This window comes from Mesorhizobium sp. Ca11, from assembly GCF_020165275.1.
Taxonomy (GTDB): Bacteria; Pseudomonadota; Alphaproteobacteria; order Rhizobiales; family Rhizobiaceae; genus Mesorhizobium.
Genome location: NZ_JAIUHU010000001.1, coordinates 53957 through 110105, shown reverse-complemented (window position 1 = coordinate 110105; position 56149 = coordinate 53957). Strand labels below are relative to the sequence as shown.

Here is a 56149-nt window from a genome sequence, read left to right as displayed (position 1 = left end):
CACCGGCTTGCCGAGCGCCTTGATCACCAGGATATCGGCTCTGATCTCATCCGCCAGACCTTCAAAGCCATGCTGGACGACGATCCTGACTGGAGCACGACGGTGCGCGTCGACATCCAGGCCTATTACGATCGCGACCCGGCCTGCGACCGTTTCATCATGCCGGTGCTCTATTTCAAAGGTTTTCACGCCATCCAGACGCATCGTCTGGCGCACTGGCTGTGGAACCATGGCCGCCGGGACTTCGCGCTCTACCTGCAGAGCAGGTCGTCGTCGGTGTTCCAGACCGATATCAACCCGGCCGCTCGCATCGGCAAGGGTATCTTTATCGATCACGCCACCGGGCTGGTCGTCGGCGAGACGGCGGTCATCGAGGATGACGTGTCGATCCTGCACGGCGTGACGCTGGGCGGCACCGGCAAGGCCAATGGCGACCGTCATCCGAAGATCCGCCGCGGCGTGCTGATCGGCGCCGGCGCCAAGATTCTCGGCAATATCGAGGTCGGTCATTGCTCGAAGATTGCCGCCGGTTCGGTGGTGCTGTCGCCCGTGCCGCACAACAAGACGGTCGCCGGCGTGCCGGCGCGGGTCGTGGGGGAAACCGGCTGCGACCAGCCCTCGCGACAGATGGACCAGCTCCTGCCGTCGCAGAGCATGGACCACGTGGTCAGCTTCGACATCTGAGACTGTCAGCCCGCCTGGTGACCGGAATCCGGCCACGGTTTTCAAGTGCCGGTTGTCACGTGTTATCCTGTCGGCTTGCCTTTACATCGCCATCGTCGGCGTGTCAGAAGCGCGTTCCCATGAATTAAGCCGACATTTCGGAGAAGTCTTTTGAAGCCTGACGAAATCAGAAAGCTGGACGCCTATTTCAAGCGCGTCTTCCAGAATCCCAAGCTGCAGGTGAAGGCGCGTCCGCGCAAGGAAGACTCGGCCGAAGTCTATGTCGGCGACGAATTCCTCGGCATCGTCTTCAAGGACGAGGACGACGGCGACTACAATTTCTCAATGGCGATCCTCGACATCGACCTCGCCTGACCCGGGGACAGCTCCGGCCGGCGCGCGACACCACCGCCCGGCCGGCTGCAACCCGTAGGCGAAGTACCGGCTAATCCTGGCAATGCCGCGGAATGTGCACGCGCCGCCAGCTGGTCGAACCTTCCCGCACCACCACCCTACGCGCTACCGTCCCGTAAGACGGCGGGATTTCCCGGATGCGGACTTGTTGCGGCCGCACCAGCACTTCGTGGGCAACCGCTTCATATTCCGCCGGCTGAACGACGCGCCGGACGCGCTCCGGCTGGACCACGACCGTCTCGGCGACGCGCGCATAGCGGGCCTTTCGCCATACCTTGCACAGCACCTTGCGGCCATGGATGACGCGCCATTCCCAGGCATAGCCGCCATCGTCGACCTTGACAGTGTGGTAGACCGTGCGTGTGACCGCCGGCGCGGTCTCGTAGGTGACGCGCGGCGGCGCGATCTGCTCCACGCCTTGATAGGTGCCGTAAATCGGCGCGTCGTAGTCGACCACCTGTCCGCCAGGGTTCAGCATCACGTCCTCGTAGAGGGTATCGTAAAGTGCCGGCCTGTGGATCGGCTCGTAGCATTCGAGCGCGCGGCCGCCTGCGGCGGTTTTACAGACGCTGGCAAGCATCGCGACTGCCGCCAGCGATGCGGAGCTTTTGCGGATCATGACATTCCCCCGTTGAAAAAGGATGTCTTCACAATGCAGGACTGTAACGGAAGCTCCGCGGGCGGACAGCGATTTCAAGGCTTTTCGTTAGCGTCGTGGTTAAGGAATTGCTACCTTGCGAGCGCCTTACGAGGCCGGCCGGGACTGGGCCCGTCTCATTAGGCCAGAGCGCGCCGTGCTCCGCGGGCCTACCGCGCTTGATTCGGCTTAACCAGATGGCTAGGAGAGGCGGCCTTGCGCTAGGGTGAGCCGGCATCCTATTTAGGTCGTAACCAATCCAGAACGATTCCGCGCGATTGCTGATATATCAAGGTGCCGGAATCCATCTCCTACAAGGGTAGTCCATGAAGAACCCCGTTGAAACCTACATGAACCTCGTTCCGATGGTGGTCGAGCAGACCAACCGCGGCGAGCGTGCCTATGACATTTTCTCGCGCCTCTTGAAGGAACGCATCATCTTCATCACCGGTCCGGTCGAGGACGGGATGGCGACGCTGGTTTGTGCACAGCTTTTGTTTCTCGAGGCGGAGAACCCCAAGAAGGAAATCAACCTCTATATCAATTCGCCGGGCGGCGTCGTCACCTCGGGCATGGCGATCTACGACACGATGCAGTTCATCAAGCCGGCGGTGTCGACGCTCTGCATCGGCCAGGCTGCTTCGATGGGTTCGCTGCTTCTGACCGCCGGCCACAAGGACATGCGTTTTGCCACGCCGAACGCCCGCATCATGGTCCATCAGCCGTCCGGCGGCTTCCAGGGCCAAGCTTCGGACATCGAACGTCATGCGCAGGACATCATCAAGCTGAAGCGCCGCTTGAACGAGGTCTATGTCAAGCATACCGGCAAGAGCTATGACGAGATCGAGAAGACGCTCGACCGCGACCATTTCATGACCGCGGACGAGGCCAGGGACTTCGGCCTGATCGACAAGGTCATTTCCAGCCGCGAGGCGGTCGAGACAGCCACCGCTTCAGCCTGACCTCGACGGCAAATGGCAGCATAACGCGGTTTTGGCGCGTCTTGCGGCATTTCGGCCACATTTGGCTGTTCCCTCAGGCGTTGGGATTGCCTACGTTAAGGCTATGTTGATTTTCGACGGCTTAGCTTTGCGTGGGGTTGCTGCGAATCATTGCCGCGTTTTCTGATTTGTGTTTCGTACGGAATGCGCTGTGTGAGCCGGGACACTGGCGGTGGCGGATTCCCGCGATAGATTGGTGAAGACGTCACTCAAAGCCAGACGGTCGGCGGGCGTCGGTGAAAGGACAGAAAAATGAGCAAGGTCAGCAACGGCGGCGGTGATTCAAAGAACACCCTCTACTGCTCGTTTTGCGGCAAGAGCCAGCACGAGGTCCGCAAGCTGATCGCCGGGCCGACGGTTTTCATCTGCGACGAATGCGTCGAGCTGTGCATGGACATCATCCGCGAGGAGAACAAGACCTCGATGGTGAAGTCGCGCGAAGGTGTGCCGACACCGCAGGAAATCCTCAAGGTCCTCGACGACTACGTCATCGGCCAACCCTACGCCAAGCGCGTGCTGTCGGTGGCGGTTCACAACCACTACAAGCGCCTGGCGCATGCCGGCAAGAACAACGACGTCGAGCTGGCCAAGTCCAATATCCTTCTGATCGGCCCGACCGGCTGCGGCAAGACGCTTCTCGCGCAGACGCTCGCTCGCATCATCGACGTGCCGTTCACCATGGCCGACGCCACGACGCTGACCGAGGCCGGCTATGTCGGCGAGGACGTCGAGAACATCATCCTGAAGCTGTTGCAGTCGGCCGACTACAATGTCGAGCGGGCGCAGCGCGGCATCGTCTATATCGACGAAATCGACAAGATCTCGCGCAAGTCGGATAATCCCTCGATCACCCGCGACGTGTCGGGCGAGGGCGTGCAGCAGGCGCTCCTGAAGATCATGGAGGGCACGGTCGCCTCCGTGCCGCCGCAGGGCGGCCGCAAGCATCCGCAGCAGGAATTCCTGCAGGTCGACACCGCCAACATCCTGTTCATCTGCGGCGGCGCCTTCGCGGGGCTGGACAAGATCATCTCGGATCGCGGCCGCAAGACCTCGATCGGCTTCGGCGCCACCGTGGCTTCGCCCGAGGATCGGCGCACCGGCGACCTGTTCCGCCAGGTCGAGCCGGAGGATCTCCTGAAATTCGGCCTGATCCCGGAATTCGTGGGCCGTCTGCCGGTCCTGGCGACGCTGGAAGACCTCGACGAGCCGGCGCTGATCCAAATCCTGACCGAACCGAAGAACGCGCTGGTCAAGCAATATCAGCGGCTGTTCGAGATGGAGAATGTCGACCTGACGTTCCACGAGAACGCGCTGTCGGCGATCGCCAAGCGCGCGATCGAGCGCAAGACAGGCGCGCGCGGCCTGCGCTCCATCATGGAAGCGATCCTGCTCGACACCATGTTCGAGCTGCCGGCGCTGGAAGGCGTGCGCGAGGTGGTGATTTCGGAAGAGGTGGTGTCCGGCAACGCCCGGCCGCTCTACATCTACTCCGAGCAGAAGGAAAAGAAGGGCAATGTCAGCGCCTGAAATGGCACTGCGCCCGACAATTTTCATGGAACGGCGCCCGCGTGGCGCCGTTTTGCTGTCAAGGGCGGGGAGGCGAGCAGTGGAAGGGCTCGAACGACCGTGTTAACCCTTGATCTTTGCCTCGGTTACATCCACCTAACAGCAGAAGGCCGAGGCGCCGAATTCTGTGCTGTAAAATTCCCGTCACAAACGGTGGTAGGCGGAACGACGCTCGGTCGTTAATATGAGATTCGCGGTTGGCTAGAATAAGCGGCCGCGACATGAAAGGTTGGACAATGGCCAAGATATCCAAGGCTTCCGGCGACGGCGTTTTCGCAGTCCTCCCACTGCGCGATATCGTCGTGTTCCCGCATATGATCGTTCCGCTCTTCGTGGGTCGTGAAAAGTCGATCAAGGCGCTGGAAGAGGTGATGGGTCAGGAAAAACAGATCCTGCTTGCCACCCAGATGAATGCAGCCGACGACGATCCTGATCCCGGTGCGATTTTCGACATCGGCACGCTCGCCAATGTGCTGCAGCTTTTGAAGCTTCCCGACGGCACCGTGAAGGTGCTGGTCGAGGGCGCCTCGCGCGCCAAGATCGTCTCGTTCACCGACCGTGCCGATTTCCATGAGGCCCGCGCCACGGCGCTCGCCGAGCCGGAAGAGGAAGAGGTCGAAATCGAGGCGCTTGCCCGCTCGGTCGTCACCGACTTCGAGAATTACGTCAAGCTGAACAAGAAGATCTCGCCCGAAGTGGTAGGTGCCGCCAGCCAGATCGACGACTATTCCAAGCTCGCCGATACGGTTGCATCGCATCTCGCCATCAAGATCCCCGAGAAGCAGGAGATGCTTGCAACGCTTTCCGTCAAGGAGCGTCTGGAGAAGGCGATGGGCTTCATGGAAGCCGAAATCTCCGTGCTCCAGGTGGAAAAGCGCATCCGTTCGCGCGTCAAGCGCCAGATGGAAAAGACGCAGCGCGAGTACTACCTCAACGAGCAGATGAAGGCGATCCAGAAGGAGCTCGGCGAGGGCGAGGATGGCCGCGACGAGGCCGCCGAGATCGAGGCGCGCATCAAGAAGACCAAGCTCTCCAAGGAAGCCCGCGAAAAGGCGGAGGCCGAGTTGAAGAAGCTGCGCTCGATGTCGCCGATGTCGGCTGAATCGACGGTCGTGCGCAACTATCTCGATTGGCTCTTGTCGATCCCGTGGGGCAAGAACTCCAAGGTCAAGCAGGACCTCGGCTTTGCGCAGGACGTGCTCGATGCCGATCACTTCGGCCTCGACAAGGTCAAGGAACGCATCGTCGAGTATCTCGCCGTGCAGAGCCGCCAGAAGAAGCTGAAGGGGCCGATCCTGTGCCTCGTCGGCCCGCCCGGCGTCGGCAAGACCTCGCTCGGCAAGTCGATCGCCAAGGCCACCGGCCGCGAGTTCATCCGAATGGCGCTCGGCGGCGTGCGCGACGAGGCCGAGATCCGTGGTCACAGGCGGACCTATATCGGCTCCATGCCCGGCAAGGTCATCCAGTCGATGAAGAAGGCCAAGAAGTCCAACCCGCTCTTCCTGCTCGACGAGATCGACAAGATGGGCCAGGACTTCCGCGGCGATCCGTCGTCGGCCCTGTTGGAAGTGCTCGATCCGGAGCAGAACTCGACGTTCATGGATCATTACCTCGAGGTCGAATACGACCTGTCGAGCGTGATGTTCGTGACGACCGCGAACACGCTGAACATCCCTGCGCCTCTGATGGACCGCATGGAGATCATCCGTATCGCCGGTTACACCGAGGACGAGAAGATCGAGATCGCCAAGCGTCACCTGATGCCCAAGGTGATCCGCGACCATGCCCTGCAGCCGAACGAATTCTCGGTCGGCGAGGACGCGATCCGCGGCATCATCCAGACCTACACGCGGGAAGCCGGCGTGCGCAGCCTGGAGCGCGAGCTGATGAAGCTCGGCCGTAAGGCGGTGACCGAGATCCTGCGGACCAAGAAGAAGACGGTGAAGATCACGGCGGACAACCTCGCCGATTATCTCGGCGTGCCGCGCTTCCGCTTCGGCCAGATCGAGGCCGACGATCAGGTCGGCGTGGTCACGGGTCTTGCCTGGACGGAAGTCGGCGGCGAGCTGCTGACGGTCGAAGGCGTCATGATGCCCGGCAAGGGCCGCATGACGGTGACCGGCAATCTGCGCGACGTGATGAAGGAATCGATCTCGGCGGCGGCGTCCTACGTCCGCTCGCGCGCCATTGATTTCGGCATCGAGCCGCCGCTGTTCGACAAGCGCGACATCCACGTGCATTTGCCGGAGGGTGCCACGCCGAAGGACGGCCCGTCTGCCGGTGCGGCCATGGCCACGGCCATCGTGTCGGTGCTGACGGGTATTCCGGTCCGCGCCGATGTGGCGATGACCGGCGAAATCACGCTGCGCGGCCGTATTCTGCCGATTGGCGGCCTGAAGGAGAAGCTGCTCGCGGCGCTGCGCGGCGGCATCAAGAAGGTGCTGATCCCGGAAGAGAACGTCAAGGATTTGGCGGAGATTCCGGACAATGTGAAGAACGGCATGGAGATCGTCCCGGTCTCGCGGGTCGGCGAGGTGCTCGCGCACGCGCTGACCAGGATGCCGGAGCCGATCGAGTGGGTCGAACCGGTCAATGCGCCGGCTCCGGTCGACAGCGGCGACGATGCTGGAAAGTCGCTTGCTCATTAGCATTTGCTAATATTGCAGCGCACAAAGAGAGAGCCGGGCTTTCAAGCCCGGCTTTTTTCGTGTGAAAAGCCACGAAAAAGTGGAAAAAAGCCCGGAATTCCGCGGTTTTCGGCTTGGGTTCCGGAGCGCTTCTTTCTAAAGTCCGTCTCCTGCCGGATGAGTCGTAGTTCCGGTTTTCTCATGGAAGGGAATTTTTATGAACAAGAACGAACTGGTGTCCGCCGTCGCCGACTCCGCAAGCATTTCGAAGGCTGATGCGCAGTCCGCTGTCGATGCGGTGTTCTCCGTGATCACTGGCGAACTGAAGAAGGGCGGCGATGTCCGGCTTGTCGGCTTCGGAAATTTCACCGTGTCAAAACGCGCTGCTTCGACCGGCCGCAACCCGCAGACCGGCGCGGAAGTGAAGATTCCGGCGCGCACCGTGCCGAAGTTCTCGGCCGGCAAGGGCCTCAAGGACGCGGTCAACTAAGACCTTTTTCTTTTAAGAACAGAAAAGCCGGGCAAGCCCGGCTTTTCTTTTTTATGGCTGTTCGCAGGCCGTTTCAGGCCGTTGGCGCGTCGGCGCGCATCAGGCCTTCCTGTTTCAAATCCGCCCACAGCGCCGCAGGTATTTTGGTGTCGAGCAGGGCGCGGTTGCTTTCAACTTCGGCCGGCCGCTGGCCGCCAGGGATCACCGACACTACCGAAGGATGCTGCAGCGGGAACTGCAGCGCCGCCTCGATCAGGCGCACGTTGTGGCGCTTGCAGACGGCTTCGATGCGCGCCACGCGATCCAGGATCTCCTTCGGCGCCTCGCTGTAATTGTAGAAGGCTCCGGGCTTCGGGCCGGTCGCCAGCACGCCGGAATTGTAGGGGCCGCCCAGCACGATGCCGATGCCGCGCTTTTGGCAAAGCGGCAGGAAGGTGGCAAGCGCCTCCTGCTCGAGCAGCGTGTAGCGGCCGGCGAGCAGAAACAGGTCGAAATCGCCGCGTTCGGCGAGGGTCTGTGCCACCTGCCACTCGTTGATGCCGCCGCCAAAGGCCTTGATGACGCCCTGGTCGCGCAGCGAAAGCAGCCCGTAATAGCCGGACGACATGAACTCCTCGATGCGGGCATCGGAGGCTTCCTTGCTGCCGTGGGTAAAGATGTCGACGTCGTGGACGAAGAGGATGTCGACACGGTCGACCCCGAGGCGTTCCAGCGAGGCCTCGAAGGAGCGCATGACGCCATCATAGGAGTAGTCGTAGACTTCCCGGCGCGACGGCGTCTCGAAGAACTTGCCGATGCCGGTGCGCTGGTCCGGTGCAGAGACCCGCATGATGCGCCCGACCTTGCTCGACAGCACATAGTCGTCGCGCTTCCTGCCGCGCAGAAACGGGTTGAGGCGGGTTTCCGACAGGCCGAGGCCGTAAAGAGGTGCCGTATCAAAGTAGCGGCAGCCGGTCGCCCATGCCGCCTCTAACGTGGCATTGGCGTCCTCGTCGGAGATGGCGCGATAGAGATTGCCGAGCGGCGCGGTGCCGAAGCCGAGCTCGGTGAAGGTGATGCCGCCATTGCCGATGCGGTCGAAGTGCCGTGTCTTCATGTCTGACGATGTCCCGGAGTGATTTGTCTGACATGACACTATCACGCTCGTGGCCCAGCAAAAGTGCCGAGGCTCGTTGGACAGCGATTTTCGCAATGGTAGCATGAACAAAAACAAGCCTTTCGTGGTCGCGAGCCGCAATTCCGTAGAGGCAAGCGACGCCCCGGCAGGCAAGGTGAGCCGTCATGACCAAAGCCGCATCAGGGATGTTCGCGACCGCGCTGGACGAGCTTGGCGCGGTGCTGGCGCGCACGGACGAAGCTCGCATCGACGCCGCCTGCGAAATGCTTGCCGGCGCCGGCAGGATCGCTGTCTATGGCTGCGGCCGCGAGGCGCTGCAGGTCAAGGGCTTCGCCATGCGGCTCTACCATCTCGGCCTGCCGGTCTCGGTCGTCGGCGACATGACCACGCCGCCGCTCGGGCAGGGCGACGTCTTCCTGGCGAGCTCAGGTCCCGGCGAGACCGCCACGGTGCTGAGCTTGATGCGGGTTGCCCGCGAGGCCGGCGCGAAGGTGCTGCTCTTGACGGCAGAACCGGCAAGCAGCGCCGCCAAGCTCGCCGACTTCACGCTCGTCATCCCGGCGCAGACGATGGCCAGCGACCAGGGCGCGGCGAGAAGCTCGGTGCTGCCGATGGGCTCGCTGTTCGAAGGCGCGCTGTTCCTTCTGTTCGAAATCATGGTGCTGAAGCTCCAGGCGCTGACCAATGCGACGCCGGAAGCGATGCGCGCCAGGCACACCAACATGGAGTAAGGAGATGCGCTACGAACTTATGCTGCCGTACCAGATCCGCAAGGCGATCGAGGAGAACTGGCCGATGGTGCTGCCGCTCGGCGTGCTCGAATATCACGGCGAGCACATGGCGGTCGGCATGGACACGCTGGCGGTGATCAAGACGGTCGAACTGATCGAGAAGGAAAGGGACATCGTCATCCTGCCGCCCTTCTATTACGGCGCCGCAAGCTATGCAGTGGCGGCGCCGGAAGGCAGCGGCTCGGTGCAGGTCGGCGGCCCGGCGCTTTCGCCCTTCGCGGAGGAATTGTTCTACGGGCTGCTGCGCATCGGCTTCCGCAACATCCACGCCATCATCCACCACCAGACCGAGAATTTCGCGGCCGGCATGCCGACCGATCTCGCCTTCAAGACCGCCGGCCGGCAGGCAATCTTCCGCTTCCTGGAGAAGGAACGCGGCGAAGGCTGGTGGGGTTCGAACGCCATGGCCGATTACTATGCCGGCCATGCGCAGGGCGAGAATGTCTTCAACTGGGTCCAGGTGCACCCGCTGATGCCGGCCGCGATGAACGGCAAATATCCGTTCGACCATGCCGGCATCGGCGAGACGTCGCTGATGCTGGCGCTATGCCCGGAAGCGGTGGACGAGAAGCATTTGGCCGACAACACCGGCTGGTACACGAAAAGTGCGGCGGAAGCCTCGGCGGGTCTCGGCAAGATCGGGGTCGCGATGATCCTCGACCATTTGCGGTCGATTCTGGTGCGATAGGCGCGGTTCTTCCTTTTCTCCTTGTGGGAGAAGCTGGATCGGCGCGCAGCGCCGAGACGGATGAGGGGTGTTCCAGCGGAGTGAGAGGTCGGCTTTCCCTGGAACACCCCTCATCCGGCCGCTTCGCGGCCACCTTCCCCCACAAGGGGGGAAGGGGAAGTAATCCTACTTCACTGAGCCGGCCGTCATGCCCATGATCAGATAGCGCTCGAGCGCGATGCCGATGATGGCCAGCGGCGCGATCGCGGCGGTGGCCAAGGCCGCCATCGACCACCAGTTGATGCCTTGCGAGCCGGTCTGGCTCGCCACCATGACGGGGATGGTCTTGGCATCGGTCGATGTCAAAAGCGCGGCGAAGAAATACTCGTTCCAGCACAGCACCATCGCCAGGATGAAGGCGGCGACCATGCCGGGCAACGCGATCGGCATGACGATGCGGAAAAAGGCGCCCCAGATCGACAGCCCGTCGACAAGGGCTGCCTCCTCCAATTCAACGGGTATCGAGTTGAACTGGTCGCGCATGATCCAGATGACGATCGGCAGCACCATTAGCGTGTAGAGGAGCACGAGCCCGATGCGCGTATCAAGGAGGGCCACTTCGCGGTAGAGCACCAGGAAGGGGAGCGCCAGAACGACCGGCGGCAGGATCAACTGCGACAGGAAGAAGAAGGAGATGTCCTCGTTCTTGAACCAGGCGAACTTGTAGCGGTAGCGGACAAGGCCATAGGCGGCGAGGCTGCCGATGATGATGGCGAGGCTCGATGCGCCGACCGAGGTGATGACCGAGTTCATGAAGCGTTTGAGGAATTCGTCGCGCACGGTCGAGGTCTGGGAGATCGAGTCCGGCGACAGGCCGAGCGAGCGCCAGCCCTTCCAGTCAGGCGTGAAGTCGACGAAGGGAATGAGATGGCCTTGGGTGACGTCGACCGCCGATTTGAACGAGGTGGTGATCGTCCAATAGATCGGGAACAGGCAGACGAAAGCCCAGAAGATAAGCGCGCCATAGATGAAGACGCGGCTGGCGATGAAGGCCGCCGGCGAGCGGATCTCGGAAACGGTGTAGTCGGTGGTCTGGACGCTCATGATGCCGCTCAGTTGACGTTGCGCACGAAGCGACTGGCAAATTTCAGCAGCCAGGTCACGAACACGACGATGATGACCAGATAGGCCATGGCCAGCATGGTGCCGTAGCCGACATTTGAGCGGTCGCGGTATTCGCGATAGATAAAGCTCGACACGGAATCGGTGGCGCCGCCAGGGCCGCCGGAGGTCAGGGTGATGATGATGTCGGCAAGCTTCAGCTTGAAGATGATGCGCAGGATCACGGCTGTCACCGATACCGGCAGCATCAGCGGAAAGGTCACCTGCCAGAATGTCTGCCATGCGGTCGCGCCATCGACGCGGGCGGCTTCCAGCACCTCGCGCGACATCGCCTGCAGGCCGGCCAGCAGCATGATCATCATGAACGGGATGAAGGTCCAGGCGTCGAGCATCATGATCGAGATGCGGGCAGTGATCGGATCGGAGAAGAAGGCGGGATTGTCCCAGCCAAGATGACGCGCCAGCGTCGCCGCAGGGCCGAACCGGTACTCCATCAGCGACTTGCCGACCATCCAGGATACCGCGACCGGCGACAGCATCAGCGGCAGCAGGAAGACGACGCGGAAGAATTTGCGGGCCCGAATCTGCGCATTGAGCAGCAGCGCCAGGCCGAAGGCGATGATATATTCGACCAGCACCGCAAGCACATAGAGCACCATGTTCAACAGCGCGTTGCGGTAATAGGGGTCGGCCAGCATCTGCCAGAAATTGTCGAGGCCGTTAAACCTGCGTCCGCTGAAGGAGCTGAGATTCCAGTCGGTCAGCGCGATGTAGAAGCCGAACAGCGTCGGGAAGATCACCATGGCGATGGTGAAGAGCAGGGCCGGCAAAAGGAACAGCGCGCGCTGCCCGTCCTCGCCGCGCGTCAGCACCTGCCAGGCGCCAAGCGCTGCGCCCCACAAGATGTAGGCGTAGACCACAGGGCGCCATGTGTCGAAACCGACCGTGGACATCTCGGTCTTGTAGAGGATCTGCACGACGATGATCGCCAGCAGGCCAAGGGTTGCAATGGCCAGCAGGCCCCAGCCGAGGCGCTTGCGGCCTGCCGGGATCAGGTCGGCCGGATGTGCCGGCCACGCATTCACGGTCGAAGTCTGCTCAGCCACGCCTCTCGCCTTCTAGAGCGGTCACCGTTTCACGGAAATGGCGAACCGCTCCATCTCTTTGTTTTTACGCAATTCCGGACGGAAAACCGCTCACACTTTTCCAGGAATTGTAAACGTATCAAACCGGCCGAGCCGGTAAAAATGCGGCCCGGTGACGATGTGCCACCGGGCCGCGACGTCTCATAAGCCAGCCTACATGCCGAGCGAGGCTTTGTAGAGCTTGATCTGGTTCTCGCGGCCGATCTGGTCGGTCAGCTTTTCCCAGGCCGCGGCGATGGCGTCGGCGCCTTCCTGCGCCTTCATCTTGCCGGCAAAGGTGTTGGCCAGGATGTCCTCGGCGGCGGAGTAGTACTGGAAGATGCCGGGGATGCGCGGCTCGATCGCAGCGTTCGGATGGTTGTAGGAATCGCCTTCCGATTTCAGGTAGGAGGTGATGAAGGCCTCGTCATAGCCGGCGGCCACCCATTCGGGAACGTTGAAATGGGAGTTGCGGTAGGGCTGGAAGCCCGACGGATACATCGCCGTCCAGATCGACAGGTCCTTGCCGCCGAGATGGGCGGCGGCCGACCACGCGGCCTTCTTCTTCTTCTCGTCGGAATCGACGCGGGCCATGACATAGACGCCCCAGCCGAGATAGGCGCAGTTCGGCGCATAGTTCGGCCCGCTGGCGAGCTTTTCCCACTTGCCGGTCTTGGAATTGTAGACGTCGTCGGAGCCGGGCAGGATCGAGAAGCCGGTGACATCGCCGATGACCGACGAGTCGTTGGTCTTCACATTCGAGCCGACGTCGCCCCACCAGGGGATCATCGAGCCGGTGCCGGCCAGGAACTGCTGGAAGGCAGTGGTGTTCGGATCGGCATTGATCTGGTCGGCGGGTTCGGACGGCAGGGCGTCGATCACGTCCTGGATGGCGCGCACCCAGGCCGGGTTGTTGATGCGTGGCTTCATCGTGTCGGCGTCGAACAGCCAGGCCTTGTCATCGGGGTGCTTGGCGTAAGCTGTGGCGCGGCTGCCGAGGAAATAGAAGCCGAAGCCGCCCCAGGGCTTGGGCGCGTCCAGATAGCCATAGATGTCCTGGCCCTTGAACTGCTTGCCCTTGAGGAACTTGGTGACGGCCTGCACTTCCTGCCAGGTCTTCGGCACGCCCCATTCGGTCGTGGCGCCGCTTTCCTTCCAGGCTTTGGCGAGATCGGCATCCGCGAACACGTCGGTGCGGTAGTTGAAATTGTGCGCGTCGCCGTCGATCGTCACGCGATACTGCTTGCCGTCCCAGGTGCCGACCGGCGGCTTCAGGTAGTTGACGAGGTCGTCGAAATCGATCTGCTTCTTGACCCAATCGGGCATCTCGGAGGTAAGGCCCTTGCCGCAGACATCGCCTTCGAAAGGCGCGCCCATCTCGATGATGTCGAAATCGACGGTCTTGGTTGCGATAGACTGCTGCAGACGGGCGTTGTAGTCGGCCTGAGCAAGGTCGATCCAGCTGATCTTGGCGCCCGTATAGGCCTCCCACGGCTTCAGGAAGCCGCGGAACAGCACGTTGTGGAGGTTCTGGTTGTTGAGGCCCATGAAGGTGAGCTCGACACCGGCAAACTCGCCTTCCTTGACATTGGCCTTGGTCGCTTCGAGGCAGAGCTCGCCGACCTTCTGGAAGTCGGCATCCGTCGGCTGGCCTTTGCCGACGCCCGGGATCTGCAGGATTTTCGCGCGCAGACTGTCGTCGGCGGCCGCGGGCTTCGTCAGTGCTCCGAGCCCGGCGCCGGAGGCGGCGGCGATTGCGGCCATGCTGGCCGCACCCTTCAGCACATCGCGGCGGCTGGCGCCGGCGCGCATCAGTTTTTCGTACAGATCGACTCTCATCTACAGGTTCCTCCCAGAACAACAATGCTTGAATTGAAGTGCCAATCTCTCAGACGTCGAAACGCCTCTCGGTTCTCCTCGATCATACCGGACGTGGGACCCCACCCTGCGTCGCCGGATCTCCGATTTCAGGATAACAGGCCTGCTCTCGGATTGGCACTCGCCACTATTCGCGTAATCGATTACCTTGTCAACAAGATTGGCTTTTTATCTATAAGATACCGACTTGCCGTTGCCGTTCGCAATGGCTAGCTTCACCGCAAACGATAAGGGGAGACGATGGCTCAAGTCGCGATCAGCAGTGTGGCCAAGGCGTTCGGAACCGTCAAGGTCCTGCATGAGGTCAGTGTCGACATCGCCGACGGACAGTTCGTCGTGCTGGTCGGTCCGTCGGGGTGCGGCAAGTCCACGCTGCTCAGGATGGTGGCCGGGCTGGAGACCGTTTCCGGCGGCACGATCTCGATCGGCGACCGCGTCGTCAACAACCTGCCGCCGGCGAAGCGCGACATCGCTATGGTGTTTCAGAACTATGCGCTCTATCCGCACAAGACGGTGGAGCAGAACATGGCCTTTGCGCTGAAGCTGCGCGGCACCGATCCGGCCGTCGTCGCCGAACGGGTCAAGCGCGCCGCCGACATCCTCGACCTTGCGCCTTATCTCAAGCGCTATCCGCGCCAGCTTTCGGGCGGCCAGCGCCAGCGCGTCGCCATGGGCCGCGCCATCGTGCGCAATCCGCAGGTGTTCCTGTTCGACGAGCCGCTTTCCAACCTTGACGCCAAGCTGCGCGTGCAGATGCGCACCGAAATCAAGGAGCTGCACCAGCGGCTGAAGACGACCACCATCTACGTCACCCACGACCAGATCGAGGCCATGACCATGGCCGACAAGATCGTCGTGATGCGCGACGGCCGCATCGAGCAGGTCGGCGCGCCACTGGAGCTGTTCGACCGGCCGGCCAATCTGTTCGTCGCCGGCTTCATCGGCTCGCCGGCGATGAACCTACTCAAGGGCACCATGAAAAAGGGCGACAAGCCCGTGGTCGACATTGCAGGCTCGGCGTTTCCGATGCCGACCAATATCGCCGCGGCAGACGGCCGAGCCGTCGTCTATGGCGTGCGCCCCGAGCACCTGGAAATCCATCCTGACGGCGTCGCATCCACGATTTCGGTGGTCGAACCGACAGGCTCGGAGACGCTGGTGTTCGTACGGTTCGGCGAGGGCGAGATGGTGGCGCTATTCCGCGAGCGACACGACTTCAAGCCCGGTGACACGCTCAAGCTCAAGCCGCGTCTCGACCAGGTCCACCTCTTCGACGCCGCAACCGGCAAGCGTCTCTGACCGCACACAACCCTTCAAGAGGAAACCATGCTCAAAGGGATCAACCCGCTGCTCAATGCCGATGTGCTCCAGGCGCTGCGGGCGATGGGCCATGGCGACGACCTGATCATCGCCGACACCAATTTCCCGTCCGATTCCGTGGCCAGGCAGACGGTGCTCGGCAAGCTGTTGCGTATCGACGCGACGGCGGCGGAGGTGGTGAAGGCGGTGCTCTCGCTCTATCCGCTGGATACTTTCGTCGACGATGCGGCAGCGCGCATGGAGATCGTCGGCAAACCAAACGAAATCCCGCCGGTGCAGAGGGAGGTGCAGAAGGAGATCGACGCCGCCGAGGGCAAGTCCTGGCCGATGATCTCGATCGAGCGCTACGCCTTCTACGAGCGTTCCAAGAAAGCCTATTGCGTGATCCAGACCGGCGAGCGCCGCTTCTATGGCTGCTTTGCCTTCCGCAAGGGCGTCGTGCCGCCGGAGGCGGAGTAAGGACATGGCCACAGGCGAGCCCGTCATCATGAAGCCTGTTGTGATCCTGGGCGTGTTCGTCGCCGACACAGCCTATCGCGCTGACCGCCAGCCGCGTCTGGGCGAAACGATCCTCGGCAATTCCTTCAAGCTCGGCCCGGGCGGCAAGGGCTCGAACCAGGCAGTGGCGGCAGGCAAGCTCGGCGCCGACATCACCTTCCTGACCAGGCTCGGAGTCGATGCCTTCGCCGACATGGCGAAGCAGACCTGGAAGGACGCAGGCGTGAAAAGCGCCGTCATCGACACGCCGGACAGCTATACGGGCGCGGCCTATATCTTTGTCGAGGAAGGCAGCGGCAACAACGCCATCATCGTCAGCCCGGGCGCGGCGATGCTGATCTCGCCCGCCGACATCGAGGCGCATGCCGACCTGATCCGGTCCGCCGGCGTCTTCGTTACCCAGCTTGAACAGCCGATCGGCGCAGCATTGAAGGCGCTCGAGATCGCGCGCGGGGCAGGGGTGACGACCATCCTCAACCCCGCCCCCGCCGCCAGCCTGCCCGACCGCGTCTACGCGCTCTGCGACTATGTCACACCCAACGAGACGGAGGCCGAAGGGCTGACCGGCATCAAGGTTTCCTCGATCGACGACGCCCGCCGCGCCGCCGACGCGCTGCTGGCCAAGGGTGTCGGCGCAGTCATCGTGACACTCGGCGAGAAGGGCGCTTTGCTCCACACCAAGAATCGTTCGGAGCATGTCGACGCGGTCAATGCCGGTCCGGTGATCGAGACGACGGGAGCGGGTGACGCGTTCAACGGCGGTCTCGCGGCCGCCCTGGCAAAAGGCGTCGAGCCGCTGGAGGCCGTGCGCTTTGCCTGCGCGGTCGCCGGTATCTCGGTGACCCGCCCCGGCACTGCGCCTTCCATGCCGACATCGCAGGAGGTCGAGGCGCTGCTCGCCAGGGCCTGAGACCTCCCGCCTTCCATTTTTTGCGGCTTTTTAGCGGCCCCTTATTGCGGAACGCAACTGAGGCGAGCGCGTTCATCGTCCTGTCTGCGCGCCGATTTGGAACGGTAGGATGAAAAAGCCTTACGAAAAGCCCACGCTGGTAAAGCGCCAGAAGCTCACCGAACGGACGGCCCAGATCGTCGCTTCCGGGGTTGTGCTGGGCGAATGATTCCGAGGGGGCAGCGCTAAAGAATCCTGCTGGTCAGCTCCAGCATCGTCGTTGCGCCTTGCTCGCCGCCGGGCATATGCACGACACGAAGCACACGAAGATCCCTGCTCGACCCTTCGACCGGTATCGACACGCTTTCGCCAACCCGCGGCAATTCCTGGAAGGCGAGCTCGTCGACATCCCTCTCATCGTCGATGGAAATCCGACATCTCACAGCCATCTTATCTCTCCCGTCTTTTCGCCCGTTGGCTGAACGGGACAAGATTGGAATGGTTCCGGGATCAAGGATCTCAGACGGCAAATCTGCTGCGGCATTCGCGCGGAGGCCCCTTCAACGCTTTGAATTGAAGCCTGAAATTTGCCAACGTTAGATACCGACCAGCTCTGCGACGACGACAATCGGCCGGTCTTCTTCAGCCAGGAGGGCGCGGGCCTCCCCGAAGCGCAGTCGCGCCGCATATTCGCAGGAGCAATCAATTCTCGGGAAGCGGCAACGGCCTGTCGCTCAAGGTCCGTAGGTAAGCGATCAGGTTTGCTCGCTGGTTCTCGTCTCGCAGGCCCGGGAAAATCATGTCTGTTCCAGGCAAGCGAAAGCCGGGTTTGAGATGAAGGAATTGAGATCTTCAAAGGTCCATGTGCCGCCAGCTTCCCTTAGAGCCGACGAATACTGGACGTCGCTTTGTGCTGCTTTTGGCCGCCCTACCACGCCCCAGAGATTGACGCGTTTGGGAATCTTGCGATCCGGCGCTGAAAGATGACAGGCTCCGCACGTTTCGTCGAAAATTCTTTTGCCCGATTCGGCGTTTGCCGATACAAGGCGCGCCGAAATAGGCGCGATGGGCGGTTGTCCCGCGCCGTGAGCGCGCAAGTAAGCCACGACGTCTTCGTGACCGCTAAGCTTGGCCAAATGTATGGGTGGGTTTCCATTCGACGTCAGCGCGTTGACGTCTGCTCCCGCATCCACAAGATGGACCACGCAATGAAGACAGCCTTTCTCGGCAGCCACGTGCAGCGGGGTTTGCGATTTCGCCACCTGATTTGGATCGGCGCCGTTATCGAGCAGCAGCTTCACGACGTCAGAATAGCCACCCTTGTTGGCCGCGTAGAGTGGCGTTCTTTGCCAGCTGACGGGCATGTTAACGTCCGCCCCACGATCGATCAGAAGTTTTGCTATTTCCACATTCCCGCCCTCGCAGGCGATATAGAGCGCCGTAACACCGTCAACTTCGTTGACAGCAGCGCCTTTATCCAAGGCAGAAGCCACCCTCGAGAGATCGCCATGTCTGACAAGATCGCCCAGGTTGCTCGCCTGGGCGGGCAGGTTTAAAAGCCAAAGAACCCACAAAGCCGCTATCACCCACTTGCTTGGCCTGACCATCGTGTCCTCCCTGTGTTGTGGGCCCTCCATCTGCGAGCAGAATCAATCGGTAGTTCCAGCGTTGGCCCGCGTGCAATCACGCCTCGGGTCGACATCACTGCCGGGAAAGCGCGGAACGTTGGCTCGCATTACGGCACCTGCGAAAATAAATTTTAGCAGATGCTGATATAAAGACCAAGGAGAGACGGCGAAGCACTCTCATTCGGCTGCCGGCAAGATGCACCGACACGGTCCGACGCTTCCCCCAAGTGTCAGGAGCCACTTCAGAAAATATACCTGTCAGGAAGTTAAATGGCGCGAGTGACGGGGCTCGAACCCGCGACCTCCGGCGTGACAGGCCGGCACTCTAACCGACTGAGCTACACCCGCGCACTTGACGAGCACGTGTCAGGCGTGTTCGTCGTTGGGGCGGTGGATAAGGGGTTCGCCTGCGGGTGTCAAGCGCGGCATTCAAGCATTACAGTAATCAGGAGAAGGTTTTTTGACAGCGGCGCCGAGGCTGGGGAAATCCGCGCCCCGACGGGTGCGCCGTCTGTTCATTTAGCCTTGCGAATGCGGCCCTAACTGCTTAAAGGTCCGCGCTCAAGCGGGCGATTAGCTCAGTTGGTAGAGCGCTTCGTTTACACCGAAGATGTCGGCGGTTCGAGCCCGTCATCGCCCACCAGCCTGCCGGACAAGCTGAAGCAGAATGCGGCGACGGCCCTTGCTGAGCCGCCACCTTATTGCGCGCCGGGTTCAGGCACGGCTACTGCCTGACGTAGCAGCGCTTGTGAGCGCCAGGAGCGGGGTCATCGCCAAAGGCGTCGTTGCCGCATCTGACGCCGTTCCTGAAAACATCCTGCGTGTACTGGCCGCGTGCGCCGTATCTGACCATCGCGCGGCCGCTGAAATCGCAGAACTCACCCTCCCTGGCGCAGGCGACCCATTCGCCACGGTAGGGGCGTGAGCCGTAATCGTCGTCCCCGTAGTCGTCGTCATCGCCATAGCCGCCGCCACGCGCCACGAAATAACAGGCCTTTTCGCGGCCGGGGGCGGGGTCGCCAAACAGGCGGTTCGAGCAGGGCACAGCCCGACGGTCGAAAAACCGTGCGGTGGTTCGGCCTCGGGCGCCGTAGATCACTTGGGTGGGGTAGGGCAAGCGGCATATGCCGCCCTCATTCGCGCATCGCCGCAGTTGCTGCGCCGAGGCGGAGGCGGGGAAAAGGGCGGACGCCACGGCGACCAGCCCGGCCAGACATATGAAGGCCAGCATCGTTCGGATCGAGACGTGAAAAGCTTTTGACACGAATTGTCTCCCGGTTTGGTTGCACGCCGGCATCCTACCGCAGGCCGAATAAATGCGCGATGAATGCCTGCTCGGGAGGATGTTCCTAACTCGATGCGTGAGCACACGGCGCGGGGGCCGCCGTCTTGCTCAATATTTGATGATTCGCCGCTCGATCAGGACGACGAGGCAAAACAACGCGATCGACAGCGACGACGACAGCACGATCGCCGCATAAAGCCGATCGGACTGATAGTTGAAGGTCGCCTGGATGATCAGCGCGCCGAGCCCTTTGTCCGAGCCGATCCACTCGCCGACGATGGCGCCGATCACGGCGGTGGCCGACGCGATCCTCAGCGAAGAGAACAGCATCGGCAGGGCACGGGGCAGACGCAGGCTCCAGAAAATCTCCGAGTGTGTCGCCGACAGCACGCGGAACAGCTCGTGCTCGTTGTCGCTCGCCGAATCGAGGCCGCGGATCATGTTCACCAGTGTCGGGAAGAAGCAGATTACCGCGGCAATCACGATCTTCGGCGTCATGCCGAGTCCGAAGATCAGGATGATGATCGGCGACAGCGCCAGGATCGGAATGGTGTTGAAGAAGAGCACGATCGGGAAATAGGCGGCTTGCAGGACGCGGCTGTGGACGAAGAGCACGGCGAGCAGCACGGCGGCGAGATTGCCGATGACGAAGCCGGCCAGCGCCTCGATCAGCGTCGGCCTCAGATTGTCGATGAGGAGCGCAAAATTCTTTTGGAACACGCCGAGGATCGCTGTCGGCGTCGGCACGATATAGGCCGGCACGCCGAGCAACGGCAAAAGATATTGCCAGGCAAGCAGGATCGAAGCCGCGCCCAGGATGGGAAGCGCGACCGTCATTTGCGGGGAGAGCGGCGCCTGTCTCACGATGCGCGCTCCAGCGCCACGCGCAGGTCGGCCATGGCGGCGACGATCGCCGGATCCTCGCGCTTGCAGCGGTTGCCCTCCTGCTTGAAGGGCCGCATGTCGAGGTCCTTGACCACGCGCCCAGGATTGGCTGCCAGCACGATGACGCGCTCACCAAGATAGGCGGCTTCGGCAATCGAATGGGTGACAAAAAGGATAGTTGTGCCGCTGCGCCGCCAAAGGGACAGCAGTTCGTCGTTCAACCGGTCGCGCGTGATCTCGTCGAGCGCGCCGAAGGGTTCGTCCATCAAAAGCAATTTGGGCTCGCCGAGCAAGGCACGCGCGATTGCCACGCGCTGGCGCTGGCCGCCGGAGAGCTGATGCGGCAAGCGCTCACTGAGGCCGCCGAGCCCCATCAATTCCAGCAGTTCCGTGCTGCGATCCTCGATCTTGCGCGTCAGGCTGCCCTGACCGACGCCGAGCGGCAGGCGCACATTGTCGCGCACCGTGCGCCAGGGAAGGAGGGTCGAATCCTGGAACACGAAGCCGACATCGCGGCGCGAGCGCACCGTATGCGGCGTTTCGCCCAGCACGCTGATCGAGCCGCCAAGCGGGTCGAGCAGGTCGGCCACCACTCTGAGCAAGGTCGACTTGCCGCAGCCGGACGGCCCCAGGATCGACAGGAAGGAACCGGCCGCGACGGTGAGGTCAAGGCCGGCGAGCACTTTGACGGCTGTCTGCCGGCAGCCATAGCCGACATCCAGCTGTCGCGCTTCGATCGCGTCCGGCATCACGCGGCGGGCGCGTCGAGCTTGGGCCGGTCTGCGGCCGAGAGTTCGAGTATCTTGGTGGTGTAGACATCGGCGGTCGCCGGGCGGCCGTTCGGATATTGGCCAACCTTGTCGAGCAGCGCCAATTGCTCCTCGATCGAGGCCGGGTCGAACGTACCCCAGCCATCCTTGGCGGTTGCGCCGTCGAAGGAGAGTTTCAGCACCAGGTTGACGGTCTTTTCCTCCCAGCCGAGATCCATTTCGGGATAAGCGGCGACCATCTTCTTGACCGCCTCCTGCGGGTTGGCGTGGACCCAGCCCCAGCCTTTGCCGACGGCGCCGATGAACTTCGCCAGTGTCTCAGGATCCTTTTCGATTGCCGCGTCGGTCGCGAAATAGACATCGGCGTAGGAGCTCAGCCCGAGGTCACGCGTCAAGAGGTCGATGCGGTCGTCGCCGACGACGCTGAGCGCCTGCGTGTTGGTAATCCAGCCGCCGATCGCGTCGACATCGCCGCGAACCAGCGGCGCCTTGTCGAAGCCGACATTGACGATGGTCACCTCCGACGGATCGATGCCGTTCTTGGCCAGGATCTCGTCGATGACGAAGCGCGCCGTCGGCTGGATGCCGATCTTCTTGCCCTTGAGATCGGCCACGCCGCGGATCGGTTTTGCGGGCTTGGACGTCAATGCATAAGGACCGGTGCGGAAGCCGCAGGCGATGATCCTGATCGGCACGCCGCTGGCGCGGGCCGAATAGAGCTGCGGCGTTTCCGAGAACTGGCCAAGCTGCGCGGCGCCCGAGATCACCGGCGGCACGGTCGACGCATTCGGACCGCCGGGGCTGAACTCGACCTCGAGCCCGGCGTCCCTGAAGTAGCCATTGGCGACGGCCGCGATATCGCCGATCTGGCCGTTGGACATCAGCCAGTCATACTGGATGACGACCTTGCCGGCGGCCTTGGCGCCGGGCGTCAGCACCAGCTGCATGCCGGCAGATACGGCCGCCACGGCAGCCATGCCGCCTTTCACGAAAGCGCGGCGATTCAATTCGAAGTCCCTGTTCCCACTCATTTTTCGCTCCTGTTGCAGACTTTTCTCGTCTCTTCTCCAGGCGCCGTTCCCTTCGGCTCGGCGTCGTCTACGGCTGTTCGTCGTGGTAGTCGCCAGGGCCGCCGTCGAGCCAAGCGTAAAGCTCCCAAAGCGTGTCGTCCGGGTCCGTGAAATAGGCGCAGCGCGCGTTCCAGACGTAGTTTTCGGGCGGGCCGTAGAAGGGCACGCCCTTGGCGCTGAGTTCGCCATGCAGCCAGTCGATATCGGCCGGCGTGTCGAGCTGCACGGCGACGCAGACCTTGTGCGCATGGCGCGGCGATCTCAGGTTGGACACGCCCGTATGCCGGTTGATGTGGTCGAGCTCCCAAGCGGCGAGCGTCACGCCCTCGCCATGGAAATCGGCGAAGCCTTCAGCGCGGCGGCGCAGGCGGAAGCCGAGCTTTTCAACGTAGAAGTCGACCGTCCTTTCGATGTTTTCGACCAGCAGGCAGACATCGGAGATGCGGGTGACGCTCGTCGGCATGGCTATTTCGCTCCATTGGCTTTCGAGAGCGGCAGCTTGACGCCGACGCGGTTGGCGGCGCCAACGATATGCGCCCGCATCGCCGCTTCCGCCGCCGCCGGATCGCCCGCCACCAGAGCCTCAAAGATACGCACATGCTCGCCGACATTGATCTCGACGAGATCGTGCAGCGGATTGGTCATGCGCGCGTAGTGGATCGAGTGGCGGATCTGCTCGCAGACGAACGAGATGAAGGTATGGATGTAGCTGTTGCCGGTGGCGCGCGCGATCTCGCGGTGGAAGAGCAGATCGGCGTCGATGCTGCCTTCTTCCCAACGCTCCTCGCCGCCCATGCGGTCGAGCGCAGCCTTGATCGAATCGAGATGGCCCTGATTGCGCCGCGCCGCGGCAAGCGCTGCCGATTCGGCCTCGAGGATGCAGCGCAGCTCGAACAGCCGCTCCATGTTGTGCGTGTCCTTGAGCGCCTCGCGGTCGATGCGGATCGCCGCCCGCTGCTCGGGGGCCAGCACGAAAGCGCCGATGCCTTGCCGGGCCTCGATCATGCCGTCGGCCCTGAGCTGGGCGATCGCCTCACGCACCACGTTGCGGCTGACGCCGAATTTTTCGGACAGTTCCTGCTCGGTCGGCAGGCGCGCGCCGGGGTTCAACTCGCCGGATTCGATCTCGCGGCTGAGGAAGGCGGCGACCCGGTGCGGCAATGTCTCGACGGTGCCGATGGCGGCCAGTCTCTGCTTCATGGAAAAGTCTCCGTCGCGGGCAACAGACAGCCGGGATTCATCACGCCCTTGGGGTCGAGGGCGTTCTTCAGCGCCGCGACCATGCGGCGATGCGTCGGCGATAGGCCGGCCCAGAACTCCTTGCGGCGGCTGCGGCCGATGCCGTGCTCCGCGCTGATCGAGCCGCCGAGGCCGGCGGCGATTTCATAGAGCCCGGCGATAACCTCGGCGCCACGCGCACGAGTCTCGGCCTCGGCAAGGTCGGCCGGCGGCAGCACGTTGAAATGGATGTTGCCGTCGCCGGCGTGGCCGTAGGCGAGGGGAATCCAGCCGGGATGATCGTTTGCGACGAAGCGGCGGGCCTGCTCGATCAGGGCCGGGATGTCGGAAATCTTCACCGACAGGTCGGTGCGCACATGATAGCCGCGCTTGGCCTGGCCTTCGACCAGGCCTTCGCGGATCGCCCAAAATCTCCTGGCCTGCGCGGTGCTCGCGGCGAGAACCGCGTCGGTCACCAGGCCGCTCTCCACCGCATCGCCGAGGAACCCGGCCAGCAGGCCGTTGAGATCGATGGCGGCGCTGGACGACAATTCGATCAGCACCTGGACGGGTGCCGGGACCGGCGCTCTCGTTGTGGGGTCGACCAGCCGGGCAAGCTCGATGCATTCGGCGCCGATGATCTCGAAAGCGGAGATCAGGTCCGAACAGTCGCGGCGTGCCCGGTTGAAGAGCGTGACGGCCGCTTCGAACGAGGCCAGGCCGAGATAGGCGGTCTCTGTCTTGGCCGGCTTCGGAAACAGCTTGACCTCGACACCGGTGATGATGCCCAGTGTGCCTTCCGAGCCGATGAAAAGCTGCTTCAAATCATAGCCGCTGTTGTTCTTGCGCAGACCGGAGAAGCCGTTCCACAGCTCGCCATCCGCCAGCACCACTTCGAGGCCGAGGATCAGGTCGCGCGCCATGCCGTAGCGCAGCACGTTGACGCCGCCGGCGTTGGTGGCCGCATTGCCGCCGATCTGGCAGCTGCCTTGCGCACCGAGCGCGAGCGGGAAAAGGCAATCCCGCGCCTCGCAGGCGTCCTTGATCGTCTGCAGCACGCAGCCTGCATCAGCACGCAGCGTGAAATTATCCGCATCGATCTGCCGGATGGCGTTCAGCCGCTCCAGGCTTAAGACAACCAGACCGCCGCCTTTGCTGTCGATCGCGCCTGACACCAGGCCGGTGTTGCCGCCCTGTGGAACGACGCCGAGTCCGAGCTCATTGCACAGGCGCATCAGCGCCTGCACCTCGGCTACCGAACCAGGTCGCAGCACGGCAAGAGCGTCACCCTGATAGTCGCCCGCCCAGTCGCCCAGATATTTCGCCATTCCAGCCGGCTCGACGGCAATGCCGTTTCGGCCGACGGCACCTTCCATGGCGCTGAGGATTTCCGGCGAGAGGCGATGAACGGTCATGAAGGTTCATGTCTGGATATCGGGTGATACATATCATCCTACAACTTGCTTCGAGTCAATCGCTCCCCGTTCGGCTAGGCCCTGCCCATGCATCGTCCTGGCCGATTGTCGCCGGTCAAAACCACCGCAATGGTGGACGACAGGGCTTCGTCCCGCCCAGATCGATCCCGATGAGGAGGAAAGATGATTGAGCTGCCTTTTGCCCGCGAAGAGTACCAGCGGCGGCTCGCAAGAATCCGCGCCGAGATGGCCAAGCGCGGCATCGAACTCCTGATCGTCAACGACGTCGCCAACCAGCATTACATCACCGGTTATGACGGCTGGTCGTTCTACACGCCGCAGGTCGTGCTTGTTCCCATCGAGGATGCCGAGCCGGTCTGGATCGGCCGCGCCATGGATGCGGCCGGCGGGTTGCTGACGGCCTGGATGAAGCCGGAAAACGTGATCGGATTTCCGGAGGACCACGTTCAGCGCGCCGATCGTCATCCCATGGACTGGATCGCGGCCTGGATTGTCGCCAAGGGATGGGGAAGCCGCCATATCGGCGTCGAGCTCGAAGCCTATTATTTTTCGCCGAAGGCACATGCGCGGCTCGTCGCCGGATTGCCCAATGCGAAATGGCACGACGCCGACCTGCTCGTGAACTGGATCCGCGCGGTGAAGTCGGCGCCGGAAATCGCCTATCTGCGCGACGCATCGAGGCTGGCCGAAGCGGCGGTCGCGCGGGCCTACGAAGTCATCGCGCCGGGCGTGCGCGAATGCGATGCGATCGCCGCCATCCAGGCGGCGCAGATCGCCGGCAGCCCGGATTTCGCCGGCGACATCACGGCGCTGCCGCCGACGATCCTCGGCGGCGAGAACGCGTCCGCGCCGCACATCATGTGGAGCGACAGGCGGTTCGGAAAGGACGAAACGATCGCGCTCGAGCTTGCCGGCGTCTGCCGCCGCTACGCCGCCGGGCTCGCCAGGACCATGCAGCTCGGCAGGATGCCGACCCGCGTCGCAGACACGGCAAAGGCGGTGATCGAGGGCATGGATGCGGTGCTCGAAACCGCACGTCCGGGAACGACCGCTGAGGCGGTCGAAGCTGCATGGCGCAAGGTCATAGAGCGCCACGGGCTGAAGAAGGAATCGCGTATCGGCTATTCCATCGGCGTCGCCTATCCGCCGGATTGGGGCGAGCATACGATCAGCCTGAGACCGGGCGACAAGACGGTGCTCCAACCCGGCAATGTCGTTCATTCCATCCTGGGCATGTGGATGGATGGCTGGGGTATCGAGATCAGCGAGACCATCTTGGTGACCGATACCGGCAACGAGACGCTGACGAGATTCCCGCGGGATATCCATGTCAAAGCCTGACTGGCCGGCGCGAGCGGTGCGGCGGCCGGTATCGATGCCGGGATTGTCGATCGGATGATCGAGATCGGGCACGGCGCCGATTTGGATCAGCCGGTCAAAGGTACTGCGCGACCTTCTTGCCAACGGTGAGGAAGCGCAGCGGGTCGACCGCCTCGCCATCGTGGCGCACTTCGTAGTGCAGGTGCGGACCCGTCGAGCGGCCGCTGCTGCCGGTCTTGCCGATGACGTCGCCGGCGGCGAGCTTTTGGCCGACACTCACATCGATCTCGCTCAGATGTCCGTAGCGTGTGGCAAAGCCGTTGCCGTGGTCGACCTCGACCATGCGGCCGTAGCCGCCGGCCCAGCCGGCTCTTGTGACGACGCCGGCGGCGGTGACTTTGGCCGGCATGCCGATCGGCGCCCTGAAATCCATTCCCGTATGCAGGGCGGCGCTGCCCAGGATCGGATCGGTGCGCACGCCGAAGGGGCTGGTCACCGTGCGACCCGGGGCGGGATTGGCGAGCGGCAGCTTGCGCGCCTCTTTCTTGATCTGGTCGAGCGCATCGAGCGCCTCGTCCAACTCCTTGACCTTGCTGTCGAAACCCATGGTGGGATCAAGCGGAACCAGCGGGCCGCCGACATCGCTCTTGTTCAGTTCGCCGTCGACCGGCAGGCCGGCCGCTTCCAGTGCCTGCGCTATGGCATCGGCATTCTTGTAGGCGTTGTCGGCAAGCGTGGCGATGCGCGAAAGCTGCTGGCCCTCGATGGCCTTCAACGAAGCATTGATCGAGACGAACAGCTTGTCGGCGCGATCGGCCGCCGTTTCGCCGTCAAGCGGATCGGACCGTGTCGACCAGAGCGAGAAGGGCCTTGTATCGCCGGCGTCCAAGGATGCGACGGAATAGGTCGACGCCTGCGAAAGGCTGCCGGTGACCTCGGCGTGCTCGTCGGGCTTGGGTGCCGTTGCGCCCGTTGCAGGTGCGTCACCGACCTCGTTCTCGGCGCGCTCGAGGATCGGCCCAAGCCGTCCGTGCCGCTCGCTGAGCTGGGTCTGCCTGGCCAGCAGCTCGCTGACCTTGGTCTCCATCAGCTGCTGATCGAGAAGCTGGCGGCTGGTGATGCGGTCGACCTGGGCACGGAGGGCCGAGATGCGGTCCTCATAGGCCTGCTGCATGCGCGCCTGCCTTGCCGTCGTGGCGCCGATCAGGTCGTCGCGCAGCACCAGATAGGAAGTCGCGAGCAGATAGCCGATGGCGATCGCCGCCAGAGCCGAGCCGATGAAGGCCGCGAGCCAGGGGCGGATGGTGAAATGCCTGATCTCGTCGCCCCGGGCGATGATGACCGTGTGCGGTTCCTTACGCCTGCCGAAGACAGCTGACTGACCGGTTGGTTTCACGGGGACCAAGCTTTCGTTACGGACTAACGACAAGCCTGATTACACATTATTAGGGTTAACAAAGTTTTGCCGTGTCGACCGCGCGGCGCCGGATGCACGCAGTACGGGCATGAGGTAGCGCGAAAATCTTCAGGACGCGGACGCCGTGTCGCGTTGGCGATGAGCACCAAAGTTCTGCCAGGAGCAGCCTGTAGCTCGCAGAGCAAGGCTCGGGTTTCTTAACTGTCTTCGATTGCGTTTAGTTGACGTTTTTCGAGTAAAGGCGTGTTGGTATTTGGGATTCATCGTGGCGGTGGGAATGCTGGGCGATCTGGTTGGCAAGATCCTCGACAAGATTTCGGGCACCAGTCTGCTGGCGACCGGGCTTTTGCTGCTGACTGCCTTTGTCAGCGCGCTTGTGGCCTATTGGCGCGCGGTCGAGGAGAAGAGCTGGAAGGAGTTTTTCGAGTTCGCCATCCCGCGTGAGGTCGGGTCCATCCGCTCGACGAGTTGATGAACCGAGCTTGGGACGGCATCGTCGTGGGGCTCTGCTTCGGCATCTGGTCGCTGATTTCGCTGAACCTTGTCGAACTGACCGTTTTTGGCGTCAACGTCTATGTCATGCGTAACATCCTGATGATGGATTTCGTCAGGCACACGCATTTCAAGATCTCGTTCGGCCCGCTCAACAATTTGATCCTGTGTCCTCACTGGCATCAGTTGCATCACAGCGTCGATCCGCGCCACTACGACAAGAACTTCGGGCTGCTCTTCTCGTTCTGGGACCGGCTCTTCGGAACATTGTGTGTGCCGAAGCCTGACGAGGACTTCAAGTTCGGACTGGTCGATCGCGATGTGCGCGACTATCAGTCGCTCGCAGGCCTTTACGTCATGCCGCTGAGGCGGATGTGGGGACATATTGCCAGGCGCATCCGGCCCGGAAAGCCACGGTCACGCACCTCGCGAGCCTCGGAGGGGACACGGCCATGAACGCTCCCGTTGTTCTCGCAATCCCGCGGACACGCACCTTCGAAGTCGTGACAACGGCGGCGCGCCTTGCCGAGATCGCACCGGCCTGGAGCGCGCTCTGGCACCGGGCTGGCGGGCTTGTCTTCCAGCACCCGGATTGGATCGCGGCCTGGTGGCGCACCACCCCGCAGCAGGAGCGGCGCGCGCTCAGGATTGGGCTTGCCTGGAACGGCGACCGGCTCGATGGCGTGATAGCGCTCGCGACCTTCAGGCGTTCCGGCATCCGCGTACTCGAATGGGCGGCCAAGGATCACAGTGACTATGGCGACGCGCTGGTTGCACCTCACAGCGACCCGCGGGCGATCTTCCGCCTCTGGCAGTATGTTTTTGACCAGGGTGGCTTCGACCTGATCTATCTCAACCGACTGCTACCGGATGCCGGTGTTCATGCCCTGCTGGAACCGGCTCATGGCAAGGCGCTTCGGCCCAACCACCGCGCTGAACTTAGCTATCGTGTCGCTGGCTCCTGGCAGGGTGGCGCGGAATGGTTCGAGACGTTGTCCAAGAAGGGCCGGCAGAATTATCGTCGCGGCCGCAAGTTCATGGAAGAAAGCGGTGCATTGCGTTTCCGGCTGCTGGATGCGGAGGACCCGCGCGAACCGGTGCTCGAGCGCGTCGCGACGCTGAAGCGCCTCTGGCTCGCTCGCCATGGTCGTGCCTCGGATCTGTTCGACAAGGGCTCGCCGGTTCTCGCCGCGCTTATTTCGGTGCTGGCCGATCTCGGGCTGTTGCGCATCTTCGTGCTGGAGCTTGACGACACGATCGTCGCCGTCTCGATCAATTTCGAGCAGCACGGCACGATGATGGCTTTCGTCACCACCTATGATCCCGAATACGAGCGCGCCTCGCCGGGTATGGTACTGATGATGGACTATATCCAATGGTCGTTCGACCGCGGCCTTGCCACGATTGATTTTCTCTGCGGCGGCGAGGATTTCAAGCGGCGCTTTGCCACGCAATCAGTCACGCTGTCGTCCATGATGGGCGCGCGCGGCTTGCGTGGCCATCTTGCCGCGCTGGCCGATCAGGTGAGCCATCGTTCGAAATCCTGGAGGACGCGGCGGCAGCCGAAGCCTGAGGCATCTGACGAGTAACGACCATAATTGTCGATTGCTTTGGCGGGCTTTGGCGACGCTCAGAGCGCGCGAACGGCTTCCAGCACGGCCTCGGCATGGCCCTTGACGCGAACCTTGCGCCAGATACGGGCGATCCGCCCGTCCTTCCCGATCAGGAAGGTGGCGCGCTCGACACCCATATATTTGCGCCCATACATCGTCTTTTCGACCCACAAACGGTAGGCCTCGATCACTTTGCGCTCCTCGTCAGCGATGAGATCGACCGTGAGATCGTGCTTCGCCTTGAATTTGTCGTGTTTCTTCGCGCTATCAGGCGACAGCCCGATCACCACGGCACCGGCCTTCTCGAACTCCGGCTTCAACTGCGAGAAGCTGATGGCCTCGGCGGTGCAACTTGTGGTGTCGTCTTGCGGATAGAAGTAAAGTACAACTGGCTTGCCCAGGAACGCCGCGAGGCTGAGAGAGCCGCCGCCGTCACGCGGAAGATCGAATTGCGGCGCTGCGTCGCCCACCTCGAGGTCAGCCATATCGATGCCCTTGTTTGCGGTTACGCGCGGGAAATCATCGATATAACGTGAGGCGGGGATTCGTCCACGACGAGTTCGTCACAACGGAATATTGCTTGGATCAGGAAGAACCGCAGCACGAGAAGATCAGGTTCAGGCGTGACGAGATCACCGACCTGGCGAGGCTTCCGTCCGCGTGCAGCGTGCCGCCGCTCGGCCGGGCAGCCGTGCGGCGGCGTTTCCGCGTCCTCGGCCGGGTGTTTGCCGGGTTTTGCGCGCTCATGCTTCTGGCGGCGGCGGGTGTCTATGTCCTCGGCGCCTCCGGCATCGGCACGGAGCGCCTGCGGACTGAGGCGGAGACAGCCATCGAGAAGCTGGCCGGCATCGATGTCAACGTCGCCGTCGGCCCGGCTCGGCTGACGCTCGACGGGTCGAGCTTCGTCGCCCTGCAGGTGAACGATGTCAGCCTGAAGACGGCCGACGGCAAGCCGATGGCCGATATCGGACGCGTACGTTTCGGCATGCGCCTTCTGCCGCTGCTTTCGGGCGACGTCCGGCTGACGAGCGCCAGATTTTCCGATGCCCATATCGTGGTGGGGGCCATGCCCTCCGGAGGCAGCGACTGGACGGCGGCGCTGCGCAACGCGGATGGCCTTGTCGACCCGGAGAAAGTGTCGGCGGCGGTGTTTTCAGGCGTCAACGGCGCGCTTGATGCCGTGCGCGAGGACTCGATGCGACAGATCGATCTGCGCAATGTCGAGTTCAAGCTGCCGGACGCCGGACCGGTCAAGCGCGTGACCATCGCCTCGGCGACCGTCGCGCAGACAGGCGCGGGACGCATGCAGGTTTCCTACGATGCCGATGTCGATGGCCGGCACGCGACTTTGACCGCCTCGGCGACGCGCGATGCGACGGCAAGGCGCATTTCGTCGCTGGACGCCAATCTCGAGATAGAAGGCGCCCCCGGCAAGGGCAGTTCGACCGAGGCCGCCCCGGCCGATGGCGCCAAGCTGGGTTCGATCGCATTGAAGCTTTCGGGCTCGGAAGCGTCGGGCGACAACCCGTCGCGCCTCGCGGCTTCGCTCTCCCTCAACGGTTCGGTGCTCGACCTGGGCGAGCGCGGGCTGCTGCCGACCGATGTCGAAGCCGATGCCACGCTGGTGGCCGGTTCAAACAAGATCTCGGTCGACCGGCTGCTGATCAGGAGCAGCCGCTCCAGCTTCAACTTTGCCGGATCGATCGGGCCGAAGCCGGCAGCTGCGGGGGAGGAGCCCGCCTACCGCTATGATCTCACCAGCGACGGCTCGACGCTGGCGCCTTCGGAATCGCAGGAACCGGCGCTTCAGTTCCTGGCCCGTATCGCCGGTGTCTACCAGCCGAAGAGCCGCAAGCTCGTTGCCGAGCAGATCGGCGTGCGCTCCGGCGGACCGGGCGAGGTACTGGGCGCGGCCACCGTCGCCTTCATCGACCACGGCCCGCCAGGGGTATCGCTGTCGCTCAACGTGCATGACATGCCAGTCTCGCATGTCAAGCAATTGTGGCCGTGGTTCTCGGCCCGCAACGCGCGGCTTTGGGTGCTGGGCAACTTGTTCGGCGGCACGGTGACCGACGCCAATCTGCAGTTCCAGGTCGCGCCGGGGCGCCTCGGCAACGGCGTGCCGCTTACCGGCGATGAAGTATTCGGCCGTTTCCAGATCGAAGGATCGCGCTTCGATACCGCCGGGCGTATCCCGCCGGTCCGCGACGCCGTCGGCGCGGTTGCGTTCCATGGTAACGATGTCGATATCGCGCTCTCCTCGGGCAGCGTCTATATGCCGAGCGGCCGCACCGTGGCGGCAAGCGGCGGCACGCTGACGGTCAAGAATGCAAACCGACCGATTGTCATCGGGGGGCTCGACATCGACGTGGCGGGCGAGGCGCCGGCGATCGCCGAACTGGCCTCCTATGAGCCGATCAATGCCATGCGCCATGTCGGACTGGCACCGGAAGACCTGTCCGGCACCGTCACCGGCCATGTCAGAGCGGACATTCCGCTGACCAAGGGCATGGACACCTCGAAGCTAGATTGGCTGGTTTCGCTCGATTATCGGGACCTGTCGCTGGCGAAGCCTTTCGAGGACCAGACCGTGACCGACGCCGATGGCTCGATCACCGTCGGGCCAAAGCAGGCGGTGATTTCCGCCGAGGCCAAGCTCAACGGCATTCCGGCCGACCTCGATCTCGTCGAGCCGCTCGCCGACGACGGGCCGGCGCGAAGCCGCAAGGTTACGCTGGTCCTCGACGACAAGACGCGCAACGCCAGCATGCCTGGACTGTCGGCCCTGCTGTCGGGAACCATCAAGGTGGCGATCGACAAGAGCGGCGAGGGCGCCCAGCAGGTTTCGGCGGACCTGACCAATGCCAGGCTCGACATTCCGTGGGCGGGCTGGAGCAAGGGCGCCGGCATTCCCGCCAAGGTCGCTTTCGACATGGCGAAGTCCGGCAGCACCACCACATTGACCGATTTCGCTCTCGACGGAAAAAGCTTCTCGATCGACGGCAATGTGACGCTGGTCAACGGCTCGCTGTCCGCGGCCCGCTTCAGCAAAGTCGCGTTGAACAGAGGCGACGACATCGCCGTTTCGGTCAAGCGTTCAGGCAAGAGCTACGCTGTCGATGTCAGCGGCGCGTCGCTTGACGCCCGCTCGCTGATCAAACAGTTCACCTCGGATGTCGATACAGCCACGAAGGGCGCCGGCAGCGACGCGATCTCGGTGAGCGCCGATGTGGCATCGCTGACCGGTTTTCATGACGAGGTGCTTTCCAATCTCAAGCTCGAATACAGTGCCGCCGGATCGCGGGTGAATGGGCTAAACGTCACCGCCGCGGCAAGCTCGGGGGCCGCGATCGCGATCAACAACACCACCAGCGAAGGCGGCCGCGTGCTCAGGGTGAAGTCTGCCGATGCCGGCGCGATCCTGCGTTTCCTCAATGTCTACGAGCACATGCAAGGCGGCGCGATCACGCTGTCGCTCTCAGGCGCCGGCGACGGGCCGATGAAGGGACAGGTGGATGCCCGCAATTTCTATGTGGTCAACGAGCCCAAGCTGGCCTCGATCGTGTCGACGACGCCGGCTGGCGATACACGCAGCCTGAACCAGGCCGTCAAAAGCAACATCGACACGTCCAGGGTGCAGTTCGAACGCGGCTTTGCCGAGATCGACAAGGGTTCCGGCTATCTGAAACTGGCGAACGGCCTGCTGCGCGGTCCGCGCATCGGCACGACCTTCCAGGGAACGCTCTACGATCCCAACAACAACATGGACATGACCGGAACCTTCATGCCGGTCTACGGGCTCAACCGCATCTTCGGCGAACTGCCGCTGTTCGGGCCGTTGCTGGGCAACGGACGCGACCGCGGCCTGATCGGCGTCACCTACCGGCTGCGCGGCAATGCCAACAAGCCGACGCTCAACATCAATCCGCTATCGGTGGTGGCGCCGGGCATATTCCGCTCGATCTTCGAGTACAGGCAGCAACCGTCCCAAACTGCGCAGTAAGGTTCGGCCGATCAGATCGGCCGTACCAGCACATGCTTTTTCTTGCCGAGCGAAAGCTTCACGACGCCTTCCGGGCCGAGATCCTGAAGCGTGACGACGCGGCGGTCGTCGGTCAGGGGCTGATCGTTGATGCGCACGGCGCCGCCTTGGACATGCCGGCGCGCTTCGCCGTTCGAGCCGGCCAGCCCGGCGCTCACGAACAGCGCCAGGATGCCGACGCCTGACTCAAGGTCCGATTTGGCGACCTCGACGCTGGGCAGAGTGTCTGCGAGCGCGCCTTCCTCGAAAGTCTTGCGCGCCGTCTCGCTTGCGGTCTCGGCCGCCTCGCGGCCATGCAGCATGGCGGTGATCTCGGTGGCGAGGATCTTCTTCGCCTCGTTGATCTCCGAGCCGCCGAGCTTTTCAAGGCGCGCCACCTCGTCGAGCGGCAGAGTCGTATAGAGCCTCAGGAAGCGCCCGACATCGGCGTCCTCGGTGTTGCGCCAGTACTGCCAGAATTCGTAAGGCGAGAGCATGTCGCCATCGAGCCAGACCGCGCCCGAGGCGGACTTGCCCATCTTGGCGCCGGAGGAGGTGGTGAGCAGCGGCGTGGTCATGGCGAAGAGCTGCACGCCCTCCATGCGGTGGCCGAGGTCGATGCCGTTGACGATATTGCCCCACTGGTCCGAGCCGCCCATCTGCAGCCGGCAGCCGACGCGCTTGTAGAGCTCGACGAAGTCGTAGGCCTGCAGGATCATGTAGTTGAATTCGAGGAAGGACAGCGACTGCTCGCGGTCGAGCCTCAGCTTCACGCTATCGAAGGCAAGCATGCGGTTGACGGAGAAATGCCGGCCGACATCGCGCAGGAAATTGACGTAATTGATCTGCATCAGCCAGTCGGCATTGTTGACCATGACCGCGTCGCCCGGGCCGCTGCCGAATTTCAGGTAAGGCGCGAAATTGCGGCGGATGCCGACGAGATTGTCGTCGATGTCCTGCGGGGTGAGCAGCTTGCGCGCCTCATCCTTGAAGGACGGGTCGCCGATCATCGAGGTGCCGCCGCCCATCAGCGCGATCGGCCGGTGGCCGGTCTGCTGCAGCCAATGCAGCATCATGATCTGGATCAGCGACCCGGCGTGAAGGCTTTTGGCGGTGGCGTCGAAGCCGATATAGGCGCTCACCGTTTCCTTGGCGAAGAGCTGGTCGAGGGCGGATTCATCCGAAATCTGATGGATGAAACCGCGCTCGCTCATGATGCGCAGGAAATCGGATTTGAAGGCGGACATTTTTTCTTCCTGGAGGTCGCCGGGCGCTTGGCCATGCTTGATATGAAGGCGCGCGTTTAGCATCCAAGCGCGATCAGCAAAAGTGGTTTCCGGTTTTGCTTGGAATCGCATACGGCGCGGCGCGTCCTTGCCTCGCCCTTTTTGCTGGCGTAATGAGGCGCCGCGCAAAGACACGGCGCCATGCACCGCGACGGGGCCATCCCGCAGTTTCAGATCGGAAAAGCTCCCGCGATGAACAGGAACTCCCTCTTCCTCTTTCTGTTCAGCATCGTGATGACCGTCAGCGGGCTGGCAAGCCTGCCGCCGGTCGACCGCGATGAATCCCGTTTCGTCCAGTCGACGAAGCAGATGGTCGAGACCGGCGACTATGTCGATATCCGCCTGCAGGATGTCACGCGCTACAAGAAGCCGATCGGCATCTACTGGCTGCAGTCGGCCGCCGTGGCGTTGAGCGGCGAGGGGGCCGCGGCGCCGATCTGGATCTATCGCTTGGTCTCGATGCTGGGCATCGCGCTCGCTGTCGTCGGCATCGGCTGGACCGGGACAAAACTCTTCGGCGCCAATGCCGGGCTGGCCGCCGGCCTGATGATGGCGGCGATCTTCGCCACCGCCTTCGAGGGGCGCGACGCCAAGACCGATGCCATGCTTCTCGCCTGCTGCGTGATAGCGCAAGGCGCGCTGGCGCAGGTCTATTGGGCTTCGAAGCGCAACGAACCGGTTCCCGGGCATCTGCCGTGGATTTTCTGGATCGCGCAAGGCTTCGGCATTCTCATCAAGGGCCCGGTTTCACCGCTTTTGTCGCTGCTGACCGCCGCTGCCCTCTTTGCCTTCGACCGCGACTGGCGCTGGCTCCTCAAGATGAAGCTGGTGCGCGGCGTCCTGATCGTGCTGGCGATCGTGCTGCCGTGGCTGATCCTCATCACCTGGAAGAGCGGCGGGGCCTTCTTCCAGGAAGCGGTCGGCAAGGACATGCTGAACAAGGTGGCGCAAGGCGAGGAATCGCACGGCCTGCCGCCCGGCTTCTATATGCTGACTTATTCGCTGTTCATGTGGCCCTTCGGGCTGATTGCGGTCGGCGCCGGGCTCCAGGCTATCAACCGGTTTTGGGACGATCCGCGGCTGCGCTTCTGCCTGGCCTGGTACATCCCGTTCTGGCTGGTCTTCGAGGCGATCCCGACCAAGCTGCCGCATTATGTCATGCCGGCCTATCCGGGCATGGCGCTTCTGGTCGGCTGGCTGCTCACCTTGCCGGCGGACAAGGCCAACGCGCCGCTGAAGCGCTGGCAGACATGGCTGTGGTGGGCGACGGCTTTCGGCCTTGCCGTGGTGGCGATCGGCCTTGCCGTGGTCTGCGTCGGCGCGCCGCTTTACCTAGCCAAGACCTTCTCCTGGTGGAGCATACCGGCGGCGATCGCCGCTCTGGTCACCGGCTATCTTGCCTTCCACAGGCAGTTGCAGGTGCCGCTGCCGCGCATCGCGGCCATCGCGGTCGGCGCCGGCATCACCTTCAGCCTGCTGTTCGGCGTGATCGCGCCGTCGCTGAAACCGATCTGGCTGAGCCCCGCCGTCAAGGCCGCTGTCGACGCCAACCGCCCTTGCGACACCACGGTGCTTGCCTCGGCGAAGTTCCAGGAGCCAAGCCTGGTCTTCCTGGTCGGCACCAAGACCGTGCTGACCGACATCGAGGGCGTGGGGCAACATCTGCTTGCCGATCCATCCTGCGCGCTCGGGCTGGCGCCGATCAAGGACGAGCAGAAGCTTACCAACGTGCTGGCCGCTCAGGGCAAGTCGGCAAAGCGGCTGACCGAGATCGACGGCATCAACTATTCGTCGGGAGACAAGCTGTCGCTCGGGCTTTACCGGGTGGCGCCGTGATGAATAGCGTTGGGCATCGAATGTCCCTATAAGCGCCCAGCCATGTCCGACGCGCCGCCCCTTGCCCTCTACCGCCGCTCGCTCGGCAATTTCCGCGACACGATGTCGATCGTGAGGCGACGCTTTGCCGTGCGGCCGGCGCGCTATCCGAGAATTCTGTGGAGCGTCTGGCTCATAGCCTGGATATTGCTCACCGTTGCGACTTTCCTGCGCCTCGATATTAGCGCGGGCGAGATGCGCGGCGAATGGTCCTCCGGCTTTGCGCGCTTCACCGATTTCTTCACGCAATTCGGCCTCGGCGGTTGGTACCTCATTCCGGCGGCGCTCTGCCTGGTTGCCGCCAATCTGACGGATTGGCGCGGCCTGTCTCGGCATGGCCGGATGATCGTCTACAACTGGACGTGTTTCGCGTTCCTGGTGCTTTGCGCCGTCGGCCTGTCCGGTCTTGCGGTCAACGTGCTGAAATACGGAATCGGCCGCGCTCGGCCGCTCTATTTCGACAGCTTTGGCGTCCTGTCGCTGCATCCTTTCGCCATGGACGCGCGCTTTGCCGGTTTCCCATCCGGCCATGCCACGACGATGGGCGCCGTTTTCGGCATCCTGCTGCTGTTGTTCCCGCGGCGCTGGACCATCGCGCTGGCGGTCACGGCCTGCATCGCTTCGACACGCATCTTCGTCGGCGCGCACTATCCCAGCGACACGGTCGCGGGTTTCGGGCTCGGACTGGCGTTCGCGGTGCTATCGGGGCTGGTGTTTGCCCGGCTCGGCTTCATCTTCGGCCAGACCGGTTCGAAGCTGCCGGTGCGCAAGCGGACATTCCGACTAGGACCGTTCCGCGCGCCGAGAGGCAGAATTTCGACGGCCGATCCGGTCGAGGCCGCCGTCGACCGAATCCAGACCCCTTAAGGCGCCTGGAGTGACGGCCCTCCGCGCTTAGCGCAGCCGCTTCGGCCTCGGATCGGCCAGCTCGCCCGCCAGGCGACGGTCGAGATAGTCGGCGCACTCCTGGATCAGCAGCTCGGAATCGTTGGCGAAGAAATGGTTGGCGCCTGGGATCGTCTTCTGCGTGATGGTGATGCCCTTTTGCGTGTGCAGCTTGTCGACCAGGCCCTGCACATCCTTCGGCGGCGCCACCTTATCGGCATCGCCATGGATGATGAGGCCGGACGACGGACAGGGCGCCAGGAACGAGAAGTCGTAGGTGTTGGGCTGCGGCGCGACCGAAATAAAACCCTCGATCTCGGGCCGGCGCATCAGGAGCTGCATGCCGATCCATGCGCCGAAGGAATAGCCGGCGACCCAGCAGCTCTTCGAATCCGGATGCAGCGACTGCACCCAGTCGAGCGCGGCGGCCGCGTCCGACAATTCGCCGGTACCATGGTCGAACTCGCCCTGGCTGCGGCCGATGCCGCGGAAATTGAAACGCAGCGTGGTGAAATCGCGCTTCTGGAACATGTAGAAGAGGTCGTAGACGATCTTGTTGTTCATCGTGCCGCCGAATTGCGGGTGCGGATGCAGCACGATGGCGATCGGGGCGCTCTTTTCCTTCGAGGGCTGATAACGTCCCTCCAGGCGACCAGCCGGACCGGCGAAAATGACCTCAGGCATAAAATACTCCACATGGCATATGAATGCGCTCGCCCGGAACTTTCCTGATCCCGACTCACCCGCGGCCCCACATCTTCTGTGGCCTTGACGCCGGGCGAGCGTGTTCCTAGAAGCTAGTTTAGAATTGTTCAAAACTGGGAGGCCGAAACCCGATGGTCCGGCCGCCCGCGCCGCAAGCCGGGTAAATAGGACGGCTTGCCTTGCAATTTCAAGGAAATAACGCGCTATCCTGGCGGGATAGTCGGCGGAAGGACGAACTGAGCGAAAATGGCCGCAATCCGCGCCTATCTCGACTACAACGCCAGCGCGCCGCTCATTGCGGAAGCGCGGGCAGCGATGGTCGCCGCGCTCGATGCCGCCAACCCGTCATCGGTTCACACGGAAGGGCGCGCCTCGCGCCGGCTGGTCGAGGACGCGCGCCGCGACGTGGCGCGGCTGGTCAACGCCAAGCCCGAGCATATCGTCTTCACGTCCGGCGCCACCGAAGCCGCCTCGACGCTGCTTACGCCCGACTGGCAGATGGGGCGCGGGGCTATCCCCATGAGCCATCTCTATGTCTCGGAAGCCGACCATCCCTGCATCCTGAATGGTGGACGCTTCGCGCCGGCGCAGGTGACGAAGATCGGCGTCGATCGGCACGGCATTGCCGATATCGAGGCGCTGGCCGCCGCGCTTGCCGCGCATGACAAGGCCGCTGGTCTGCCGCTGGTGGCGATCCACGCCGCCAACAACGAGACCGGCGTTATCCAGCCGATCGGGCGCATCGGCAAGATCGTCAAGGCCGCCGGCGGGGTGCTGGTCGTCGACGCCGTGCAGGCTGCCGGGCGGATTCCGCTCGATATGTCAATTCCTTATGCCGATTATCTGATCCTGTCCTCGCACAAGATCGGCGGCCCGAAGGGCGTCGGCGCGATCGTGGCCGCATCCGACCTGATGATGCCGCGCCCGCTGATCAATGGCGGCGGCCAGGAGAAGAGCCACCGCGCCGGCACGGAAAACGTCGCCGGGATCGCCGGTTTCGGCGCTGCGGCGCGTGCCGCGCTGGCCGGTCTCGCCGACATGGACGCCATCGCGAGCCGGCGCGACGAGGTCGAGGCGATCGTGCGCGACCTCGCGCCAGACGCGGAAATTTTCGGAAATGGCGCTCCCAGGCTTGCCAACACGACATTCTTCGCTATTCCCGGCGTCAAGGCCGAAACGGCGCAGATCGCTTTCGATCTCGCCGGCGTCGCGCTGTCTGCGGGTTCAGCCTGCTCGTCGGGAAAGGTCGGGCCAAGCCATGTGCTGAAGGCGATGGGGCATGGCGACAGCCTAGGCGCCTTGCGCGTCTCGATCGGCCGTGCGACCGGTGCCGAGGGTATCGCCACGTTCCGGGCGGCACTGGCCGGCATCGTCGCGCGCCGGGCGGGCAAGGAAGAAGCCGCCTGACGCGGCAAAGCATCGGAGCGGGAAACGCCTCGCGGTTCCCGGATTTCCGCTGCTCGAAAACGAATTCAGGCTTTAGGGCCTGGTAGAGCCGTGCGTTTTGTCCTGGCCGGGTGAATTTCCGGCGGACACGCACTATATGGAGCTTACTCCGCCGCGAGTCCCTCCCTGGGACGCGATTTCGGCGGTGCCATAGTTTGAAAACTGCCGGGCCTTGACCCCGGCGTGGATGGAGAACGCTTATGCCTGCTGTGCAGGAGACGATCGATCGGGTTCGAAAGATCGACGTCGACCAGTATAAATATGGATTCCAGACAGAGATCGAGATGGACAAGGCCCCCAAGGGCCTTAGCGAAGACATCATTCGCTTCATCTCGGCCAAGAAGGACGAGCCGGACTGGATGCTGGAATGGCGTCTGGGGGCCTATCGCCGCTGGCTGACGCTGGAAGAGCCGACCTGGGCGCGCGTCCACTATCCGAAGATCGATTTCCAGGACATCCACTACTACGCCGCGCCGAAGAGCACGCCGGGGCCGAAGTCGCTGAGCGAGGTCGACCCTGAACTGCTCAAGGTCTATGAAAAACTCGGCATTCCGCTCAAGGAGCAGGAAATCCTGGCCGGCGTGCAGAAGACCGCGGTCACGGACGAGGACGAGATCGGCGACAACGTTTACAAGTCCGGCCGCGTCGCGGTCGATGCCGTGTTCGATTCCGTTTCGGTGGTCACCACCTTCAAGAAGGAACTGGCGCAGGCGGGCGTCATCTTCTGCTCGATCTCGGAAGCGATCCGCGAGCATCCGGAGCTGGTGAAAAAATATCTCGGCTCGGTCGTGCCGACTTCCGATAATTTCTACGCGACGCTGAATTCGGCAGTGTTCACCGACGGCTCGTTTGTCTTCGTGCCGAAGGGCGTTCGCTGCCCGATGGAGCTATCGACCTATTTCCGCATCAACGAGAAGAACACCGGCCAGTTCGAGCGCACGCTGATCATCGCCGAGGAGGGGGCTTACGTCTCGTATCTCGAGGGCTGCACGGCGCCGCAGCGCGACGAGAACCAGCTGCACGCTGCGGTGGTCGAGCTGATCGCGCTCGACGATGCCGAGATCAAATATTCGACGGTGCAGAATTGGTACCCCGGCGACGCCGAGGGCAAGGGCGGCATCTACAATTTCGTCACCAAGCGCGGCGATTGCCGCGGCGATCGCTCAAAGATCTCGTGGACGCAGGTCGAGACCGGTTCGGCGATCACCTGGAAATATCCGGGCTGCATCCTGCGCGGCGACGATTCCAGCGGCGAATTCTATTCGATCGCGGTGTCGAACGGTTACCAGCAGGTCGATAGCGGCACCAAGATGATCCATCTCGGCAAGAACACGTCGAGCCGCATCATATCCAAGGGCATCGCCGCCGGCTTCTCGCAGAACACCTATCGCGGCCAGGTCTCGGCGCATCGCAAGGCGACCAACGCGCGCAACTTCACCAATTGCGATTCGCTGCTGATCGGCGACCAGTGCGGCGCGCACACCGTGCCTTACATGGAAGCCAAGAATTCGACGGCGCAGTTCGAGCACGAGGCGACGACCTCGAAGATCTCCGAGGACCAGAAGTTCTACGTCATGCAGCGCGGCATCCCCGAGGAAGAGGCGATCGCGCTGATCGTCAACGGCTTCGTCAAGGACGTCATCCAGCAGCTGCCGATGGAGTTCGCCGTCGAAGCGCAGAAGCTGATCGGAATCAGCCTAGAGGGGAGCGTGGGGTGAAACTCTTCGGCCGTAAAACGGCGGCACTGCAAAGCTCGGAAGGGGTTCAGCAAGACGTTGAATCTCCTATGGCTGCGTGGTTTTCGTCCCTGGCTGGAAGACCTGCCTCGGATTTCGGAGGCCGGGAACGGATTTTCATGGAAATTTGGCGTCAATTCTGCGCTTTCCGGTCAGGCGTAGACGCATCTGAGCTAAGCTATTTTCACAGCACCTCGTGGTGGGGGGAATGGCGGGAATGGCCCGACTACGTGAGCGGTACACTGGGTGGTTTATCCAGCGTGGCTACCAAATCCGCTACCAAGCGGGAAGATAGATTTGACGTGGATACGTTGCACCTTGTCAGCAACTATCTGCCTGCAAAGGGAACCTGTCTTACTTGGTACGATAGGTTGAAATCGCTAGGTTTCGACTATGATCACGGACAAGCCGCAGAGCGGTTTGGTGGTGACTACACCGGCAACTTCAGGATGACGTTCTTCTACTTTGTCGATGAATCAATTTTTCTAAATGGCCGTAGGCTTCGTACCCAAGTCGATCCCGTTGAGGCGAGCAAATCCGCCGATCTTAAGGTCCGGCACAGTTATGTGCACAACGTGATCGATTTGGCTATGGAGTTCGGTGAATGGATCCACTTGGACGATCAGGGGAAGTTTGCCCTCACCCCCTGGCGAGTTAACTAGAGAAAAGAACAATGCTTGAGATCAGAAACCTGCATGCCCGCATCGTCGACGATGGCACCGAGATCATCCGCGGCCTGAATCTCTCGGTGAAAGCCGGCGAGGTCGCCGCCATCATGGGTCCGAACGGCTCGGGCAAGTCGACGCTGTCTTATATCCTCGCCGGCCGCGAGGACTATGAGGTCACCGAGGGCGACATCCTCTACAACGGCCAGTCGATCCTCGAAATGGATCCGGCCGAGCGCGCTACTGCCGGCATCTTCCTTGCCTTCCAGTATCCGATGGAGATACCGGGCGTCGCGACCATGGAATTCCTGAAGGTGGCGATGAACGAGCAGCGCAAGGCGCGCGGCGAGGAGCCGCTGAAGGTTCCGGAGTTCCTGAAGCGGGTGAAGGACGCCGCCGCCTCGCTCAACATGGACATGAACATGCTGAAGCGGCCGCTCAATGTCGGCTTCTCGGGCGGCGAGAAGAAGCGCGCCGAGATCCTGCAGATGAAGCTCTTGGAGCCAAAGCTCTGCGTGCTCGACGAGACCGATTCCGGCCTCGATATCGACGCGCTGAAGATCGTCTCGGACGGCGTCAACGCGCTGCGTTCGCCGGACCGGGCCATCGTCGTCATCACCCACTACCAGCGCCTGCTCGAGCACATCGTGCCTGATACGGTGCACGTGCTCTACAGGGGCCAGGTGATCAAGTCGGGCGACAAGTCGCTGGCGCTCGATCTCGAGGCCAATGGCTATGCCGGCGTGATCGGGCAAGCCGCGTGACATGGGAGCGGTCGAGGCAAAAGTCATGAACATGCATGCACAGCCCCAGCGGACCTTGGCTGAGACGGCGCTGATCGACGCCTTCGGCGAGCGGCTGTCGCTGCTGCCCGGCGACGGCGCGGTGATGGTCAAGCGCGACGATGCGATCGAGGCGATCAAGCACGGCTTGCCGACGCGCCGCGTCGAATCCTGGCATTATACGGACCTGCGCCGGCTGCTGACGTCGGTGCCGGCTTTCGAGGCCGGCGCCGTCGTCAAGGCGCTTGCGCCGGTTCTTGAAGGCTCGGCCGTGCTGCCGGTGCTGAACGGCGTCTCGCAGACGAAGCTGCCGGAGATCGACGGCGTCACGGTGCAGCGCCTGTCGGAAAAGCTTACCGACGGCAGCGTGGCTCCAGGACTGGATCCCTATGGCAGCGACGACGCGATCGGCGCGCTGAACACGGCTTTTGTCGCCGACGGCTATTTCGTCGACATCGCCGACGGCGCCGAGCTGGAAAAGCCGGTCGAATTGCAGAACCTGCAGGCCGGCGGCCAGTCGCATGTCCGGCTCTTGGCGCGTGTCGGGGCCGGCGCCAAGGCAGTTGTCGTCGAGCGCCAGGCAGGCGAGGGCGACGAGGCGCTCGCCTCTTCGGTCAGCCAGCTCGTGGTCGGCGACGGCGCGGAAGTGACCTGGCTGATCGTGCAGGAACAGCCGGACACGGCCACGCATCTCGCCCAGTTCAAGGCGCATATTGGCAAGGACGCCAAGCTGACGCTGTTCGTGATGAACGCCGGCGGCAGGCTTGTTCGCCAGGAGGTCGTCGTCAGGACGACAGGCGAGGGCGCCGACTTCAAATTGCGCGGCATCAATCTTCTCGCCGGCGACACCCACACCGACGTGACCATGGTGCTCGACCACGCCGTGCCGCACACCACGTCGACCGAAGTGATCCGCAACGTAGTGACCGGCAAGGCGCGCGGCGTCTTCCAGGGCCGCATCAATGTGCATCAATACGCCCAGAAGACCAACGCCAAGATGGCCTGCAACACGCTGCTTCTGTCGGATGACGGCGAGTTCTCGACCAAGCCGGAGCTGGAGATCTTCGCCGACGACGTCGTCTGCGGCCATGGCGCCACCGTCACCGAGATCGACCACGACCATCTGTTCTACCTGATGGCGCGCGGCATCGACGAGAAGTCGGCGCGGGGTCTTCTGGTGAAGGCTTTCGTGGCCGAAGTGATCGAGGAACTGGACGACGAGGCGCTGGTCGAAGCGCTGGAAGCGCGGCTCGACGGCTGGTTTTCGACGCACGGCTAGCGCCTAACCTTCTCCCCTTGTGGGAGAAGGTGGATTGGCGCGAAGCGCCAAGACGGATGAGGGGTGTTGGAAGGATCGCGGCTTCGGCCGACAAGGACTTCGAGATGGACCAGAAGATCGAAACCACACCATACGACGTCGAGGCGATCCGCCGCGACTTCCCGATCCTGTCGCGCCAGATCTATGGCAAGCCGCTGGTCTATCTCGACAACGGCGCCTCGGCGCAGAAGCCGCAGGTGGTGCTCGACACCATCCAGCACGCCTATTCCCAGGAATACGCCAACGTGCATCGCGGCCTGCATTTCCTGTCGAACGCCGCGACGGATGCCTATGAGAATGCGCGCAAGTCGGTGCGGCGGTTTCTCAATGCGCCGAGCACCGATAACATCGTCTTCACCTCCAACACCACATCGGCGATCAACACCGTCGCCTATGGCTGGGGCATGCCGCGGATCGGCGAGGGCGACGAGATCGTGCTGTCGATCATGGAGCACCACTCCAACATCGTGCCGTGGCATTTCATCCGCGAGCGGCAGGGCGCGAAGCTGGTCTGGGTGCCGGTCGACGATCTCGGCGCCTTCCACATCGAGGAATTCGAAAAGCGCCTGAGCGACCGCACCAAGCTGGTCGCCATCACCCATATGTCCAATGCGCTGGGCACGGTGACGCCGATTAAGGAGATCGTGCGCGTCGCGCATGCGCGTGGAATTCCTGTCCTCGTCGACGGCAGCCAGAGCGCGGTGCACATGCCGATCGACGTGCAGGATCTCGACTGCGATTTCTTCGTCTTCACTGGACACAAGGTCTACGGCCCGTCGGGTATCGGCGTGCTCTACGGCAAGAAGGACAGGCTGGAAGAGATGCGCCCCTTCATGGGCGGCGGCGAAATGATCGAGGAGGTGACGGAGGACATCGTCACCTATAACGAGCCGCCGCACCGCTTCGAGGCCGGCACGCCGCCGATCGTCCAGGCGATCGGCCTGGGCGCCGCGCTCGACTATATGGAGAAGGTCGGCCGCGAGCGCATCGCCGCGCATGAGGCGGACCTCAAGGCCTACGCGCATGAGCGGCTGCGCGCCATCAACTCGCTGCGCATCTTCGGCGACGCGCCCGGCAAGGGCGCCATCATCTCGTTCGAATTGCAGGGTATCCATGCGCATGACGTGTCGATGGTGATCGATCGGCAAGGTGTCGCGGTCCGGGCCGGAACGCATTGCGCCCAGCCGCTGTTGAAACGCTTCGGCGTCACCTCCACATGCAGGGCATCGTTCGGCATGTATAATACCAGGGCCGAAGTGGACGCTTTGGCCGAGGCGCTGGAAAAGGCGCGAAAGTTCTTCGGGTGACGATGATGGACGACGTGAGCACCACCGCGGAAAAAGCGCCGGAAACGGTCGCGAACGGCATCGTTTCGGCCTCGGCGATCCCCGCCGACGAACTGGCGCGGCTGACCGACGACATCGTTTCGGCGCTGAAGACCGTCTACGACCCGGAAATTCCGGCCGACATCTATGAGCTCGGCCTCGTCTACAAGATCGATATCGAGGACGACCGTTCGGTCAAGATCGATATGACGCTGACCGCGCCGGGCTGCCCGGTGGCCGGCGAGATGCCCGGCTGGGTCGAGAACGCCGTCGGCGCCGTCGAGGGCGTGTCCGGCGTCGAGGTCGCAATGGTCTTCGATCCGCCATGGACTCCCGATCGCATGTCGGAAGAGGCGCAGGTCGCGGTCGGATGGTATTGAGGCCCATAACCTTGCGCCAGTCGTAAAACTTCACCATTTTAGGTGAGAATCATTCGGCAGGCCTTGAACCTGCATGGAATGGAGAAGGAAAAAATATGGGACGCTTCGCCGTCATCACCATGACCGAAAAGGCCGCCGATCGCGTGCGCGAGATCGTGGCTGCGCGCGATAGCGCGCATGGCATCCGGCTCGGCATCAAGAAGGGCGGTTGCGCCGGCATGGAGTACACGGTTGACCTTGTGACCGAGCCGAATCCCAAGGACGACCATATCGAGCGCGACGGCGCGCATGTCTATGTCGCGCCGGAAGCCGCCCTCTTCCTGTTCGGCACCGAGATGGATTTCGAGCAGACGACGCTGCGCACCGGCTTCACCTTCAAGAATCCGAACCAGAGCTCGGCCTGCGGCTGCGGCGAATCCGTCGAGCTGAAGCCGGCCGATCTCAAGGCGCTTGCCGAGGCACGCGCCTCGGCCTGACCAGGCCCGCCAGCGCTTCCGCTCAGTCCGGCAGCGCGGCGATGACCACAAGCTCGACGACGAGGTCAGGCTGCGCCAGGGCGGCGACACCGATCACCTCCGATGGCGGCGGGTTGTTGTAGCTGCAGTGCTTCGGGCAATGTTCGGCAAAGAATTCGTCCAGCACGTCCAGGCGGAAGTTTGGTGAGCTGAGGACGCCGCCGGACGGAAAAGGTCCTTTGACGTAGAACGTCACCTTGACCAAATGGTCAAGCGAGCTGCCAAGTTCCTCCAGGTCCGACTTTATGTTGGCCAGGATTTCGCGCCACTGCGTTGCCGCGTCGCCGACAGCGCCGCCCTGGTGTTTCGAGGGATCGTAGTCGTCGACGGTGGCGGTGTTGCCGGACAGAAAAACATATCCCTTGGCGTCCGAGACGACCGTGCCCTTGCCCCAAGGCATCAAACGATCGCCTTTGAATTTCTTGTGCGTCGTGAGGTTCATTTCTGCCTCCTGTCGCCAGATAATTGTCTCAATACAATTCCGGGCGGAAAACCGCTGCGCAGTTCTTCTGGAATTGCCCTAATCAACCCACATGCCGGTTCGCTTGTGCCAGTCGGCGATCGATTCCTCCGGATAGACGTCGAATACCTTGTCGTTCTTGCCGACGACCGGCTCGACCCAGTTCGCCTTGTATTTCAGCATCAGATGCACCTTTTCCGGCGGTGTCGGCAGGTCGGTGTCGATCGCCGAGGCGAAGGGGTGAACGAGGTCCGGCCACGTCGGGTCGTAGAGCCAGAGTGCTGCGCCGCATTTCCTGCAGAAATTGCGCTCGCCGGTCGAGACCTCGCAATGCGGATGCTCGTCGTCCTCGATCTCGGCGCGATAGACGCCGAGGCTGCGCTTGCCCCTTATGTTCATCGTCTCGTAGTCGGCGCCGAGATTGATGGCGAACCCGCCGCCGCCCTGCTGCTTGCGGCAGATCGAGCAGTAGCAGAGCATGAAGGGCACAGGCGTGTGGCTCTCCACCTCGAAGCGGACGGCGCCGCAGCGGCAGGAGCCTTTGAGCAGGACGGGCATGGCGGAACTCCGTTTTCAGATTTGAACCTGTCAGCATGCTTTTGGTTGCGGCGATGACAAGGCCGGTGACGGATGAGATGATCGCGGCATGGATAATGCGCGTCTTGAAGAATTGTTCGAAAGCCTTGGACCGATCGCCATCCGAAAACTGTTCGGCGGCAAGGGCATCTATTGCGACGGCGTCATCGTCGCGGTCGTCGTACGCGGCGAGCTGATGCTCAAGGCGGACGAGCAAACGATTCCCGATTTCGAAGCCGCCGGCTGCAAGCAATGGACCTATACCGGCTCGCGCCACGGCAAGGAGGTGGCGATGCCCTATTGGAGCATTCCCGACGAGGCCTTCGACGATCCGGACGAAATGGCAGTGTGGGCGCGGCGGGCTTATGAAGCGGGACGAAGGGCGGGGAAGTGAAAGTTAGAAATGCTGGCGGGACAGAGGGGGTGTGAAGGAACTCGGCCATTGCGGTTGGCCGGGCTGCCGCAACTTGAACGTTCTATAACGCCTTGGCGATCTCCGCCGCCAGCCGCGCATTGTTCTCGACCAGCGCGATGTTGGTCTTGAGGCTGCGACCGCCGGTCAGCTCCAGGATCTTCGACAGCAGGAACGGTGTCACCGCCTTGCCGGTGACGTTGAGCGCCTCGGCAGCCTTTTGCGCGGCCTGGATGTAGCCGTCCATCTCGGCGGCCGGGATTTCGTCATTCTGCGGCACCGGGTTGGCGACGAGGATGCCGCCGCCCAGGCCCAGCGCTTGGCGCGTTCTGTAGAAATGCGCGATGTCTTCCGCCGCATTGAGCGTCAACGGCGCGCGGAAGGGCGACTGCCTCGACCAGAAGGCGGGCATCGTCTCGCAGCCATGGCCGATAACCGGCACGCCGCGCGTTTCCAGCACTTCCAGCGTCTTTTCGATGTCGAGAATCGCCTTGGCGCCGGCCGAGACGACGATGACCGGCGTGCGCGCCAGTTCGTCGAGGTCGGCCGAGATATCGAAGCTTTTCTCAGCGCCCTTGTGGACGCCGCCAATGCCGCCGGTGGCGAACACTTTTATGCCGGCCATATGCGCGGCGATCATGGTCGCCGCAACCGTGGTGCCCCCGGTGCGCGTTTGAGCGACCGCGAAACCGAGATCGGCGCGCGACAGCTTCATGGCGTCACCGGTCATGGCAAGCGATTCGCGCTCGCCGTCGGAGAGGCCGATCTTGATACGGCCCTCGACCACGGCGATCGTCGCCGGTACCGCGCCGCCATCGATGATGATCTGCTCGACCTTGGCGGCCATCGCACCATTGTCGGGGTAGGGCATGCCGTGGGTGATGATGGTGCTTTCCAGCGCCACCACGGGCCGGCCGGCGGCAAGCGCCTCCGCCACGGGCGGATGGATATCGACGAAGGGGCGGGCGGTATCAGGCGTCATGGCTGTCTCCGATCCGAACGGATTGCTTCGGCAGTGGTGGCCCTATGCCACTTCCCGCGGCTCCGGCACAAGGGCAAGCGCCTGCGTGAAGTTGGCGATCGTGAAGGACGGCACGGCCTGCGGGCTCTCTATGGCGAGCATCGCCGCGGCAAGGCCTTCGCGTAGTGCTGCGCGCAGCGGCAGGCCGCGCAGCAAGGCGGCGACGGTTGCGCCGGTCAAGGCGTCGCCGGCGCCGGTCACGTCGGCCACCTTGCGCGGCGCGGGCGGATCGATCTCGAAGATTCCGGTGTCGTCGAAGCCCAGCACCGGAGCGCTGCCGGACGTGACCACGCCGGTGTCCAGGCCTGCCCGCCTGAGCGCGTCGACGAGAGTCTTGCCGGATGGCTCGGCGCCGACCAGCGCGGCGGCTTCGCGACGGTTCATGAAGAGCAGCGACAGATCGTCGAGCAGCGGCGCCAGGCGGACGACCTTGGCCGGCGAAACGGCGATGGCGAAGACCGGCCGACCGCCGGCAAGCGTCAGCAGGCGCTCCAGCGCCGCCGTCGGCAGGTTGGCGTCGCACAGGATGGCGTCGGCGGCGGCGATCGCCTCGCGCACCTTGGCGCGTCTTATTTGCTTGGGAAAGGCAAGATCGTAGAGCGCCATGTCGGCCAGCCCGACGATCAACTCGCCTTCGGCATCGATCAGCGCCGTGTAGCTCGGCGTCGTGCGGTCGAGGAACACCACCGAAAGGTCGGTTATCCCGGCGTTGTCGATCGCCGAGGCGACTGTGTCCGCCGCAGCGTCACCGCCACGCACCGAGATCAGCGAGGCCGACACGCCGCGCTTCACCACGCTGCGCAGCGCGTTGAAAACCACGCCGCCGACGTCCTCGCGCATGATGCCGGGATTCGAAGCCGCGGGCACATAGACGCCCGAGACCTGGCCGCGCCGGTCGATATGGGCGCCGCCGAGCGCCAGGATTGTTGGGGATGTCGGCATTTCGGGTCGGTGACTTTCGTTGATCGTGCGGCCGCGCACACTAGGTTTCTGCGCGTCGCCCTGCAATCGGGGTCGCGATTCGGACGGCCGGATATCGAAATCTCTTCTGGACCCGTGGTTGCACTCCGCACCAGTCCGGATGTATACCGTCCGAACATGTAGCTAATTTTGAGGGACGGAAGCCTGTCGTCCCCCTCGATTCGGACGGTGCGCTTAGGCGGCGCGCTGTGTGGGCGCGAGCGGTGTTGGCCGCATTAGTCGGCGTCGTTGCCTATTTGATGGTATCTGCCCTTTTCGGCGAAGAGGATATGCCGGGTCTCGGTCGGAGGGGGAGTTCCCGCTTTCTCCTCGTCAAATTCTCGATTGCGGCCAGCGATAGCGTATCTATGGCAGAATCGGGTGAAACGGCGCTTGTTGAAGCCGTCAAAGTAATAGATCACCCCCAAACATAGACGAACTCCCAATTGTCTGGCGTAATGAAAACAAGCGGCTGCCGGTCCTTCGATCCTTGGGCGGGGTTGTCGCCCGGTTGAACCACCCTGTCCACGGGCGCCAGTTCACTATCAGTCAAATCGTTGACTACTGGCAATTCCGCGAGATCGAGAATGCGCCCGTTGAACAGGCCCATTCGGACATGGATGACGACCTTGTGCGCTGGCAGACGCCCGACGTTCCGAACTTCAATGTGACCCATCACGTCTTGCGTGCCAATCAGCTGATTAACGCCCTTTGGCGCAACCGCGAGGTACGCCCGAAGCTCCTTCTCACTGGCGTCTTTGGCGATGGCATTGGCGGCGCGGGCCTCGCGATAACCCAATTGAGCCATTCTATGGGCATGGGCGCTAGACCTGACGGCATGTTCGTTGGCGGTGACGGATTGAGCGGTAACCTTTCTAGCTTCACCAAGGTTCAAATAGACCAACCAAACGCCGCCAGCGGTGAAAAGCAGAGAGAGCCCGGATATGATGAAAGCGCCAAGGGACCATTTGGCTACCTTCTGTTGTGCTGCCAGATCGGCCTCGCCGCGCTTGGTGTCTCGTTCGGCTTCAAGTTCCTGACGAAGGCATTTTACGAGGTCGAGGCCGGCCGTAGCGCCGCAGGATTTCAATATTTCCTCATTGGAGTGGGATGCAAAGTCTTCGGCGTAATGGTCGGCCTGCTTATCGTATTGGATATGTTGGGATGATAGCTGCCATCCCATTATTGCAGCCAAGACGATGCACACAGACGCCGTTGCGATACCTACGGTCATCGCACTGTTCCGATCACTAGACATCAAAATGACGTTGCCCCATTTCCCCTATTGGTAACTATCACGTACAATGCGCGTTACGGCAACATGGGACGCAAGATGGACGAGACGACAGACCGCTTTGACAGACTTCTACACGCGATGGCTACAAAGCCACCGCTTACCATCCCGGGCGCGGGAACGATTGCAGCAAAAGGTCAAGCATCAAGTGCGGATGCTTCCGCAGGTTCTGCCGGAATTCGAACTCCCAAAGGTAAGTCTGCAACCACTTCTCAGAAACGGCAACGTAAGTCCCGCGCATAGAGCGCTTAACGTGCGACCAGAAAGCCTCGATGTTGTTGGTGTGGACGGCACCGTTCACGTATTCGCCGGAACGATGGTTCACGGTGCCATGCAGGTAGCTAAGCTCTGACAACTCGCGGAACGCGCCGGTCTCATCCGTGCGATGCGCGAACCGGGCTTAACCCAAGCGAAGATCGCCGGCATCACATGCTTGCGGCCACGGCCCGGCAGGACGCGGGTGATGACCTCGCCGCCGCGTTCGATGGCGCCGAACACGACCATCTTGTCGTCCTCGCCCATCTTGTCCGTGCCGCCGTAAAACATCTTGTCGGCTTCAACGATGCCGCCGTCCTTGCCACCAAGCGGCGTGTCGCCATCGACATAGCCCATGTACTGGCGGATCAGGTTGCACATGCGCCAAGCCGTCTTGTAGGTGACGCCGATTGTGCGCTGGACTTCCTTGGCCGACACGCCGTTGCGGGAAGAGCAGAACAGGAACATGACGGTGAACCAGTCGCGCAAGGATGTGCGCGTGGCTTCAAACGGCGTGCCAGCGGTTGGGTAGACCTGATAGCCGCAGAAATCGCACTCATAGCAACGGCGCGACTTCACGCGGTGGAAGTTGGCTTCCTTGCCGCACTTGGCGCAAACGTGCCGCTTGCCATACCGCGTCGCCATGAGGTGATCGAGGCACGAATCATCGGTCGGGAACCGTTCGAGGAACGATTTGAGGGTTTCGGGTTTAGGGGTCGTGCTCATGCGACAACACATAGCACTTCATGTTACATGTTTCAAGGGGATATATCCGCACCAGCCCTGGTGAGACAAAAGTAGAACAAATCCAGATATTGATTATTTTTCAGATATTTGTTGCCCCTTGCCAAATGAGAACAAAAAAGGTACAAAACAAGCAGGGATCACGGATTGTCCGGCCTTCATTGACGACCAAGGGGTGATGTATCATGGCTCAGAATTCTTTGCGGCTTGTAGAGGATAAGGCAGTGGACAAATCAAAGGCTCTGGACGCGGCGCTGTCGCAAATCGAGCGCGCCTTCGGCAAGGGCTCGATCATGCGGCTCGGCGCCAACGAGCAGGTGGTCGAGATCGAAACCGTGCCGACCGGCTCGCTCGGCCTCGACATCGCGCTCGGCGTCGGCGGCCTGCCGCGCGGCCGCATCATCGAGATCTACGGGCCGGAAAGCTCGGGCAAGACGACGCTGGCGCTGCACACGGTGGCGGAAGCTCAGAAGAAGGGCGGTATCTGCGCCTTCGTCGATGCCGAGCACGCGCTCGATCCGGTCTATGCCCGCAAGCTTGGCGTCGACCTCGAAAACCTTTTGATCTCGCAGCCCGACACCGGTGAGCAGGCGCTGGAGATCTGCGACACGCTGGTGCGTTCGGGCGCCATCGACGTGCTGGTCGTCGACTCGGTGGCGGCACTGACGCCGCGCGCTGAAATCGAAGGCGAGATGGGCGATTCGCTGCCCGGTCTTCAGGCTCGCCTGATGAGCCAGGCGCTGCGCAAGCTGACCGCCTCGATCTCGCGTTCCAACACCATGGTCATCTTCATCAATCAGATCCGCATGAAGATCGGCGTCATGTTCGGCTCGCCCGAGACGACCACCGGCGGCAACGCGCTGAAATTCTACGCCTCGGTGCGCCTCGACATCCGTCGCATCGGCTCGGTCAAGGACCGCGACGAGGTCGTCGGCAACCAGACCCGCGTCAAGGTGGTGAAGAACAAGCTGGCCCCGCCCTTCAAGGTGGTCGAGTTCGACATCATGTATGGCGAGGGCGTGTCGAAGACAGGCGAGCTGATCGATCTCGGCGTCAAGGCCGGCGTCATCGAGAAGTCGGGCGCCTGGTTCTCCTACAATTCCCAGCGCCTCGGCCAAGGTCGCGAGAACGCAAAGCTGTTTCTGCGCGACAATCCCGACACGGCACGTGAGGTCGAGCTTGCGTTGCGCCAGAATGCCGGACTGATCGCCGAGAAATTCCTCGAGAACGGCGGCTCCGAAGGCGGCGACGACGGTTTCGAGGATGAAGCCGGCGCCCTGTAAAGTGCGTTTACCCTGGGATTTTGCGCTCCGGGGCGATCCAAAGGCGCCCGAGGATAGTTGGTTGGCTTAGCCGGAGTTCGGCCGCAATCCTGGTTTATCGCCTTATGCTTATGTAATCGAGTTCTTGTATTGCGTAACCCGAGCCGCCGGCCTTCGTGCCGGCGGTTTTGCGTTGTGCGGGCGGGGCTGAGCCGCCGCTCGTCCGCCAATCGGCCCAAAGCGCGTCGCGCTGCAATGAATTCAGGCAATGCGCTTTGGTACATGCTTGTGCCTGTCGTTTTCCCAAAACCGCTTGCGCAGTTTTGAGCGACACGCCTGTTTTCCGTGTTTCTGGACAGGCACAAGAGCTATCGCTAAAAGGCCAATCTATCTTCTGAAACACCAAAGCCCATTTGCCGCCGGCCGGGCCGGCGGTTCTTGCGAAAAAGGCAGTATGCAATGAGTGGCGTGAACGACATCCGGTCGACATTCCTCGACTACTTCCGCAAGGAGGGCCACGAGATCGTCGCCTCCAGCCCGCTGGTGCCGCGCAACGATCCGACGCTGATGTTCACCAACGCCGGCATGGTGCAGTTCAAGAACGTCTTCACCGGCCTTGAGAAGCGTCCCTATACGCGGGCCTCTACGGCGCAAAAAAGCGTGCGCGCCGGCGGCAAGCATAACGACCTCGACAATGTCGGCTACACCGCGCGCCATCTGACCTTCTTCGAGATGCTCGGCAATTTCTCGTTCGGCGACTATTTCAAGGAGCGCGCGATCGAGCTTGCGTGGAACCTGATCACCAAGGGTTTCGGCCTCAAGAAGGACAAGCTGCTCGTCACCGTCTATCACACCGACGACGAGGCGGCGGCTTACTGGAAGAAGATCGCCGGCTTCTCGGACGATCGCATCATCCGCATCCCGACCTCGGACAATTTCTGGGCAATGGGCGATACCGGCCCCTGCGGCCCGTGCTCGGAAATCTTCATCGATCGCGGCGAGCACATTTGGGGCGGACCGCCCGGCAGCCCGGAAGAGGATGGCGACCGGTTCCTGGAATTCTGGAACCTGGTGTTCATGCAATACGAGCAGGTGACCAAGGAAGAGCGCATCGACCTGCCGCGTCCCTCGATCGACACCGGCATGGGCCTGGAGCGCATGGCCTCTATCCTGCAGGGCGTCGAAAGCGTCTTCGAGACCGACCTGTTCAAGCATCTGATCGACGCCGCGTCCTCCGCGCTCGGGCAGGGGCCAAGCCAGGAGAACGTAGCGTCGTACCGCGTCATCGCGGATCACCTGCGCTCAACCTCGTTCCTGGTGGCCGACGGGGTTCTGCCGTCCAATGAGGGGCGCGGCTATGTGCTGCGCCGCATCATGCGCCGCGCCATGCGCCATGCGCAACTGCTGGGCGCCAAGGAGCCGCTGATGTGGCAGCTGGTGCCGGCCCTGGTGCGCGAGATGGGCCAGGCCTATCCCGAGCTCGTGCGCGGCGAGGCGCTGATCACCGAAACCTTGAAGCTTGAGGAAACACGCTTCCGCAAGACACTGGTGCGCGGCCTCGGCCTGCTTTCGGACGCGACCGAGACGCTGCACGCCGGCGACATGCTGGACGGCGAGACGGCCTTCAAGCTCTACGATACCTATGGCTTCCCGCTCGATCTGACGCAGGATGCGCTGCGCCAGCGCAGCATCTCGGTCGATATCGCCGGCTTCACCGACGCGATGGAGCGGCAGAAGGCCGAGGCGCGCGCGCATTGGGCTGGCTCGGGCGAAGCCGCGACCGAGACGGTGTGGTTTTCCGTGCGCGAAAAGACCGGCGCGACCGAATTCCTCGGCTATGAGACCGAGCAGGCGGAAGGCATTGTCCAGGCCCTGGTCAAGGACGGCAAGACCATCGACAGCGCGAGCCAGGGCGATGCGGTCGCCGTGGTCGTCAACCAGACGCCGTTCTACGGCGAATCCGGCGGCCAGATGGGCGACACCGGCGTGATTTCCGGCGATGGTTTTTCAATCGAGGTGTCGGACACGCAGAAGAAGGCCGATGGTTTGTTCGTGCATCTCGGCAAGGTGGCTAAAGGCACGATCAAGACGGGTGATGCCGTCGAGCTGAAGGTCGATCATGCCCGCCGCTCGAGGCTGCGCGCCAACCACTCCGCGACGCATCTCATTCACGAGGCGCTGCGCGAGGTGCTGGGCACCCATGTCGCGCAGAAGGGCTCGCTGGTTGCGCCCGAAAGGCTGCGCTTCGACATCTCGCACAACAAGCCGATCTCGGCCGATGAGCTCGA

The 56149-nt window shown here is 62.7% G+C and carries 53 protein-coding genes, 2 tRNA genes and 1 pseudogene (2 of these 56 cut by a window edge); 31 read left to right on the top strand and 25 right to left on the bottom strand.

Going from position 1 to position 56149, the window contains the following annotated elements:
- On the top strand, window positions 1–684 hold the 3' portion of the coding sequence (gene cysE / locus LB538_RS00575) for a serine O-acetyltransferase (protein ID WP_095765150.1). It extends 165 nt beyond the left edge of the window; only the last 684 of its 849 coding nucleotides appear in the window; its start codon lies off the left edge, out of view; the stop codon is at window positions 682–684.
- Window positions 685–834: 150 nt separating this feature from the next.
- A complete protein-coding gene (locus LB538_RS00570; RefSeq protein WP_027166457.1) occupies window positions 835–1038 on the top strand; it encodes a DUF3126 family protein in 204 nt (67 codons plus the stop codon).
- 70 nt (window positions 1039–1108) lie between these two features.
- Here LB538_RS00570 and LB538_RS00565 read toward each other — a convergent pair whose 3' ends face one another.
- Window positions 1109–1696, bottom strand: a complete 588-nt coding sequence (locus LB538_RS00565) for a hypothetical protein (protein ID WP_224525506.1) — start codon at window positions 1694–1696, stop codon at window positions 1109–1111.
- A 344-nt stretch (window positions 1697–2040) separates the two neighbouring features.
- Between LB538_RS00565 and LB538_RS00560 the strand changes: the two genes are divergently transcribed.
- The 4 genes from LB538_RS00560 to hupB all read left to right on the top strand — a co-directional run bounded on the left by LB538_RS00560 (window position 2041) and on the right by hupB (window position 7398).
- The gene (locus LB538_RS00560) at window positions 2041–2676 is read left to right on the top strand and encodes an ATP-dependent Clp protease proteolytic subunit (RefSeq protein ID WP_095765152.1); all 636 of its coding nucleotides are present in this window, start codon (window positions 2041–2043) and stop codon (window positions 2674–2676) included.
- Window positions 2677–2967: 291 nt separating this feature from the next.
- A complete protein-coding gene (gene clpX / locus LB538_RS00555; protein WP_040981372.1) occupies window positions 2968–4242 on the top strand; it encodes an ATP-dependent Clp protease ATP-binding subunit ClpX in 1275 nt (424 codons plus the stop codon).
- 275 nt (window positions 4243–4517) lie between these two features.
- The gene (lon, locus tag LB538_RS00550; protein ID WP_224525509.1) at window positions 4518–6929 is read left to right on the top strand and encodes an endopeptidase La; all 2412 of its coding nucleotides are present in this window, start codon (window positions 4518–4520) and stop codon (window positions 6927–6929) included.
- Window positions 6930–7125: 196 nt separating this feature from the next.
- Complete coding sequence (gene hupB / locus LB538_RS00545; protein WP_027166452.1) at window positions 7126–7398, top strand: DNA-binding protein HupB; 273 nt, start codon at window positions 7126–7128, stop codon at window positions 7396–7398.
- Between the two features lie 73 nt (window positions 7399–7471).
- Here hupB and LB538_RS00540 read toward each other — a convergent pair whose 3' ends face one another.
- A complete protein-coding gene (locus tag LB538_RS00540; RefSeq protein WP_224525512.1) occupies window positions 7472–8494 on the bottom strand; it encodes an aldo/keto reductase in 1023 nt (340 codons plus the stop codon).
- Between the two features lie 185 nt (window positions 8495–8679).
- Here LB538_RS00540 and hxlB point away from each other — a divergent pair, with 185 nt between their 5' ends.
- Window positions 8680–9246 (top strand): 6-phospho-3-hexuloisomerase, encoded by a 567-nt coding sequence (hxlB, locus tag LB538_RS00535; protein ID WP_224525516.1) that lies wholly within the window; start codon window positions 8680–8682, stop codon window positions 9244–9246.
- Between the two features lie 4 nt (window positions 9247–9250).
- A complete protein-coding gene (locus LB538_RS00530) occupies window positions 9251–9994 on the top strand; it encodes a creatininase family protein (RefSeq protein ID WP_224525519.1) in 744 nt (247 codons plus the stop codon).
- Window positions 9995–10159: 165 nt separating this feature from the next.
- Here the strand turns inward: LB538_RS00530 and LB538_RS00525 are convergent, their stop codons facing one another.
- The 3 genes from LB538_RS00525 to LB538_RS00515 form a co-directional block, all read right to left on the bottom strand.
- Window positions 10160–11077: a carbohydrate ABC transporter permease gene (locus tag LB538_RS00525; protein ID WP_140542613.1), complete on the bottom strand. Its 918-nt coding sequence runs from the start codon at window positions 11075–11077 to the stop codon at window positions 10160–10162.
- Window positions 11078–11085: 8 nt separating this feature from the next.
- A complete protein-coding gene (locus tag LB538_RS00520; RefSeq protein WP_224525522.1) occupies window positions 11086–12201 on the bottom strand; it encodes a carbohydrate ABC transporter permease in 1116 nt (371 codons plus the stop codon).
- Between the two features lie 192 nt (window positions 12202–12393).
- Entirely contained in the window at window positions 12394–14058 is a 1665-nt protein-coding gene (locus LB538_RS00515; RefSeq protein ID WP_095765158.1) for an ABC transporter substrate-binding protein, read from the bottom strand.
- A gap of 279 nt (window positions 14059–14337) precedes the next feature.
- Here LB538_RS00515 and LB538_RS00510 point away from each other — a divergent pair, with 279 nt between their 5' ends.
- The 4 genes from LB538_RS00510 to LB538_RS00495 all read left to right on the top strand — a co-directional run bounded on the left by LB538_RS00510 (window position 14338) and on the right by LB538_RS00495 (window position 17033).
- Window positions 14338–15396 (top strand): ABC transporter ATP-binding protein, encoded by a 1059-nt coding sequence (locus LB538_RS00510; protein WP_224525525.1) that lies wholly within the window; start codon window positions 14338–14340, stop codon window positions 15394–15396.
- A 27-nt stretch (window positions 15397–15423) separates the two neighbouring features.
- Window positions 15424–15876: an RbsD/FucU family protein gene (locus LB538_RS00505; protein WP_224525528.1), complete on the top strand. Its 453-nt coding sequence runs from the start codon at window positions 15424–15426 to the stop codon at window positions 15874–15876.
- 4 nt (window positions 15877–15880) lie between these two features.
- Window positions 15881–16825, top strand: coding sequence for a ribokinase (rbsK, locus tag LB538_RS00500; RefSeq protein ID WP_224525531.1), 945 nt, complete (start codon window positions 15881–15883; stop codon window positions 16823–16825).
- A gap of 109 nt (window positions 16826–16934) precedes the next feature.
- Window positions 16935–17033: a putative RiPP precursor gene (locus LB538_RS00495; RefSeq protein WP_208648418.1), complete on the top strand. Its 99-nt coding sequence runs from the start codon at window positions 16935–16937 to the stop codon at window positions 17031–17033.
- A gap of 16 nt (window positions 17034–17049) precedes the next feature.
- On the opposite strand, the gene LB538_RS00490 is transcribed toward LB538_RS00495, so the two are convergent.
- The 3 genes from LB538_RS00490 to LB538_RS00480 all read right to left on the bottom strand — a co-directional run bounded on the left by LB538_RS00490 (window position 17050) and on the right by LB538_RS00480 (window position 18780).
- A complete protein-coding gene (locus tag LB538_RS00490; RefSeq protein WP_224525534.1) occupies window positions 17050–17253 on the bottom strand; it encodes a hypothetical protein in 204 nt (67 codons plus the stop codon).
- A 348-nt stretch (window positions 17254–17601) separates the two neighbouring features.
- A complete protein-coding gene (locus tag LB538_RS00485; RefSeq protein ID WP_224525538.1) occupies window positions 17602–18411 on the bottom strand; it encodes an ankyrin repeat domain-containing protein in 810 nt (269 codons plus the stop codon).
- A gap of 292 nt (window positions 18412–18703) precedes the next feature.
- Window positions 18704–18780: transfer RNA gene (locus LB538_RS00480), tRNA-Asp, on the bottom strand.
- Between the two features lie 219 nt (window positions 18781–18999).
- On the opposite strand from LB538_RS00480, the gene LB538_RS00475 reads away from it, so the two are divergent.
- A tRNA-Val gene (locus LB538_RS00475) sits at window positions 19000–19075 on the top strand.
- A gap of 81 nt (window positions 19076–19156) precedes the next feature.
- Here the strand turns inward: LB538_RS00475 and LB538_RS00470 are convergent.
- From LB538_RS00470 to LB538_RS00440, 7 genes are all read right to left on the bottom strand, one after another.
- Window positions 19157–19696 carry a hypothetical protein gene (locus LB538_RS00470; RefSeq protein ID WP_140840233.1) on the bottom strand — a complete coding sequence of 180 codons (540 nt, stop codon included), beginning with the start codon at window positions 19694–19696 and terminating at the stop codon, window positions 19157–19159.
- Window positions 19697–19825: 129 nt separating this feature from the next.
- Complete coding sequence (locus LB538_RS00465) at window positions 19826–20581, bottom strand: ABC transporter permease (protein WP_224525540.1); 756 nt, start codon at window positions 20579–20581, stop codon at window positions 19826–19828.
- Window positions 20578–21351, bottom strand: coding sequence for an ABC transporter ATP-binding protein (locus LB538_RS00460; protein ID WP_224525543.1), 774 nt, complete (start codon window positions 21349–21351; stop codon window positions 20578–20580). Before LB538_RS00460 ends, LB538_RS00465 begins: the two co-directional genes overlap by 4 nt.
- A complete protein-coding gene (locus tag LB538_RS00455) occupies window positions 21351–22403 on the bottom strand; it encodes an ABC transporter substrate-binding protein (RefSeq protein ID WP_224525545.1) in 1053 nt (350 codons plus the stop codon). Before LB538_RS00455 ends, LB538_RS00460 begins: the two co-directional genes overlap by 1 nt.
- Before the next feature lie 67 nt (window positions 22404–22470).
- Window positions 22471–22905 carry a VOC family protein gene (locus tag LB538_RS00450; protein ID WP_224525548.1) on the bottom strand — a complete coding sequence of 145 codons (435 nt, stop codon included), beginning with the start codon at window positions 22903–22905 and terminating at the stop codon, window positions 22471–22473.
- 2 nt (window positions 22906–22907) lie between these two features.
- Window positions 22908–23642, bottom strand: coding sequence for a FadR/GntR family transcriptional regulator (locus LB538_RS00445; protein WP_224525550.1), 735 nt, complete (start codon window positions 23640–23642; stop codon window positions 22908–22910).
- Window positions 23639–25075: an FAD-binding oxidoreductase gene (locus LB538_RS00440; protein ID WP_224525554.1), complete on the bottom strand. Its 1437-nt coding sequence runs from the start codon at window positions 25073–25075 to the stop codon at window positions 23639–23641. The genes LB538_RS00445 and LB538_RS00440 overlap by 4 nt, the downstream gene beginning before the upstream one ends.
- Before the next feature lie 183 nt (window positions 25076–25258).
- Here LB538_RS00440 and LB538_RS00435 point away from each other — a divergent pair, with 183 nt between their 5' ends.
- Window positions 25259–26437 carry a M24 family metallopeptidase gene (locus tag LB538_RS00435; RefSeq protein ID WP_224525559.1) on the top strand — a complete coding sequence of 393 codons (1179 nt, stop codon included), beginning with the start codon at window positions 25259–25261 and terminating at the stop codon, window positions 26435–26437.
- 94 nt (window positions 26438–26531) lie between these two features.
- Here the strand turns inward: LB538_RS00435 and LB538_RS00430 are convergent, their stop codons facing one another.
- A complete protein-coding gene (locus LB538_RS00430) occupies window positions 26532–27812 on the bottom strand; it encodes a M23 family metallopeptidase (protein ID WP_224525562.1) in 1281 nt (426 codons plus the stop codon).
- Between the two features lie 298 nt (window positions 27813–28110).
- Between LB538_RS00430 and LB538_RS29315 the strand changes: the two genes are divergently transcribed.
- Genes LB538_RS29315 through LB538_RS00420 form a run of 3 tightly spaced genes read left to right on the top strand, consistent with a single transcriptional unit; the run spans window position 28111 to window position 29914 of the window.
- Window positions 28111–28305 carry a hypothetical protein gene (locus LB538_RS29315; protein WP_411908981.1) on the top strand — a complete coding sequence of 65 codons (195 nt, stop codon included), beginning with the start codon at window positions 28111–28113 and terminating at the stop codon, window positions 28303–28305.
- The gene (locus LB538_RS00425; protein WP_411908980.1) at window positions 28305–28781 is read left to right on the top strand and encodes a sterol desaturase family protein; all 477 of its coding nucleotides are present in this window, start codon (window positions 28305–28307) and stop codon (window positions 28779–28781) included. Before LB538_RS29315 ends, LB538_RS00425 begins: the two co-directional genes overlap by 1 nt.
- Window positions 28778–29914: a GNAT family N-acetyltransferase gene (locus tag LB538_RS00420; protein ID WP_224525564.1), complete on the top strand. Its 1137-nt coding sequence runs from the start codon at window positions 28778–28780 to the stop codon at window positions 29912–29914. The genes LB538_RS00425 and LB538_RS00420 overlap by 4 nt, the downstream gene beginning before the upstream one ends.
- A 41-nt stretch (window positions 29915–29955) precedes the next feature.
- Here LB538_RS00420 and LB538_RS00415 read toward each other — a convergent pair whose 3' ends face one another.
- Entirely contained in the window at window positions 29956–30423 is a 468-nt protein-coding gene (locus LB538_RS00415; protein WP_140840217.1) for a peroxiredoxin, read from the bottom strand.
- Between the two features lie 95 nt (window positions 30424–30518).
- Between LB538_RS00415 and LB538_RS00410 the strand changes: the two genes are divergently transcribed.
- Window positions 30519–33941 carry a DUF3971 domain-containing protein gene (locus tag LB538_RS00410; protein WP_224525569.1) on the top strand — a complete coding sequence of 1141 codons (3423 nt, stop codon included), beginning with the start codon at window positions 30519–30521 and terminating at the stop codon, window positions 33939–33941.
- 11 nt (window positions 33942–33952) lie between these two features.
- Here LB538_RS00410 and tyrS read toward each other — a convergent pair whose 3' ends face one another.
- Window positions 33953–35206, bottom strand: a complete 1254-nt coding sequence (tyrS, locus tag LB538_RS00405; RefSeq protein WP_224525572.1) for a tyrosine--tRNA ligase — start codon at window positions 35204–35206, stop codon at window positions 33953–33955.
- A gap of 231 nt (window positions 35207–35437) precedes the next feature.
- Between tyrS and LB538_RS00400 the strand changes: the two genes are divergently transcribed.
- Complete coding sequence (locus tag LB538_RS00400) at window positions 35438–37081, top strand: ArnT family glycosyltransferase (protein WP_224525575.1); 1644 nt, start codon at window positions 35438–35440, stop codon at window positions 37079–37081.
- Window positions 37082–37123: 42 nt separating this feature from the next.
- The gene (locus LB538_RS00395; RefSeq protein WP_224525578.1) at window positions 37124–37987 is read left to right on the top strand and encodes a phosphatase PAP2 family protein; all 864 of its coding nucleotides are present in this window, start codon (window positions 37124–37126) and stop codon (window positions 37985–37987) included.
- Window positions 37988–38014: 27 nt separating this feature from the next.
- On the opposite strand, the gene LB538_RS00390 is transcribed toward LB538_RS00395, so the two are convergent.
- Entirely contained in the window at window positions 38015–38689 is a 675-nt protein-coding gene (locus LB538_RS00390) for an alpha/beta hydrolase (RefSeq protein ID WP_095765174.1), read from the bottom strand.
- A gap of 267 nt (window positions 38690–38956) precedes the next feature.
- Between LB538_RS00390 and LB538_RS00385 the strand changes: the two genes are divergently transcribed.
- From LB538_RS00385 to sufA, 8 genes are all read left to right on the top strand, one after another.
- Window positions 38957–40117, top strand: coding sequence for a cysteine desulfurase family protein (locus LB538_RS00385; RefSeq protein ID WP_224525580.1), 1161 nt, complete (start codon window positions 38957–38959; stop codon window positions 40115–40117).
- Between the two features lie 239 nt (window positions 40118–40356).
- The gene (gene sufB / locus LB538_RS00380) at window positions 40357–41874 is read left to right on the top strand and encodes a Fe-S cluster assembly protein SufB (RefSeq protein ID WP_224525583.1); all 1518 of its coding nucleotides are present in this window, start codon (window positions 40357–40359) and stop codon (window positions 41872–41874) included.
- A complete protein-coding gene (locus LB538_RS00375; protein ID WP_224525587.1) occupies window positions 41871–42554 on the top strand; it encodes a hypothetical protein in 684 nt (227 codons plus the stop codon). Before sufB ends, LB538_RS00375 begins: the two co-directional genes overlap by 4 nt.
- An 11-nt stretch (window positions 42555–42565) precedes the next feature.
- Window positions 42566–43321 (top strand): Fe-S cluster assembly ATPase SufC, encoded by a 756-nt coding sequence (gene sufC / locus LB538_RS00370; protein ID WP_224525590.1) that lies wholly within the window; start codon window positions 42566–42568, stop codon window positions 43319–43321.
- A gap of 25 nt (window positions 43322–43346) precedes the next feature.
- Window positions 43347–44618 carry a Fe-S cluster assembly protein SufD gene (gene sufD / locus LB538_RS00365; RefSeq protein ID WP_224525592.1) on the top strand — a complete coding sequence of 424 codons (1272 nt, stop codon included), beginning with the start codon at window positions 43347–43349 and terminating at the stop codon, window positions 44616–44618.
- Between the two features lie 104 nt (window positions 44619–44722).
- Window positions 44723–45964 carry a cysteine desulfurase gene (locus LB538_RS00360; protein ID WP_224525596.1) on the top strand — a complete coding sequence of 414 codons (1242 nt, stop codon included), beginning with the start codon at window positions 44723–44725 and terminating at the stop codon, window positions 45962–45964.
- A 5-nt stretch (window positions 45965–45969) separates the two neighbouring features.
- A complete protein-coding gene (locus tag LB538_RS00355; RefSeq protein WP_140840200.1) occupies window positions 45970–46362 on the top strand; it encodes an SUF system Fe-S cluster assembly protein in 393 nt (130 codons plus the stop codon).
- 95 nt (window positions 46363–46457) lie between these two features.
- A complete protein-coding gene (gene sufA, locus LB538_RS00350; protein ID WP_140840198.1) occupies window positions 46458–46838 on the top strand; it encodes a Fe-S cluster assembly scaffold SufA in 381 nt (126 codons plus the stop codon).
- A gap of 22 nt (window positions 46839–46860) precedes the next feature.
- On the opposite strand, the gene LB538_RS00345 is transcribed toward sufA, so the two are convergent.
- On the bottom strand, window positions 46861–47319 hold the full coding sequence (locus LB538_RS00345) for a RidA family protein (protein WP_095765180.1): 459 nt from the start codon (window positions 47317–47319) through the stop codon (window positions 46861–46863).
- A 78-nt stretch (window positions 47320–47397) separates the two neighbouring features.
- Window positions 47398–47895, bottom strand: coding sequence for a GFA family protein (locus LB538_RS00340; protein WP_224525599.1), 498 nt, complete (start codon window positions 47893–47895; stop codon window positions 47398–47400).
- Window positions 47896–47983: 88 nt separating this feature from the next.
- Here LB538_RS00340 and LB538_RS00335 point away from each other — a divergent pair, with 88 nt between their 5' ends.
- Window positions 47984–48307: a TfoX/Sxy family protein gene (locus LB538_RS00335; RefSeq protein WP_224525603.1), complete on the top strand. Its 324-nt coding sequence runs from the start codon at window positions 47984–47986 to the stop codon at window positions 48305–48307.
- An 82-nt stretch (window positions 48308–48389) separates the two neighbouring features.
- On the opposite strand, the gene LB538_RS00330 is transcribed toward LB538_RS00335, so the two are convergent.
- The 4 genes and pseudogenes from LB538_RS00330 to LB538_RS00315 form a co-directional block, all read right to left on the bottom strand.
- Window positions 48390–49307, bottom strand: coding sequence for a pseudouridine-5'-phosphate glycosidase (locus tag LB538_RS00330; protein ID WP_224525606.1), 918 nt, complete (start codon window positions 49305–49307; stop codon window positions 48390–48392).
- 42 nt (window positions 49308–49349) lie between these two features.
- Window positions 49350–50288 (bottom strand): carbohydrate kinase family protein, encoded by a 939-nt coding sequence (locus tag LB538_RS00325; RefSeq protein ID WP_224525609.1) that lies wholly within the window; start codon window positions 50286–50288, stop codon window positions 49350–49352.
- Window positions 50289–50724: 436 nt separating this feature from the next.
- Window positions 50725–51540, bottom strand: a complete 816-nt coding sequence (locus LB538_RS00320; protein ID WP_224525612.1) for a hypothetical protein — start codon at window positions 51538–51540, stop codon at window positions 50725–50727.
- A gap of 160 nt (window positions 51541–51700) precedes the next feature.
- Window positions 51701–52581 (bottom strand): annotated as a pseudogene (locus tag LB538_RS00315) (IS1595 family transposase).
- A 203-nt stretch (window positions 52582–52784) separates the two neighbouring features.
- Here LB538_RS00315 and recA point away from each other — a divergent pair.
- Together recA and alaS are read left to right on the top strand one after the other, a co-directional pair.
- On the top strand, window positions 52785–53882 hold the full coding sequence (gene recA, locus LB538_RS00310) for a recombinase RecA (RefSeq protein WP_095765184.1): 1098 nt from the start codon (window positions 52785–52787) through the stop codon (window positions 53880–53882).
- Window positions 53883–54320: 438 nt separating this feature from the next.
- Window positions 54321–56149 carry the 5' portion of an alanine--tRNA ligase gene (gene alaS, locus LB538_RS00305; protein ID WP_224525615.1) on the top strand. The gene runs 841 nt beyond the window's last position, so 1829 of the gene's 2670 nt are visible here — the first part of the coding sequence; it begins with the start codon at window positions 54321–54323; its stop codon lies beyond the right edge, outside the window.

Excerpts from the sequence above, each read along its gene's own strand:
- LB538_RS00565 (WP_224525506.1), bottom strand. The coding sequence starts at position 1,696 with ATGATCCGCAAAAGCTCCGCATCGCTGGCGGCAGTCGCGATGCTTGCC.
- LB538_RS00560 (WP_095765152.1), top strand. The coding sequence starts at position 2,041 with ATGAAGAACCCCGTTGAAACCTACATGAACCTCGTTCCGATGGTGGTC.
- clpX (WP_040981372.1), top strand. The coding sequence starts at position 2,968 with ATGAGCAAGGTCAGCAACGGCGGCGGTGATTCAAAGAACACCCTCTAC.
- lon (WP_224525509.1), top strand. The coding sequence starts at position 4,518 with ATGGCCAAGATATCCAAGGCTTCCGGCGACGGCGTTTTCGCAGTCCTC.
- hupB (WP_027166452.1), top strand. The coding sequence starts at position 7,126 with ATGAACAAGAACGAACTGGTGTCCGCCGTCGCCGACTCCGCAAGCATT.
- LB538_RS00540 (WP_224525512.1), bottom strand. The coding sequence starts at position 8,494 with ATGAAGACACGGCACTTCGACCGCATCGGCAATGGCGGCATCACCTTC.
- hxlB (WP_224525516.1), top strand. The coding sequence starts at position 8,680 with ATGACCAAAGCCGCATCAGGGATGTTCGCGACCGCGCTGGACGAGCTT.
- LB538_RS00530 (WP_224525519.1), top strand. The coding sequence starts at position 9,251 with ATGCGCTACGAACTTATGCTGCCGTACCAGATCCGCAAGGCGATCGAG.
- LB538_RS00525 (WP_140542613.1), bottom strand. The coding sequence starts at position 11,077 with ATGAGCGTCCAGACCACCGACTACACCGTTTCCGAGATCCGCTCGCCG.
- LB538_RS00515 (WP_095765158.1), bottom strand. The coding sequence starts at position 14,058 with ATGAGAGTCGATCTGTACGAAAAACTGATGCGCGCCGGCGCCAGCCGC.
- LB538_RS00510 (WP_224525525.1), top strand. The coding sequence starts at position 14,338 with ATGGCTCAAGTCGCGATCAGCAGTGTGGCCAAGGCGTTCGGAACCGTC.
- LB538_RS00505 (WP_224525528.1), top strand. The coding sequence starts at position 15,424 with ATGCTCAAAGGGATCAACCCGCTGCTCAATGCCGATGTGCTCCAGGCG.
- rbsK (WP_224525531.1), top strand. The coding sequence starts at position 15,881 with ATGGCCACAGGCGAGCCCGTCATCATGAAGCCTGTTGTGATCCTGGGC.
- LB538_RS00495 (WP_208648418.1), top strand. The coding sequence starts at position 16,935 with ATGAAAAAGCCTTACGAAAAGCCCACGCTGGTAAAGCGCCAGAAGCTC.
- LB538_RS00490 (WP_224525534.1), bottom strand. The coding sequence starts at position 17,253 with ATGGCTGTGAGATGTCGGATTTCCATCGACGATGAGAGGGATGTCGAC.
- LB538_RS00485 (WP_224525538.1), bottom strand. The coding sequence starts at position 18,411 with ATGGTCAGGCCAAGCAAGTGGGTGATAGCGGCTTTGTGGGTTCTTTGG.
- LB538_RS00460 (WP_224525543.1), bottom strand. The coding sequence starts at position 21,351 with ATGCCGGACGCGATCGAAGCGCGACAGCTGGATGTCGGCTATGGCTGC.
- LB538_RS00455 (WP_224525545.1), bottom strand. The coding sequence starts at position 22,403 with ATGAGTGGGAACAGGGACTTCGAATTGAATCGCCGCGCTTTCGTGAAA.
- LB538_RS00450 (WP_224525548.1), bottom strand. The coding sequence starts at position 22,905 with ATGCCGACGAGCGTCACCCGCATCTCCGATGTCTGCCTGCTGGTCGAA.
- LB538_RS00445 (WP_224525550.1), bottom strand. The coding sequence starts at position 23,642 with ATGAAGCAGAGACTGGCCGCCATCGGCACCGTCGAGACATTGCCGCAC.
- LB538_RS00440 (WP_224525554.1), bottom strand. The coding sequence starts at position 25,075 with ATGACCGTTCATCGCCTCTCGCCGGAAATCCTCAGCGCCATGGAAGGT.
- LB538_RS00435 (WP_224525559.1), top strand. The coding sequence starts at position 25,259 with ATGATTGAGCTGCCTTTTGCCCGCGAAGAGTACCAGCGGCGGCTCGCA.
- LB538_RS29315 (WP_411908981.1), top strand. The coding sequence starts at position 28,111 with ATGCTGGGCGATCTGGTTGGCAAGATCCTCGACAAGATTTCGGGCACC.
- LB538_RS00425 (WP_411908980.1), top strand. The coding sequence starts at position 28,305 with ATGAACCGAGCTTGGGACGGCATCGTCGTGGGGCTCTGCTTCGGCATC.
- LB538_RS00420 (WP_224525564.1), top strand. The coding sequence starts at position 28,778 with ATGAACGCTCCCGTTGTTCTCGCAATCCCGCGGACACGCACCTTCGAA.
- LB538_RS00415 (WP_140840217.1), bottom strand. The coding sequence starts at position 30,423 with ATGGCTGACCTCGAGGTGGGCGACGCAGCGCCGCAATTCGATCTTCCG.
- tyrS (WP_224525572.1), bottom strand. The coding sequence starts at position 35,206 with ATGTCCGCCTTCAAATCCGATTTCCTGCGCATCATGAGCGAGCGCGGT.
- LB538_RS00400 (WP_224525575.1), top strand. The coding sequence starts at position 35,438 with ATGAACAGGAACTCCCTCTTCCTCTTTCTGTTCAGCATCGTGATGACC.
- LB538_RS00395 (WP_224525578.1), top strand. The coding sequence starts at position 37,124 with ATGTCCGACGCGCCGCCCCTTGCCCTCTACCGCCGCTCGCTCGGCAAT.
- LB538_RS00390 (WP_095765174.1), bottom strand. The coding sequence starts at position 38,689 with ATGCCTGAGGTCATTTTCGCCGGTCCGGCTGGTCGCCTGGAGGGACGT.
- LB538_RS00385 (WP_224525580.1), top strand. The coding sequence starts at position 38,957 with ATGGCCGCAATCCGCGCCTATCTCGACTACAACGCCAGCGCGCCGCTC.
- sufB (WP_224525583.1), top strand. The coding sequence starts at position 40,357 with ATGCCTGCTGTGCAGGAGACGATCGATCGGGTTCGAAAGATCGACGTC.
- sufC (WP_224525590.1), top strand. The coding sequence starts at position 42,566 with ATGCTTGAGATCAGAAACCTGCATGCCCGCATCGTCGACGATGGCACC.
- sufD (WP_224525592.1), top strand. The coding sequence starts at position 43,347 with ATGAACATGCATGCACAGCCCCAGCGGACCTTGGCTGAGACGGCGCTG.
- LB538_RS00360 (WP_224525596.1), top strand. The coding sequence starts at position 44,723 with ATGGACCAGAAGATCGAAACCACACCATACGACGTCGAGGCGATCCGC.
- LB538_RS00355 (WP_140840200.1), top strand. The coding sequence starts at position 45,970 with ATGGACGACGTGAGCACCACCGCGGAAAAAGCGCCGGAAACGGTCGCG.
- sufA (WP_140840198.1), top strand. The coding sequence starts at position 46,458 with ATGGGACGCTTCGCCGTCATCACCATGACCGAAAAGGCCGCCGATCGC.
- LB538_RS00345 (WP_095765180.1), bottom strand. The coding sequence starts at position 47,319 with ATGAACCTCACGACGCACAAGAAATTCAAAGGCGATCGTTTGATGCCT.
- LB538_RS00340 (WP_224525599.1), bottom strand. The coding sequence starts at position 47,895 with ATGCCCGTCCTGCTCAAAGGCTCCTGCCGCTGCGGCGCCGTCCGCTTC.
- LB538_RS00335 (WP_224525603.1), top strand. The coding sequence starts at position 47,984 with ATGGATAATGCGCGTCTTGAAGAATTGTTCGAAAGCCTTGGACCGATC.
- LB538_RS00330 (WP_224525606.1), bottom strand. The coding sequence starts at position 49,307 with ATGACGCCTGATACCGCCCGCCCCTTCGTCGATATCCATCCGCCCGTG.
- LB538_RS00325 (WP_224525609.1), bottom strand. The coding sequence starts at position 50,288 with ATGCCGACATCCCCAACAATCCTGGCGCTCGGCGGCGCCCATATCGAC.
- LB538_RS00320 (WP_224525612.1), bottom strand. The coding sequence starts at position 51,540 with ATGACCGTAGGTATCGCAACGGCGTCTGTGTGCATCGTCTTGGCTGCA.
- recA (WP_095765184.1), top strand. The coding sequence starts at position 52,785 with ATGGCTCAGAATTCTTTGCGGCTTGTAGAGGATAAGGCAGTGGACAAA.